The organism is Knoellia sp. 3-2P3, assembly GCF_029223115.1.
Classification (GTDB): Bacteria; Actinomycetota; Actinomycetes; order Actinomycetales; family Dermatophilaceae; genus Pedococcus_A.
Window position 1 is genome coordinate 111548 of the sequence record NZ_JARGZE010000003.1, and the last position, 56064, is coordinate 167611.

The 56064-nt window shown below is 72.3% G+C and carries 55 protein-coding genes (2 of these 55 only partly in view); 25 read left to right on the top strand and 30 right to left on the bottom strand.

The genetic code is table 11. The features are described from left to right. The 4 genes from P0Y31_RS10680 to P0Y31_RS10695 all read left to right on the top strand — a co-directional run. A protein-coding gene (locus P0Y31_RS10680; protein ID WP_275869194.1) for an aminotransferase class V-fold PLP-dependent enzyme crosses the window boundary here: on the top strand, window positions 1–964 show its 3' portion. 437 nt of this gene lie to the left of the window's left edge; the window shows 964 of its 1401 coding nt (coding positions 438–1401); its start codon lies off the left edge, out of view; it ends in the stop codon at window positions 962–964. Window positions 965–1349: 385 nt separating this feature from the next. Beyond that, the gene (locus P0Y31_RS10685) at window positions 1350–2306 is read left to right on the top strand and encodes a helix-turn-helix domain-containing protein (RefSeq protein ID WP_275869196.1); all 957 of its coding nucleotides are present in this window, start codon (window positions 1350–1352) and stop codon (window positions 2304–2306) included. Window positions 2307–2382: 76 nt separating this feature from the next. Next, window positions 2383–3006 carry a hypothetical protein gene (locus tag P0Y31_RS10690; RefSeq protein ID WP_275869198.1) on the top strand — a complete coding sequence of 208 codons (624 nt, stop codon included), beginning with the start codon at window positions 2383–2385 and terminating at the stop codon, window positions 3004–3006. Beyond that, entirely contained in the window at window positions 3003–3395 is a 393-nt protein-coding gene (locus P0Y31_RS10695; RefSeq protein ID WP_275808901.1) for a hypothetical protein, read from the top strand. Before P0Y31_RS10690 ends, P0Y31_RS10695 begins: the two co-directional genes overlap by 4 nt. A gap of 33 nt (window positions 3396–3428) precedes the next feature. Here the strand turns inward: P0Y31_RS10695 and P0Y31_RS10700 are convergent, their stop codons facing one another. Both P0Y31_RS10700 and dapA read right to left on the bottom strand, forming a co-directional pair. Next, the gene (locus P0Y31_RS10700; protein ID WP_275869200.1) at window positions 3429–5114 is read right to left on the bottom strand and encodes a ribonuclease J; all 1686 of its coding nucleotides are present in this window, start codon (window positions 5112–5114) and stop codon (window positions 3429–3431) included. Beyond that, the gene (gene dapA / locus P0Y31_RS10705; RefSeq protein ID WP_275869202.1) at window positions 5111–6001 is read right to left on the bottom strand and encodes a 4-hydroxy-tetrahydrodipicolinate synthase; all 891 of its coding nucleotides are present in this window, start codon (window positions 5999–6001) and stop codon (window positions 5111–5113) included. Before dapA ends, P0Y31_RS10700 begins: the two co-directional genes overlap by 4 nt. A gap of 117 nt (window positions 6002–6118) precedes the next feature. Here dapA and P0Y31_RS10710 point away from each other — a divergent pair, with 117 nt between their 5' ends. Together P0Y31_RS10710 and P0Y31_RS10715 are read left to right on the top strand one after the other, a co-directional pair. Further along, window positions 6119–6928, top strand: coding sequence for a thymidylate synthase (locus P0Y31_RS10710; protein WP_275808910.1), 810 nt, complete (start codon window positions 6119–6121; stop codon window positions 6926–6928). A gap of 41 nt (window positions 6929–6969) precedes the next feature. Then, entirely contained in the window at window positions 6970–7437 is a 468-nt protein-coding gene (locus P0Y31_RS10715) for a dihydrofolate reductase (protein ID WP_275869204.1), read from the top strand. A 7-nt stretch (window positions 7438–7444) separates the two neighbouring features. Here P0Y31_RS10715 and paaE read toward each other — a convergent pair whose 3' ends face one another. The 5 genes from paaE to paaA are packed head-to-tail and all read right to left on the bottom strand — an operon-like array spanning window position 7445 to window position 11201. Continuing rightward, window positions 7445–8560: a 1,2-phenylacetyl-CoA epoxidase subunit PaaE gene (gene paaE, locus P0Y31_RS10720; RefSeq protein ID WP_275869206.1), complete on the bottom strand. Its 1116-nt coding sequence runs from the start codon at window positions 8558–8560 to the stop codon at window positions 7445–7447. A gap of 16 nt (window positions 8561–8576) precedes the next feature. Continuing rightward, window positions 8577–9092, bottom strand: coding sequence for a 1,2-phenylacetyl-CoA epoxidase subunit PaaD (gene paaD, locus P0Y31_RS10725; protein ID WP_275869208.1), 516 nt, complete (start codon window positions 9090–9092; stop codon window positions 8577–8579). A gap of 5 nt (window positions 9093–9097) precedes the next feature. Continuing rightward, window positions 9098–9874, bottom strand: a complete 777-nt coding sequence (gene paaC / locus P0Y31_RS10730; RefSeq protein WP_275869211.1) for a 1,2-phenylacetyl-CoA epoxidase subunit PaaC — start codon at window positions 9872–9874, stop codon at window positions 9098–9100. Next, a complete protein-coding gene (gene paaB, locus P0Y31_RS10735; protein WP_275869212.1) occupies window positions 9874–10182 on the bottom strand; it encodes a 1,2-phenylacetyl-CoA epoxidase subunit PaaB in 309 nt (102 codons plus the stop codon). The genes paaC and paaB overlap by 1 nt, the downstream gene beginning before the upstream one ends. Beyond that, window positions 10179–11201, bottom strand: coding sequence for a 1,2-phenylacetyl-CoA epoxidase subunit PaaA (paaA, locus tag P0Y31_RS10740; protein ID WP_275808925.1), 1023 nt, complete (start codon window positions 11199–11201; stop codon window positions 10179–10181). The genes paaB and paaA overlap by 4 nt, the downstream gene beginning before the upstream one ends. An 84-nt stretch (window positions 11202–11285) precedes the next feature. On the opposite strand from paaA, the gene P0Y31_RS10745 reads away from it, so the two are divergent. The 4 genes from P0Y31_RS10745 to P0Y31_RS10760 are packed head-to-tail and all read left to right on the top strand — an operon-like array spanning window position 11286 to window position 14260. Continuing rightward, window positions 11286–11897, top strand: a complete 612-nt coding sequence (locus P0Y31_RS10745; protein WP_275869214.1) for a GNAT family N-acetyltransferase — start codon at window positions 11286–11288, stop codon at window positions 11895–11897. Then, entirely contained in the window at window positions 11894–12697 is an 804-nt protein-coding gene (locus P0Y31_RS10750) for an AzlC family ABC transporter permease (protein WP_275869215.1), read from the top strand. The genes P0Y31_RS10745 and P0Y31_RS10750 overlap by 4 nt, the downstream gene beginning before the upstream one ends. Then, window positions 12694–13008 (top strand): AzlD domain-containing protein, encoded by a 315-nt coding sequence (locus P0Y31_RS10755; RefSeq protein ID WP_275869217.1) that lies wholly within the window; start codon window positions 12694–12696, stop codon window positions 13006–13008. Before P0Y31_RS10750 ends, P0Y31_RS10755 begins: the two co-directional genes overlap by 4 nt. Before the next feature lie 4 nt (window positions 13009–13012). Beyond that, window positions 13013–14260: a heparan-alpha-glucosaminide N-acetyltransferase domain-containing protein gene (locus P0Y31_RS10760; protein WP_275869219.1), complete on the top strand. Its 1248-nt coding sequence runs from the start codon at window positions 13013–13015 to the stop codon at window positions 14258–14260. A gap of 38 nt (window positions 14261–14298) precedes the next feature. Here the strand turns inward: P0Y31_RS10760 and P0Y31_RS10765 are convergent, their stop codons facing one another. From P0Y31_RS10765 to dapB, 3 genes are all read right to left on the bottom strand, one after another. Beyond that, window positions 14299–15315 (bottom strand): hypothetical protein, encoded by a 1017-nt coding sequence (locus P0Y31_RS10765; RefSeq protein WP_275869220.1) that lies wholly within the window; start codon window positions 15313–15315, stop codon window positions 14299–14301. A 130-nt stretch (window positions 15316–15445) separates the two neighbouring features. Beyond that, on the bottom strand, window positions 15446–15811 hold the full coding sequence (locus P0Y31_RS10770) for a hypothetical protein (protein ID WP_275869222.1): 366 nt from the start codon (window positions 15809–15811) through the stop codon (window positions 15446–15448). Next, window positions 15811–16602 carry a 4-hydroxy-tetrahydrodipicolinate reductase gene (dapB, locus tag P0Y31_RS10775; RefSeq protein WP_275869223.1) on the bottom strand — a complete coding sequence of 264 codons (792 nt, stop codon included), beginning with the start codon at window positions 16600–16602 and terminating at the stop codon, window positions 15811–15813. The genes P0Y31_RS10770 and dapB overlap by 1 nt, the downstream gene beginning before the upstream one ends. Between dapB and P0Y31_RS10780 the strand changes: the two genes are divergently transcribed. Further along, the gene (locus P0Y31_RS10780) at window positions 16601–17062 is read left to right on the top strand and encodes an isoprenylcysteine carboxylmethyltransferase family protein (protein ID WP_275869225.1); all 462 of its coding nucleotides are present in this window, start codon (window positions 16601–16603) and stop codon (window positions 17060–17062) included. The genes dapB and P0Y31_RS10780 overlap by 2 nt on opposite strands. Window positions 17063–17138: 76 nt before the next feature. Here P0Y31_RS10780 and P0Y31_RS10785 read toward each other — a convergent pair whose 3' ends face one another. From P0Y31_RS10785 to rpsO, 4 genes are all read right to left on the bottom strand, one after another. After that, entirely contained in the window at window positions 17139–19670 is a 2532-nt protein-coding gene (locus P0Y31_RS10785) for an ExeM/NucH family extracellular endonuclease (protein ID WP_275869227.1), read from the bottom strand. Between the two features lie 162 nt (window positions 19671–19832). After that, on the bottom strand, window positions 19833–21056 hold the full coding sequence (locus P0Y31_RS10790) for an FAD-dependent oxidoreductase (RefSeq protein ID WP_275869228.1): 1224 nt from the start codon (window positions 21054–21056) through the stop codon (window positions 19833–19835). A gap of 107 nt (window positions 21057–21163) precedes the next feature. Continuing rightward, a complete protein-coding gene (locus tag P0Y31_RS10795; protein WP_275869230.1) occupies window positions 21164–23590 on the bottom strand; it encodes a polyribonucleotide nucleotidyltransferase in 2427 nt (808 codons plus the stop codon). A gap of 196 nt (window positions 23591–23786) precedes the next feature. After that, on the bottom strand, window positions 23787–24056 hold the full coding sequence (gene rpsO, locus P0Y31_RS10800) for a 30S ribosomal protein S15 (RefSeq protein WP_275808962.1): 270 nt from the start codon (window positions 24054–24056) through the stop codon (window positions 23787–23789). A 206-nt stretch (window positions 24057–24262) separates the two neighbouring features. Here rpsO and P0Y31_RS10805 point away from each other — a divergent pair, with 206 nt between their 5' ends. Then, window positions 24263–25723 (top strand): hypothetical protein, encoded by a 1461-nt coding sequence (locus tag P0Y31_RS10805; protein WP_275869232.1) that lies wholly within the window; start codon window positions 24263–24265, stop codon window positions 25721–25723. Window positions 25724–25759: 36 nt separating this feature from the next. Here P0Y31_RS10805 and P0Y31_RS10810 read toward each other — a convergent pair whose 3' ends face one another. The 7 genes from P0Y31_RS10810 to P0Y31_RS10840 all read right to left on the bottom strand — a co-directional run bounded on the left by P0Y31_RS10810 (window position 25760) and on the right by P0Y31_RS10840 (window position 32897). After that, window positions 25760–26317 (bottom strand): helix-turn-helix transcriptional regulator, encoded by a 558-nt coding sequence (locus P0Y31_RS10810; protein WP_275869234.1) that lies wholly within the window; start codon window positions 26315–26317, stop codon window positions 25760–25762. Window positions 26318–26496: 179 nt separating this feature from the next. After that, window positions 26497–27093, bottom strand: a complete 597-nt coding sequence (locus P0Y31_RS10815; protein WP_275869236.1) for a GNAT family protein — start codon at window positions 27091–27093, stop codon at window positions 26497–26499. A 17-nt stretch (window positions 27094–27110) separates the two neighbouring features. Further along, the gene (gene lpdA / locus P0Y31_RS10820; protein WP_275869238.1) at window positions 27111–28508 is read right to left on the bottom strand and encodes a dihydrolipoyl dehydrogenase; all 1398 of its coding nucleotides are present in this window, start codon (window positions 28506–28508) and stop codon (window positions 27111–27113) included. A gap of 43 nt (window positions 28509–28551) precedes the next feature. Further along, a complete protein-coding gene (gene mrdA, locus P0Y31_RS10825) occupies window positions 28552–30546 on the bottom strand; it encodes a penicillin-binding protein 2 (RefSeq protein ID WP_275869240.1) in 1995 nt (664 codons plus the stop codon). Further along, window positions 30543–31040 carry a rod shape-determining protein MreD gene (locus P0Y31_RS10830; RefSeq protein WP_275869242.1) on the bottom strand — a complete coding sequence of 166 codons (498 nt, stop codon included), beginning with the start codon at window positions 31038–31040 and terminating at the stop codon, window positions 30543–30545. Before P0Y31_RS10830 ends, mrdA begins: the two co-directional genes overlap by 4 nt. Further along, window positions 31037–31879, bottom strand: a complete 843-nt coding sequence (mreC, locus tag P0Y31_RS10835) for a rod shape-determining protein MreC (RefSeq protein WP_275869244.1) — start codon at window positions 31877–31879, stop codon at window positions 31037–31039. Before mreC ends, P0Y31_RS10830 begins: the two co-directional genes overlap by 4 nt. A 4-nt stretch (window positions 31880–31883) precedes the next feature. Beyond that, window positions 31884–32897, bottom strand: a complete 1014-nt coding sequence (locus P0Y31_RS10840) for a rod shape-determining protein (protein WP_275869824.1) — start codon at window positions 32895–32897, stop codon at window positions 31884–31886. A gap of 329 nt (window positions 32898–33226) precedes the next feature. Between P0Y31_RS10840 and P0Y31_RS10845 the strand changes: the two genes are divergently transcribed. Beyond that, window positions 33227–33988: an SDR family oxidoreductase gene (locus P0Y31_RS10845; RefSeq protein WP_275869246.1), complete on the top strand. Its 762-nt coding sequence runs from the start codon at window positions 33227–33229 to the stop codon at window positions 33986–33988. A 45-nt stretch (window positions 33989–34033) separates the two neighbouring features. On the opposite strand, the gene P0Y31_RS10850 is transcribed toward P0Y31_RS10845, so the two are convergent. Next, window positions 34034–35299, bottom strand: coding sequence for an MFS transporter (locus P0Y31_RS10850; protein ID WP_275869248.1), 1266 nt, complete (start codon window positions 35297–35299; stop codon window positions 34034–34036). Window positions 35300–35385: 86 nt separating this feature from the next. Between P0Y31_RS10850 and P0Y31_RS10855 the strand changes: the two genes are divergently transcribed. Then, window positions 35386–35907, top strand: coding sequence for a MarR family transcriptional regulator (locus P0Y31_RS10855; protein WP_275869250.1), 522 nt, complete (start codon window positions 35386–35388; stop codon window positions 35905–35907). 97 nt (window positions 35908–36004) lie between these two features. Here the strand turns inward: P0Y31_RS10855 and ndk are convergent, their stop codons facing one another. The 3 genes from ndk to P0Y31_RS10870 are packed head-to-tail and all read right to left on the bottom strand — an operon-like array spanning window position 36005 to window position 37124. Further along, a complete protein-coding gene (ndk, locus tag P0Y31_RS10860; protein ID WP_275869251.1) occupies window positions 36005–36433 on the bottom strand; it encodes a nucleoside-diphosphate kinase in 429 nt (142 codons plus the stop codon). 5 nt (window positions 36434–36438) lie between these two features. Continuing rightward, entirely contained in the window at window positions 36439–36855 is a 417-nt protein-coding gene (locus P0Y31_RS10865; RefSeq protein ID WP_275869253.1) for a DUF4233 domain-containing protein, read from the bottom strand. Next, a complete protein-coding gene (locus P0Y31_RS10870; RefSeq protein WP_275869255.1) occupies window positions 36852–37124 on the bottom strand; it encodes a hypothetical protein in 273 nt (90 codons plus the stop codon). The genes P0Y31_RS10865 and P0Y31_RS10870 overlap by 4 nt, the downstream gene beginning before the upstream one ends. 70 nt (window positions 37125–37194) lie before the next feature. Here P0Y31_RS10870 and P0Y31_RS10875 point away from each other — a divergent pair, with 70 nt between their 5' ends. From P0Y31_RS10875 to P0Y31_RS10890, 4 genes are all read left to right on the top strand, one after another. Then, window positions 37195–37818 (top strand): cation transporter, encoded by a 624-nt coding sequence (locus P0Y31_RS10875; protein WP_275869257.1) that lies wholly within the window; start codon window positions 37195–37197, stop codon window positions 37816–37818. Then, the gene (locus P0Y31_RS10880) at window positions 37815–38858 is read left to right on the top strand and encodes a zinc-dependent alcohol dehydrogenase family protein (RefSeq protein ID WP_275869259.1); all 1044 of its coding nucleotides are present in this window, start codon (window positions 37815–37817) and stop codon (window positions 38856–38858) included. Before P0Y31_RS10875 ends, P0Y31_RS10880 begins: the two co-directional genes overlap by 4 nt. A gap of 111 nt (window positions 38859–38969) precedes the next feature. After that, entirely contained in the window at window positions 38970–39107 is a 138-nt protein-coding gene (locus P0Y31_RS10885) for a hypothetical protein (RefSeq protein ID WP_275869261.1), read from the top strand. Window positions 39108–39165: 58 nt separating this feature from the next. Then, window positions 39166–39306 carry a hypothetical protein gene (locus tag P0Y31_RS10890; protein ID WP_275869263.1) on the top strand — a complete coding sequence of 47 codons (141 nt, stop codon included), beginning with the start codon at window positions 39166–39168 and terminating at the stop codon, window positions 39304–39306. A gap of 39 nt (window positions 39307–39345) precedes the next feature. Here P0Y31_RS10890 and P0Y31_RS10895 read toward each other — a convergent pair whose 3' ends face one another. Next, entirely contained in the window at window positions 39346–40749 is a 1404-nt protein-coding gene (locus P0Y31_RS10895) for a folylpolyglutamate synthase/dihydrofolate synthase family protein (protein WP_275869265.1), read from the bottom strand. Beyond that, a complete protein-coding gene (ileS, locus tag P0Y31_RS10900; protein WP_275869267.1) occupies window positions 40749–44024 on the bottom strand; it encodes an isoleucine--tRNA ligase in 3276 nt (1091 codons plus the stop codon). Before ileS ends, P0Y31_RS10895 begins: the two co-directional genes overlap by 1 nt. Window positions 44025–44304: 280 nt before the next feature. Here ileS and P0Y31_RS10905 point away from each other — a divergent pair, with 280 nt between their 5' ends. Next, on the top strand, window positions 44305–45663 hold the full coding sequence (locus P0Y31_RS10905) for an FAD-linked oxidase C-terminal domain-containing protein (RefSeq protein WP_275869269.1): 1359 nt from the start codon (window positions 44305–44307) through the stop codon (window positions 45661–45663). Here the strand turns inward: P0Y31_RS10905 and P0Y31_RS10910 are convergent. After that, entirely contained in the window at window positions 45651–48230 is a 2580-nt protein-coding gene (locus P0Y31_RS10910) for a cation-transporting P-type ATPase (RefSeq protein ID WP_275869271.1), read from the bottom strand. The genes P0Y31_RS10905 and P0Y31_RS10910 overlap by 13 nt on opposite strands. A 101-nt stretch (window positions 48231–48331) precedes the next feature. Between P0Y31_RS10910 and P0Y31_RS10915 the strand changes: the two genes are divergently transcribed. Beyond that, complete coding sequence (locus P0Y31_RS10915; protein ID WP_275869273.1) at window positions 48332–48871, top strand: NUDIX hydrolase family protein; 540 nt, start codon at window positions 48332–48334, stop codon at window positions 48869–48871. Window positions 48872–48896: 25 nt separating this feature from the next. On the opposite strand, the gene P0Y31_RS10920 is transcribed toward P0Y31_RS10915, so the two are convergent. Beyond that, entirely contained in the window at window positions 48897–49652 is a 756-nt protein-coding gene (locus tag P0Y31_RS10920; RefSeq protein ID WP_275869275.1) for a lysophospholipid acyltransferase family protein, read from the bottom strand. Window positions 49653–49716: 64 nt separating this feature from the next. Here P0Y31_RS10920 and valS point away from each other — a divergent pair, with 64 nt between their 5' ends. Beyond that, window positions 49717–52344 carry a valine--tRNA ligase gene (gene valS, locus P0Y31_RS10925; protein ID WP_275869276.1) on the top strand — a complete coding sequence of 876 codons (2628 nt, stop codon included), beginning with the start codon at window positions 49717–49719 and terminating at the stop codon, window positions 52342–52344. On the opposite strand, the gene P0Y31_RS10930 is transcribed toward valS, so the two are convergent. Next, window positions 52275–52982: a hypothetical protein gene (locus P0Y31_RS10930; protein WP_275869277.1), complete on the bottom strand. Its 708-nt coding sequence runs from the start codon at window positions 52980–52982 to the stop codon at window positions 52275–52277. The genes valS and P0Y31_RS10930 overlap by 70 nt on opposite strands. A 136-nt stretch (window positions 52983–53118) precedes the next feature. On the opposite strand from P0Y31_RS10930, the gene P0Y31_RS10935 reads away from it, so the two are divergent. The 4 genes in view from P0Y31_RS10935 to P0Y31_RS10950 are tightly spaced (each overlapping or abutting the next) and all read left to right on the top strand, a layout consistent with a single transcriptional unit that may run on beyond the window. Further along, window positions 53119–53817 (top strand): DUF4129 domain-containing protein, encoded by a 699-nt coding sequence (locus P0Y31_RS10935; protein ID WP_275869278.1) that lies wholly within the window; start codon window positions 53119–53121, stop codon window positions 53815–53817. Then, window positions 53814–54320, top strand: a complete 507-nt coding sequence (locus P0Y31_RS10940) for a hypothetical protein (protein ID WP_275869279.1) — start codon at window positions 53814–53816, stop codon at window positions 54318–54320. The genes P0Y31_RS10935 and P0Y31_RS10940 overlap by 4 nt, the downstream gene beginning before the upstream one ends. Next, window positions 54317–55345 (top strand): MoxR family ATPase, encoded by a 1029-nt coding sequence (locus P0Y31_RS10945; protein WP_275869280.1) that lies wholly within the window; start codon window positions 54317–54319, stop codon window positions 55343–55345. Before P0Y31_RS10940 ends, P0Y31_RS10945 begins: the two co-directional genes overlap by 4 nt. Next, window positions 55342–56064 carry the 5' portion of a DUF58 domain-containing protein gene (locus P0Y31_RS10950; protein WP_275869282.1) on the top strand. It continues 666 nt past the right edge of the window, so 723 of the gene's 1389 nt are visible here — the first part of the coding sequence; its start codon is at window positions 55342–55344; the stop codon falls past the right edge of the window. The genes P0Y31_RS10945 and P0Y31_RS10950 overlap by 4 nt, the downstream gene beginning before the upstream one ends.

Below are 56064 nucleotides of genomic sequence, written 5' to 3' on the forward strand. Positions count from 1 at the left end.
CTTCGAGGCCGAGCACCACGCCACGCTCCTGCCGTGGGCGGGCCGCACCACCCGCCTGCCGGTCCCCGGCAGCCTCGACGATGCGCGCGTGCTCCTGTCGAGCGCGCTCGAGCGCTCCACCGCCCGCCACCGCCTGGTGGTGCTGTGCGGGGCCTCCAACGTCACCGGCGAGGTCTGGCCCGTGCGCGAGCTCGCCGACGTCGCCCACCAGCACTTCGCCCGGGTGGCCCTCGACGCCGCGCAGCTCGCCCCGCACCGCCCCATCGACCTCGAGGCGCTCGGGGTGGACTACGTCGCCTTCTCCGGGCACAAGCTCTACGCGCCGTTCGGCGCCGGCGTGCTCGCGGGGCCGGGCGACTGGCTCGACCAGGCCGCTCCGTACCTCGCCGGCGGCGGCGCGACCGCCTCGGTCACCGAGCGGGGCACGACGTGGCACCGGGGGGCGGCACGCCACGAGGCCGGCTCCCCCAACGTGATCGGCGCGGTTGCGCTGGCCGCGGCGTGCTCGACGCTGGCCGAGCACCGCGAGGCCGTCGAGGCGCACGAGAGCGCCCTGGGCCGGTGGCTGGCCGACGGCCTGGCCGCCATCGACGGCGTGCAGACCTACTCGATCTTCGGCCCCGACCACGCGCGGGTGCCCGTGGTGGCGTTCACGGTCGACGGCCTGGACTCCTCGCTCGTGTCGGCAGCCCTCTCCGCCGAGCACGGGATCGGCGTGCGGGACGGCAAGTTCTGCGCCCACCTCCTGGTGGACGCCCTGCTCGACGACCCGTATGCCGCCGGCCCGGCGAGCGCGGTCCGCGCCAGCGTCGGGCTGGCCAACACCGCCGAGCACGTGGACCGGCTGCTGTCGGCCGTGGCGTCGCTGGCAGCCCGGGGACCCGCCTTCGAGTACGAGCGCGGCCCTGAGGGCTGGACGCCGGTGTCCGACCCCCGCGACCTCAGCCTCCCCCGCCCCTGGTGAGGCGGGAGCAGGTCGAGGGGTGAGCCCGGGTCAGGACCAGCGCGGATGCTGGTCGTGGACGAGCCGGGCGGCGCCTCACCGTGGTGCGAGATCCCACCCCTCGCGCAAAGACAGCACTCTTCACGCGAGAGCTGGGATCTCACGGCACGTGGGGGCTCGTGGCGGGCCGGGGGCGGAAGAGGTCAGGACCAGCGCGGGTACTGGTCGCGGTCGAACCTGGTGTCGACCCCGTAGATCGGGGCGAGGATCGCGATGGTGACGAGAATGGCGAGAACGATGAAGAAGCCCATGGCAGAAATCGTGCGCCCAACCTGATTGCCGCCACGAGTGGCAGAAATGCCATCTCCCGTAGATTTTCCGCCATCTGCTGTGTCACGCTGTCGGCATGCTGCACAACGTGGCCGTACCCCTGGTCAACACGGTCTCCCCGTTCGAGTTCTCCGTCGCCTGCGAGGTCTTCGGCCTCGACCGCACCGACCAGGGCGTGCCGCCCTTCGACTTCGCGGTCTGCAGCGAGCAGCCGGGACAGCCGGTCCCGACCGAGATGGGCTTCACCCTCACGGCCCAGCACGGCTTCGACAGGCTGGCCGAGGCCGACCTCATCGTCGTGCCGGCGTCGCGGCCGCGACAGGCCCCCGTCCCCGAGCCCCTCGTCGAGCAGCTGCGGGCAGCCGACAAGCGGGGCGCCTGGGTCATGTCGCTGTGCAGCGGCGCCTTCACCCTGGCCAAGGCCGGGCTGCTCGACGGCAGGCGTGCCACGACGCACTGGATGAACACCAACGAGCTGGCCGAGGAGTTCCCCGCCGTGGACGTGGTGCTGGACGTGCTCTTCGTCGAGGACGGCAACATCATCACCTCGGCCGGCACCGCCGCGGGCATCGACGCGACCCTCCACCTCGTGCGCAGGGAGCTGGGCGCGACCGTGGCCTCCGCGATCGCGCGCCGCATGGTCGTTCCTCCCCAGCGCGACGGCGGTCAGCGCCAGTACGTCGAGGCCCCACTTCCCGCGATCGAGGCCGACTCCCTCCAGCCGGTGCTCGAGTGGGCCACCGAGAACCTCGCCGAGGACCTCTCGGTCGAGACGCTGGCGCGGCGGGCCATGATGTCGGAGCGGACCTTCGCGCGCCGGTTCCGGGCCGAGACGGGCGCGACACCGCACGCCTGGGTGACCGCCCAGCGGGTGCTGCTCGCCCGGCGCCTCCTCGAGGACACCGACGCCTCCGTGGAGCAGGTCGCCGGCCGCACCGGACTGGGCACGGCCGCCATCCTGCGCCACCACTTCACCCGTCAGGTCGGCACCACGCCCCAGGCCTACCGCCGCACGTTCCGTTGCACGGGCTGACAGGCGCGGCTGCTGAATCCACGCCAATGAAGTCATCAGCCTTCATTTGTCGCTATTAATGCCCTAGGCTTCATGCATGTTCGTCCTGACCGCTGACCAGAAGCGCAGCACCCGGCACGGCGACCGGGTGCCCCAGGCACTGGCGACCCTCGAGGCCGCCCTGGGCCCGGGCCCTGGCTCCGGCGTGGCGCTCCCCTTCGAGCGGACGGTGGGCGACGAGATCCAGGGCGCGCTCTCCTCCCCAGGTGCCGCGGTCCGGGCGGTCACCGAGCTCGTGCGGCTCGGCGACTGGCGGGTCGGGCTGGGGGTCGGCGCGGTCGACACGCCGCTGCCCGACTCCACCCGGGCCGCCTCGGGCCCCGCCTTCCTCGCTGCCCGGGAGGCCGTCGACAGGGCAGCCTCCTCCCCCACCGACCTCCGGGTCGTCCACGCTGACGGCGCCGGCCACTACGGTGGGGCCGACCGGGCGCGACACGCAGAGTCCGCCCTGTGGCTGCTCACGGTGCTGCTGCGACGCCGCACCCCCGAGGGATGGGAGATCGTCGACATGGCCGACACGGGCCTGACCGGCCGGGACATCGCCGACCGGCTCGACATCTCCCCCTCGGCGGTCAGCCAGCGCCTGGCGCGGGCCGCCCTCCACGAGGGGCGCCGGGGTGCCGAGCTCGCGGAGGCCCTGCTCGCCGAGGCGGACGCGTGAACAGCACGCTCGCCACCGTGCTGGTCATCGGTGTCCTGGGCGTGGTCGCCCTCGCCGGCGGTGGCCTGCTGACCACCCTCGTCTTCCGGCAGGTCGACCGCGGTGACCACGTCGCCCCCACCGACGAGGCCGACTCCGTGGAAGCCGCTCAGGAGATCCTGCGCGGCGGCGCCTGGATCGGCGTGCTCGAGCGGACCGCGATCTACGCCTCCATCGTGGCCGGCTGGCCCGAGGGCATCGCGGTCGTGCTGGCCGTGAAGAGTCTCGCGCGCTACCCCGAGCTGCAGGCGGGCAAGAAGTCCGCCGCCGCCGAGCGGTTCATCATCGGCACCTTCGTCAGCACCCTGTTCGCCTGCGCGTGCGCGGGCGTCGCCATGTCGCTGCTCTGATCGTCGCTGCTCTGACCGCCACCTGACGCGGGGTCAGGCCTCGATGACCACCGGGATGATCATCGGGCGCCGGCGGATCTTGCCGCCGACCCAGCCACCGACGGCGCGTCGCACGACCTTCTCGAGCTGCTGCGTGTCGGTCACGCCCTTGCCGGTGGCCTCGGCGAGGGCCTGCTCGATCTTGGGACGCACCTGCTTGAAGATCTCGTCGTCCTCGGCGAAACCACGCGCGTGGATCTCCGGGCCGGCGGCGATCTTCCCGGTGGCCGCGTCCATGACGACGATGACCGAGATGAAGCCCTCGTCGCGCAGGATGCGGCGGTCCTTCAGCAGCGCCTCGTCGAACTCGCCCACCGACGAGCCGTCGACGTAGGTGTAGCCGCACGGCACGGCCCCGACGATGCGCGCCTGACCGTCGACGAGGTCGACCACGACGCCGTCCTCGGCGAGTACGACGTTGTCGCGGTCGACGCCGGTCTGCACCGCCAGTTCGGCGTTGGCCACGAGGTGGCGCCACTCGCCGTGCACCGGCATGACGTTGCGGGGCTTGACGATGTTGTAGCAGTAGAGCAGCTCACCGGCGCTGGCGTGGCCGGAGACGTGCACCCGGGCGTTGCCCTTGTGCACCACGTCGGCGCCCAGCCGCATGAGGCCGTTGATGACCCGGTAGACGGCGTTCTCGTTGCCGGGGATGAGCGAGGAGGCCATGAGCACCGTGTCGCCCTCGCCGACGTCGATGCGGTGGTCGCGGTTGGCCATCCGCGACAGGGCCGCCATGGGCTCGCCCTGCGACCCGGTGCAGATGAGCACGACCTGGTTGTCGGGGAAGTCGTCGAGCCGCTTGACGTCGACCAGCACGCCGTCCGGCACGTGGAGGTAGCCCAGGTCGGCGGCGATGGTCATGTTGCGCACCATCGAGCGGCCGACCATGGCGACCTTGCGCCCGGCCTTCTCGGCGGCGTCGAGCACCTGTTGCACGCGGTGGATGTGGGAGGAGAAGCAGGCGACGATGATGCGGCGGCGGGCGTGCCGGAACACCTTGTCGATGGCCGGGGCGATGTCCTTCTCCGGCGTGGTGAAGCCGGGCACCTCGGCGTTGGTGGAGTCGGTCATGAAGAGGTCGACGCCCTCCTCGCCGAGGCGCGCGAAGGCCCGCAGGTCGGTGAGCCGTCCGTCGAGCGGCAGCTGGTCCATCTTGAAGTCGCCCGTGTGGAGGATGGTGCCGCCGGGGGTGCGGACGAAGACGGCCAGCGCGTCGGGGATGGAGTGGTTGACCGCCACGAACTCGCAGTCGAAGACGCCGAGCTGCTCGCGCATGCCCTCCTTCACCCCGAGGGTGTAGGGGGTGATCTTGTGCTCGCGCAGCTTCGCCTCGACCAGGGCGAGGGTGAGCATCGAGCCGACCAGGGGGATGTCGGGCTTCAGCTTGAGCAGGTACGGCACCGCGCCGATGTGGTCCTCGTGCCCGTGGGTGAGCACGATCGCCTGGACGTCGTCGAGGCGGTCCTCGATGTACTCGAAGTCCGGGAGGATCAGGTCGACGCCCGGGTGGTGGTCCTCGGGGAAGAGGACGCCGCAGTCGATGACGAGCAGCTGCCCGTCGTGCTCGATGACGGCCATGTTGCGGCCGACCTCACCCAGGCCGCCGAGGGCGACGATGCGGACGCCGCCGTCGGGCAGCGCGGGGGGTGCGGGAAGCTCTGGGTGGGGATGGCTCACATGAGTCCTGACGTTCTGAGGCCGTCACGCAGTGCGGCGGCCTGCTCGGAGGTGGCTTCGACCAGGGGAAGGCGCACGGCGGCGGAGTCGATGACCCCGAGCTCCTTGAGCGCAGCCTTGGCCATGATGGCTCCCTGGGTGATGTTCATGATGGCGTCGACCACCGGGATGAGCTGGTGGTGCAGCTCGCGCGCCCGCGCGAGGTCTCCCTTGTCCACGGCGGCGACCATCTCGGCATACACGTCACCGGCCACGTGCCCCACCACGCTGACCACACCGGTGGCGCCCTGCGCCAGGTGGGCCAGCGAGAGCACGTCGTCGCCGGAGAACCACAGCAGGTCGGTCTCGGCCATGACCCTGGTGGCGCCCCACAGGTCACCCTTGGCGTCCTTGACGGCCTGGATGCGGGGGTGGCGGGCCAGCTCGAGCAGGGTCTCGGTGGTGAACGGTATGCCGGAGCGCCCGGGGATGTCGTAGAGCATCACCGGCAGCTCGGTCACGTCCGCGACGGCCGTGCAGTGGGCGCGCAGGCCCTCCTGCGGGGGCTTGTTGTAGTAGGGCGCCACCACCAGGAGCGCGTGGGCTCCGGCCGCCTCCGCGGCCCGCGCGAGCTCGAGGGAGTGCGCGGTGTCGTTGGTGCCCGCGCCCGCCGTGACCCGGGCCCGGTCGCCCACCGCCTCGACGACAGCCCGCACGAGGTCGCTCTTCTCCGCGTCCGTCGTGGTGGGCGACTCGCCCGTGGTGCCGTTGACGACGATGCCGTCGTGGCCGTGGTCGACCAGGTGCTGCGCCACCAGCTGTGCGGCGTCGAGGTCCAGGCCGCCGTCGGGCCGCATCGGGCTCACCATGGCCGTCACGACGCGGCCGAAAGGAGACGCAGAAGTCATGGTGGTCAGGCTATCGCGCGTCGAGGCAACCCCCGGTATGCCGTTCCCACCGTGGTCGTGCCCGGCTCGCCGCGGACGATCCGCCTGACGCGCTTGGTGCCCGCGTAGTCTGGCCGCGTGCGGCAATACCTCGACCTCCTCGACCACGTCATGACCCACGGGGTCGACAAGTCGGACCGGACGGGCACCGGCACCCGCAGCGTGTTCGGCTACCAGATGCGCTTCGACCTCTCCGAGGGCTTCCCGGTGCTGACCACCAAGAAGCTGCACCTGAAGTCGATCATCGGCGAGCTGCTCTGGTTCCTGCGCGGCGACACCAACGTGAAGTGGCTCCGGGACCGCGGCATCACCATCTGGGACGAGTGGGCCGACGAGAACGGCGACCTCGGGCCGGTCTACGGCTACCAGTGGCGCTCGTGGCCCACCCCCGACGGTGGGCACGTCGACCAGATCGCGAAGGTCATCGAGTCGATCAGGACCAACCCGGACTCCCGCCGGCACATCGTCAGCGCCTGGAACGTCGCCGACGTCGACTCGATGGCGCTGCCGCCGTGCCACACGATGTTCCAGTTCTACGTGGCCCCGGCCCGCGACGGAGGACGCGCGAAGCTGTCGTGCCAGCTCTACCAGCGCTCCGCCGACATCTTCCTCGGTGTGCCGTTCAACATCGCCTCCTACGCGCTGCTGACGATGATGGTGGCCCAGGTCTGCGACCTCGAGCCCGGTGAGTTCATCCACACGCTCGGCGACGCCCACCTCTACTCCAACCACGTCGAGCAGGCGCGTGAGCAGCTGACCCGCGAGCCCTTCCCCCTGCCGCAGATGAGGATCGCGCCCGGGAAGCAGATCGACGAGTTCGACCTCGAGGACTTCGAGCTGGTCGGCTACCGGGCGCACCCCTCCATCAAGGCGCCCATCGCGGTCTGAGCGCAGGCGGCGCACGGCCGGCACGCGGCATACTGCGTGGCATGACCCGCGTCACGCTCATCGCAGCCCTCGGCCGCAACCGCGTCATCGGCCGCGACGGCGAGATGCCCTGGCACCTGCCGGAGGACCTGAAGCACTTCAAGCACACGACCATGGGCCATCCGATGGTCATGGGGCGCAAGACGTTCGAGTCGATCGGGCGCGTGCTGCCCGGGCGCCGGACCATCGTCATCACGCGGCAGCCGGGCTGGAGCCACGCCGACGTCGAGGCCGCGCACTCGTTGCCGGAGGCCCTGTCGCTGGCCGGCCCGGCCAACGAGGTCTACGTCGTCGGGGGTGGCGAGGTCTACGCCGAGGCGCTGCCGTTCGCCCAGCGGCTGGTGCTGACCGAGGTCCACGACTCCCCCGACGGCGACACGTGGTTCCCCGAGTGGTCGCCCGAGAAGTGGCGCGAGACCTCACGCGAGACCCACGAGGGCTTCGACATCGTCACCTACGAGCGCGCCTGAGGCTCCGTCAGGCGTCGTAGTCGAGCGAGACCTCGTCGGTGACGGGGTGGCTCTGGCAGGCGAGCACGACGCCCGCGGCCACCTCGTCGGGCTCGAGCGCGTAGTTCCGGTCCATCCGCACCTCGCCCGACACGAGCCGCGCGCGGCAGGTGCCGCACACGCCGCCCGTGCAGGAGTACGGCGCATCGGGACGGGAGCGCAGCGTGGCGTCGAGGATGGTCTCCTCCCGGCTGGGCATCTCGATGCGGGTGGTGCGCCCGTCGAGGTTGACCGTGACGACGGCCTCCGGTGGGGCGCCCGCCTCGACGACGACCTCACGGCGCGGCGACTCCTGCTCCGCGACGTGGAAGACCTCGTGGTGCACGTGGTGGCTGTCGACGCCGGCCGCCGCCAGCAGCTCCTGGGCGCCGGTGACCATGCCGTAGGGACCGCAGAGGTACCACTCGTCGACCGTCTCGACGGGAGCGAGCGCCGCAAGGATGCGGCTGACGCGGTCGGGGTCGAGCCTGCCGGAGAACAGCTCGACGTCCTGCGGCTCGCGCGAGAGCACGTGCACGAGCTGGAGCCGCTCCGGGTAGCGGTTCTTCAGGTCGGCGAGCTCCTCGAGGAACATGACCGAGGAGGTGCGCCGGTTGCCGTAGAGGAGCGTCACCCGCGAACCCGGCTCCTCCTCCAGGACCGCGGTGATGATCGACAGCACCGGCGTGATCCCGCTGCCCGCGGCGACGGCGACGTGGTGTCGTCTCGCGTCCGGCTGCGTCGGGCAGGTGAACGAGCCCAGAGGCGTCATCACGTCGACGACGTCACCGGGACGCACGACGTCGTTGAGCCAGTTGGACATCCGGCCGCCAGCCACGCGGGCCGAGGCGACCCGCAGGGTGCCGGTGGCCCTGGCGGCGGACGGTGCGACGCAGATCGAGTAGGACTGCCGCACGTCCTCGCCGTTGATGCTGGCGCGCAGGGTCAGGTGCTGGCCCGGTGCGTAGGCGTAGTCGTCGTGCAGCTCCTCCGGGACGGCGAAGGTCACGGCCACCGCGTCGTCGGTGAGCCGCTCGACGCCGGTCACGGTGAGTGCGTGGAACTGGGCCCGCCGCCGCGTGGGTCGGGTCACGAGAGCAGCCATCAGATCGCCTTGGCCATCAGATTTCCTTGAACTGGTCGAAGGGCTCGCGGCACGCCAGGCACCGCCGGAGGGCCTTGCAGGCGGTGGAGCCGAAGCGGGCCAGCTCCTCGGTGTCGGTGCTGCCGCACTGCGGGCACACGACCTGCCGGACCTGCAGCGAGACGGCCACGGGGCCGCTGTCCCGCGCGCCGACGCCCGGCTCCGGCGGAGCGATCCCGAACTCACGCAGCCGGGTGCGGCCGCGCTCGGACATCCAGTCCGTGGTCCACGCGGGACTCAGCCGGGTCTCCACGGAGCAGGCGTAGCCGTGCCGCTGCGCCTCGTGCACGATGCGGTGCACGATCGCCTCCATGGCCGGGCAACCCGAGTAGGTCGGCGTGATGGTCACCGAAACCCGGTGGGCCGCCTCGTCGACCTCCAGGTGGCGCAGGATCCCGAGGTCCTCGATCGTGACGACGGGCACCTCGGGGTCAGGGATGTCCGAGATCGCTTGGGCGACAGCGGATCTCAGCAGCGGATCAGCCTCGGTCATGACGGTCACCAGCTGGCCCCGGGGTGCGACCGGGCGATGTGCTGCATCTCCGCCAGCAGGTAGCCCATGGGGCGCGAGTGGATGCCGTCGCGGCCTCCGCGGCTGCGCCACCTCGGCGTCTCGGGCAGCTCCAGCGTCGCCTGCGCCACCACAGCGGCGATCCGGGCGGTGCATGCCTCGTGGAGGGTCGACGGCAGCACCCCGACGCCGGTGTCGGCAGCAGCCCGCGCGGTCTCGTCGTCGTCGAACAGCTCGGCGACGTACGGCGCCACGGACTCCAGGCCCGCCTGCATCCGCTGGTGCGACTCGTCAGTGCCGTCGCCGAGCCGGAGCACCCACTGCGTGGCGTGGTCGCGGTGGTAGGTGACCTCCTTGAGCGCCTTCTCGGCGACGCCGGCCAGCACCGGGTCGCTCGAGCGGCGCAGGGCGGCGTACAGCTCGCACTGCCAGGTCGAGAACGTGAGCAGCCGCGCCATCTCGAAGCCGAACCCGTCGCGCTCCTGCTCGACGAGGTGGACGTTGCGGAACTCCCGCTCGTCGCGGAAGTAGGCCAGGTCGTCCTCGGACCGGCCGGTGCCGTCGAGCTCACCCACGCGGGTCAGCAGGGCACGGGCCTGCCCGAGCAGGTCGAGTCCGACGTTGGCGAGCGCCATGTCCTCCTCGATCTGCGGGGCGCGCGAGATCCACTCGCCGAGCCGCTGCGCGTAGACGAGGGCGTCGTCGGCCAGACCCTGGATGTACTGCGCCGCAACAGGGTTCGCGGCCACCAGCGACTCACCCATCAGAGGTACTCCACGTCCTCGGGCACGTCGTAGAACGTGGGGTGGCGGTAGACCTTGTCGGCTGCCGGGTCGAAGAAGGAGTCGCGCTCGTCCGGGCTCGACGCGGTGATGTCGGCCGCCTTGACCACCCAGAGCGAGACACCCTCCTGGCGTCGGGTGTAGACGTCACGGCCGTTGCGCAGGGCCATCGTCGCGTCGGGCGCGTGCAGCGAGCCGACGTGCACGTGCGACAGGCCGCGCTTGCCCCGGACGAAGACCTCCCACAGCGGCCACGACTTCTCGTCGCCCACACCGTTCTCCGTGCTCACGCGGCACTCCCCTGACGCTCGCGCCCGGCCTGCTTGGCGGCATACGCGGTGGCAGCCTCGCGCACCCAGGCGCCGTCCTCGTGGGCGGCGCGGCGGTGGGCGATGCGCTCGGCGTTGCACGGCCCGTCGCCCTTGAGCACGCGCCAGAACTCGTCCCAGTCGATGGGGCCGAAGTCGTAGTGGCCGCGCTCCTCGTTCCACCGCAGGTCGGGGTCGGGCAGCACGATGCCGAGCTTCTCCGCCTGCGGCACCATCATGTCGACGAACTTCTGGCGCAGGTCGTCGTTGGCGAACCGCTTGATGCCCCAGGCCATCGACTGCTCGGTGTGCCCACCGGCCTTGGCCGCCTCACCGGTGTCGGGCGGCCCGAACATCATCAGGGCCGGCCACCACCAGCGGTTCGCCGCGTCCTGGGCCATCGCCTTCTGGGCGTCCGTGCCGCGCATGAGCGTCCAGAGGATCTCGAAGCCCTGGCGCTGGTGGAACGACTCCTCCTTGCAGACGCGGATCATCGCGCGGGCGTAGGGGCCGTAGGAACAGCGGCACAGCGGCACCTGGTTCATGATCGCTGCACCGTCGACGAGCCACCCGATCGCGCCGCAGTCGGCCCACGTGAGCGTCGGGTAGTTGAAGATCGAGGAGTACTTCTGCTTCCCCGAGTGCAGCCGGTCGAGCAGCTCCTGCCGGTCGACCCCGAGGGTCTCCGCGGCGCTGTAGAGGTACAGCCCGTGGCCCGCCTCGTCCTGCACCTTGGCCATGAGGATCGCCTTGCGACGCAGGCTGGGCGCACGGGTGATCCAGTTGCCCTCCGGCTGCATGCCGATGATCTCGGAGTGCGCGTGCTGGGCGATCTGGCGGATCAGCGTCTGGCGGTAGGCGTCGGGCATCTCGTCGCGCGGCTCGATGCGCTGGTCGGCCTCGATGAGGTCGTCGAACAGGCCCGACTCGGCGGCGTTGAGCGGCTCGTCGGGGTTCGGCAGGGCGTGGTCCGCCTCGGGGCCGAAGTCGTTGCCGTACATGCCTCCAGTATGGGGTGGTGTTACACCTCATTGCAATTGTGCCGCTTTGGTGTCACATCGCCCGCCGGGTGCGAGGATGGCCGGGTGGACGCCCACGAGCACGCGCACCCGCACCCCCACCACGAGCACGAGCACGAGGCCGCGACCGGCCCGGTGGCCGACGCCAGCGTGCGCCTCGCCCGGGAGAGCGACGCCCCCGCGGTCGGCCTGGTGCAGGCCACCGTGTGGAGGCAGGCGTATGCCGACGTGGTGCCGGCCGACGTCCTCGCCACCTTCGAGCCCGCCGCCTTCGCCAAGGCGTGGCGCACCTCGCTGGCGAACCCGCCGGAGGGCGTCCACCGGTTGCTGGCTGCCTGTGCGGGCGAGCAGGTGGTCGGGTTCGCGGCGATCGGCCCGAGCCAGGACCCCGACGCGTCGCCGCTCACCGGTGAGCTCACCGCCATCGGGGTCCACCCGCAGGCCCGCCGGGCCGGGCACGGGTCACGCCTGCTCAACGCCGCCGTCGACACGTTGCGCGGCGCCGGCGCCGAGTCGCTGCACACCTGGCTGCTCGCCACCGACGAGGACACCAGGGCCTTCTTCGCCCGGGCCGGACTGTCGCCGGACGGCGCCTTCCGCGACCGCGTGGTCTCCCCCGACGGCCGGACGGCCCGCGAGGTGAGGCTCGTGGCGGCCCTCGGCACAACGGGACCGTGACGGCCCTCGACCCTGCTCGGCGGCGCGCCGTGCAGCGCCAGGCGCTGTCGGTCGGAATCGCCACCGGCGCCTACGGCATCAGCTTCGGCGCCCTGTCGACCGCGGCCGGACTCGACATCCTGCAGACCCAGGCGCTGTCCCTCCTGCTGTTCTCCGGCGGCTCCCAGTTCGCCTTCGTCGGCCTGGTCGCCGGAGGGCTCGCCGGCGCACCCGCGGCGATCGCCACCTCGACCCTGCTCGGCGCCCGGAACGGCCTGTACGGGCTGCAGGTGGCCAGGATGCTCGACGTCCGCGGCCTGCGGCGCGCTGCTGCCGCGCACCTGACGATCGACGAGTCCACCGCGGTCGGGGTGGCCCAGCCCGAGGAGAGGGCGGCCCGGCTGGGCTTTTGGGCCACGGGCATCGCGGTCTTCGTCCTGTGGAACCTCATGACCCTGCTGGGCGCCCTCGTCGGCGACGCCATCGGCGACCCGAAGACCTACGGGCTCGACGCGGCGGCCGCGGCGGCCTTCTGCGGTCTGCTGTGGCCGCGGCTGAAGTCGAGGGACGCCTTCGCGATCGCGGCCCTGGCCGCCCTGGTGGCCGTGCTCCTCGCCCCGCACGCCCCCGCCGGCGTGCCCGTGCTGGTTGCTGCGCTCACGGCACTGGTCGGGGCCGTGTGGCCGACGGCGCACCGCGACCCCGCGCCGCCCCACCACTGGGCCGACGAGAGCGCGCCACCCTCCGCTGAGCACGTCCCCGGGTCCGGCCCCCCTCCCCCCTCGCCCGAGGGGTCGCGCGCGAGGAGGGAGCAGCCGTGACCATGTGGACGGCCGTCCTCACCGCGAGCGCCCTGGCCTTCGCCCTGAAGTTCCTCGGTTACGTGGTGCCGGCCGGGTGGCTCGAGGGACCGCGGACGAGCCGGGTCACCTCGGCGCTGCCGATCGCGCTGCTGTCGGCCCTGGTGGCGGTGCAGACCCTCACCGGCGAGGGAGGCGCCCTCGTGGTCGACGCCCGTCTCGCCGCCGTCCTCGTGGCGATGACGGCGCTGGCCCTGCGGGCCCCCTTCCTGCTCGTCGTGACCCTCGCCGCGGTGACGGCAGCCCTGCTGCGCGCGGCCGGCTGGGGCTGACCCGGTGTCGACCGCCCGGTTGGAGCAGGGACGCAGTGGACCGGGCCGCCGGGACGCCCGTCTCGCCTCGCGCCTGGTCGGCATCGACGTGGCCCGGTGCGTGGCCCTGCTCGGCATGATGGCCACCCACATCCTCAACCCGGTCGACGCCTCTGGCCGCCTCGCGTGGCCCCAGGCCGTGGCCGGGGGCCGGTCCTCGGCGCTGTTCGCCGTCCTGGCCGGGGTGTCCCTGTCCCTGATGACCGGGCGGCAGCGCCCTCACACGGGGACCCGACGGCTCGGCGATGCTGCGGGGCTGGCGGCCCGGGCCCTGGTCATCGCCCTGGTGGGGCTGTGGCTCGGCCAGCTCGACACCCGGGTCGCCGTCATCCTCGTCTACTACGCCGCCCTCTTCCTCCTCGGCCTGCCGTTCCTGGGGCAGTCGGCGGGCACCCTGCTGGCCCTGGCCGGCTGGTGGTGCGTGGCGGCCCCGGTCGCCTCGCACGTGGTCCGCCAGGCGTGGGGGCCACAGCCGGCCACGGTGCCGACCACGGCCAGCGTGGACGCGCTCGGCGCGACGCTCGTCGACCTCCTGCTCACCGGCTACTACCCGGCCATCCCGTGGTTGACCTACCTGCTGGCGGGAATGGCGATCGGCCGTCTCGACCTGCGCAGCAGCGCCGTGGCGACCCGCATCCTCGCGGTCGGCTGCGCCACGGCCCTGGCCGCCTGGGGGCTGTCCTGGGCCCTGACCTCGCTGTCAGCAGCGCAGCAGGCCATGGTCACGAGCTCCCCCGGTGCAGCCTCCTGGGACGAGGTGGCCCCCCGCATCGCTCTCGGCATGGGCGGCACGACCCCCACCGACACGTGGTGGTGGCTGGCAGTGGCGGCGCCGCACTCGGCCACCCCGCTCGACCTGGCCCACACGACCGGTACCGCAGCCGCGGTGATCGGTGCCGCCCTGCTGCTCTCCCGGGCGGCGCAGGCCACCCGGTGGACGGGCGCCGCCTGGGCCACCCTGTTCGGCGCCGGCGCGATGACCCTGACGCTGTACAGCCTGCACGTCGTGCTGCTCACGCCGGGCCGCTGGCCCGAGCCGACCCTCGCCAACTACACCCGGCACGCCCTGCTGGCCCTGGCCGTCGGGGCCGCCTTCACCCTGGCCGGCCGGCGTGGCCCGCTCGAGGCGGTGGCGCGCTGGGCGGCCGCACAGGCTCGGCGCGCGGTCGTCCGCGGCCCGGCCGTGCCGACGGGGGACGGCCTGACCCGCTGAGGTCGGCCCGTCACCCCGCCGCGGTCACGGCCGCACCGTCAGGGGTAGTAGCCGGCTCCGCCGCCCCACAGGAAGGCGCTCCGCGCGGTGTTCCACCGTGTCGCGAGGTAGCTGCCGGTCCTGGGGCTGGTGTTGAAGAAGTCGTTCTTGTTGCAGTCCAGCCGCTCGTCGAGCAGCGTGGTGGAGCAGCTCGACCAGGTGGACACCCTCGACCCGCCCGCCCCGAAGTAGCACATGACGTCGCGCTCGTCGGTGCAGTGCAGGGAGGTGTTGCTGTGGGGGGCGCTCTTCTGCACCGCTCCGAGGGTGTGGAAGATCTCGTGCGCGACGGCGTTGCCCGACCAGCAGCCCAGGTCGACCCGGGCGAACTGCGGACCCCGGTTGTTGCGGTTCTTGCGCCCGGCCTGGTCGTCGTTGTAGGTCTGGCCCAGCCCACAGATGGCCCTGGCGTCGGCGAAGACGACGTACTTGCGCGCGGTGCTGGTGTAGCCCCTGGCGCTCAGGGCGGAGACGGTGCCCGAGAAGCTGGAGGCGGCCGACGCCGGGAGATTCACGACCGCCACGGACGGCTTGCAGTCGGACCCCGTGGCCAGCCGCAGCTGGCGGTAGCCGCCCGTCTGCTTGGCCGAGTAGTACACGATGTTGTTCGCGCGCAGCAGGGCGTCGACGATGTAGGGCCGCAGGGAGCCGATGCGGTTGGCCGAGGACCCGTAGTGGGCGTAGATGGCCTGCACGCGGTTGCCGCTCGTGCCGGGCGTCGTGCACGGGACGTTGCGCGGGCCGGTCACCGTCTTCGCGCCGATCGTCGCGGCCGCGGTCTCGGGCTTGAACGCGCCGTGCTCCTCCTCGACGGAGGCGACGGCGGGCGTGCCGGGGTCCGTCGCCGGAGTGGAGGCGGGGTCGATTACCGGATCGACGGCGGTGGCGGCGACGCCCGCAGGGGCGGCGCTCGCGGTGGCCACCACGGACGCGCCGGGCAGTCCGAGGGGGGCGGCGAGGGCGGCAGCGGCGAGGACGCCGAGCGCCAGCAGACGGGGGGAACGTAGCTGCGACACACCCGAAGCGTGAGGGACAAAGCATGACAGACCCGGATTTTTTACCGTCTCTATACGCTTTTGGGACGAGTTGCTGCCCTAGTCTTTACTCCGGCATTTGACGTAGTGTGCCACGCCTTCTGACGTAGGGCTAGGTCTCCTGACGCGCCCGCCGCCAGGCCCGGACCGCGGCCCGGTAGTGGCGCTGCTCCTCCTTGCGGTCGCGGCGCACCCGGCAGTCCTCCGCCTGCTCGAGCTCGCGGCGCCAGGCGGCGTCACGCGGCTCGGGCTCACGGCCGCTGTTGAGGTCGGCCATCATCCGCGAGCCGTCGCGCGCCAGCAGCAGCAGCGGGACCATCGCCGCCACGAGCACCACGGGCAGGAGCACCACGCCGATGCCCAGCAGCACGGCGGCTGGACGGCCGTCCTGCACCAGCGCGACACCGCGCCAACCGATGGTGCCGGCGTAGAAGCCGAGGACGAGCAGGAGGACGACCGCGGTGACGCGCTCGCGCACTAGTCGGCCAGCCCCAGGTAGTGCTCCAGCCCCACGGTCAGGCCGGGGTGGTCGGCGACCGCCCGCACCCCCGCCAGCACACCGGGCATGAACGAGACCCGGTCGAACGAGTCGTGGCGCAGGGTGAGCATCTCCCCCTCGCCACCGAAGAGCACCTCCTGGTGGGCGACCAGCCCGCGCAGCCGCACCGCGTGCACCGGTATGCCGTCGACGCGCGCCCCGCGCGCGCCGCCCGGGTCGTGCGCGGTGGCGTCGGGGACCTCGCCGAGCCCGGCCTCGTTGCGAGCGGCAGCGATGAGCCGCGCGGTGCGGGCCGCCGTTCCGGAGGGGGCGTCGAGCTTGTCGGGGTGGTGCAGCTCGATGACCTCCACCGACTCGTAGAACCGGGCGGCCTGCCGGGCGAACTGCATCATGAGGATCGCCCCGATCGCGAAGTTCGGGGCGATGAGCACACCGACCCCGGGCTTCTGGCCCAGCTGCTGCTCGAGGTCGGCGAGCCGCTCGTCGCCCCAGCCGGTCGTGCCGACCACCACGTGCACGCCACGCTCGACGCAGTGCCGGACGTGGCCGGGCGAGGCGTCGGGCACGGTCAGCTCCACGGCGACCTCGGCGCCACCGAGGTCCCCGAGGTCGTCCCCATGGCCGAGCCGCGCGACGAGCTGGAGGTCCTCCGCGGCCTCCACGGCCCGGCACGCCTCGCCCCCCATGCGTCCCCATGCTCCGATGACGGCCACCCTGATCCTGTCGCTCACGGACGTCAGGGTAGCCACCCGGCATACAGTGCCCGTCATGGACACCAGTGGTGCACGGGTGAAGGTGCTGCCTCCCCTGCTGTTCCTGGTCGTCCTCGCCGGCGCGCTGGTCGCCGACCGGCTGCTGCCCCTCCCCCTCCCCGGTGGCGGGGCACGGGTGCTGGCGGGAGCGGCGCTCGTCGTGGCGGGCCTGGCCGTGATGGCCTGGGCGGGGCGGGCCATGTGGGGCTCGCACACCACCGTGAGTCCGTGGGCCCGGGTGTCGGCCCTGGTGACCACGGGCCCGTTCCGGTTCACCCGCAACCCCATCTACCTCGGCGACCTGCTGGTCTACCTCGGCGCCGCCCTGTGGGTCGGCACCTGGTGGCCCGTGCTGTTCCTGCCAGTCCTCTTCCCTGCGGTGCAGTGGCTCGTCATCGGCCCGGAGGAGCGCTACCTCACCGCACGGTTCGGCGACGACTACACGGCATACCGCCAGCGCGTGCGGCGCTGGATCTGACCTCCGGCTCTGCCGCTGCGGACAGCACGAGGCGGGCCCAGCCGAACGGCTGGACCCGCCTCCCCTGCAGGACCGGCTACTTCGCTGCGTAGGCCCTGAGCCCCAGGACCACGGGGTCGTGGTCGGAGGAGCGGTACGGGTCGGGACGGTGGAAGTTCGTCCCGTGGTAGTTGAAGCGGCTGTACTCCAGGGCCACCGACTCGCCGGAGTTGATGTTCCAGTGGTCGGCGCCGGTGACGAGCTCGAGCGCCGCGTCGTTGACGAGCACGTGGTCGAGCGAGCCGGACAGGCCCGAGAACGAGTAGGAGTACGAGCCCTCGTCGAACTGCACACCGGCATTGGTGTAGCCGGCGTCGTAGAGGACGTCCATCGGGTCCTCCATGGCGTACGAGTTGTAGTCGCCCACCATGACGACCGCCTCGGTGCTCGTCTCGTCGAGGACCGTGGGCACCCAGTCACGCAGCGCCTGTGCCTGCAGGATGCGCGAGGTCACCGACGAGCCCTGCCCGTCACCGGTGTCCTCGTCGCCGGGGTGCGGCCCGGGCGACCCCTTGGACTTGAAGTGGTTGACCACGACGAGGAACTTCTCGCCCTTGCCGTTCTTCTGCTTGAAGACCTGGGCGATCGGCTCGCGGGCGTTGCCGAAGGCCTGGCCCTCGGCGCTCTGGTCCCCGAGGGCCCGCGACCGGTCGACGCGCATGACGGACGCGGGCTTGTAGATCATCGCGTTCGTGATGACGTCCTGTTCCGAGGCCGGCGGCAGCTCGGCGGACGACGGCACGAAGGCCCAGGTGCCTGCGCCCGCCTCGGCATTGAGCGCCGTCACCAGTGAGGCGAGCGCCTCGTCGGTGGGCTCGCCGAGCGCGGCGGAGTTCTCGATCTCCATGAGGCCGACGACGTCGGCGCCCAGCGCGTTGATGGCCGAGACGATCTTCTCCTGCTGGCGCTGGAAGTCCTGCGCGTCCCAGGCGCCGCGCTGGTCGCAGCCGGTGCGGACGTTGGTGCCGTCGCCCGTGCGGTCGGTGTAGGGGTCACACGCGGCGTCCTCGGTGCCGACCGTCGTGAAGTAGTTGAGGACGTTGAACGAGGCGACCCTGATGTCGGCCGTGCCGTGCCGGTTGACGTCGGCGCTCTTCGGCGCCGCGGTGCGGGTGTTGGTGAACTCCACCGGCGAGGCCTCGTTGTCAGGGCCCACGACCTGCTCGCGCGGCTGCAGCTTCCACCCGAAGCGGTAGTCGACGACCACGGGGGCGGCGAAGGCCACCGGCGCACCGACGCGCACCGGCTCTTCCTGCGAGACGTAGGCCGGGGTGAGGTCGCCGTTGGTCAGGCACGGGACCGGGCGCGGGTCGCAGAAGCCGGCCGAGAAGCTGGTGGCGAGGAAGTTGGTCGACGCGCCGTCGTCGAGGGTCACCGCGCGGGCGGTGTTGTCGGCCGCGACGGCCGTCGCCTCGGGCGACCCCGGTGCGGCCACCTCGGTGGGCTGGAGGAGCGGCTTGTCACCGGCAGCGAGACCGACCTCGCCGTACTGGTTGGTGCTGTAGGTGTTGGTCACCGTGAAGTCCCCGGACGGGTGGTAGAGCATGCCCTCGAGAGACTCGCGCTCGGCGCTGCTGCCCGGCCACGGGTTCGAGACCGGCACCACGTCGTCGAACGACTCGTCGGCGTCGACGATGTCGGCAGGCGCGGCCGTGATCTCCGTCAGGCCGTTGTACTCGCTGACCTTGCCGGTGACCTCGACGAAGTTGCCGATGACCGCGTCGGAGTCGAGCGAGCCGCTCGGCTGGAAGACGAAGATGCCGTCGGAGGCTGCGGACAGGTCGCGCTCGCCTCCGGTGCCCTCGGTCTGGAGGAAGAAGCCGCGGAAGCCGCCGGTCGGGTAGGCCGCGGTGACGACGCCCTGGGTCGTCACCTCCTGGCCGGCCAGCGGTGAGGACGCGCCGGTGCCCTGGATCTCGGCGATGGTCTTCTCGGCCGGTCCGGGCGGCGGAGGCGGCGGTGACACGCACGCGGTCCCGCACGCCTCGGGTGTCGGGGCGCCGGCGGCGAAGTCGAGCGCGTTGTCGGGCGTGTTCTGGGTGCCCTTGCGCGCCACGGAGGTCGTGTTCGTCGTTGCGGGGGCGGCCGCGTTCCCGGCGAAGTCGTTGGCCGAGCCCCAGCCGACGAAGTCCAGTACCTGGGGCAGGTCGGAGCAGGCATCCGAGCAGCCGGTCAGGGCTGCCGTCGTGGTGACCAGCGCCACCTTGCCGCCTGCGCCGCCCATGGCGATGGTGCCCTGGAGGTCCGAGGGCACGTCCTGGGCACCGGTGTTGGCGCCGGAGGCCTGGCGGACCACCAGGGTCTCGCCGGCCGGCAGCACACCCGTCAGGGCGGTGACCTGGAAGGCGCCGGTCCCGGTGGTGGAGTTGTACTGCACCGACCAGCCCTCGAGGCTGCGCGGCTCGTCGCCCACGTTGACGAGCTCGATGAAGTCGTAGCGGTAGGTCGCGCCGCTGTTGCCGCCCCCGCCGTAGACCTCGTTGATGACCACGTCGGCGCCGGCGGACGGCGCCGCCCCGGCGGGGGCGGCCGCCACCATGCCAGCGGCCAGCGCTCCTGCGCCGGCCACTGCTGCGATCTGCCTGCGATGTACGCGCACAGCAAGTCCTCCACACACTGAAGATCCCCAGTAGAAGCGCTGCCGGCCGCGGATGGGGGCCTGGCGCGCCCGTGCAGTAGACCACGCACACCTCGGCGCGTGAACCGTTCCCGGGAACCCGGAAGGTAAAACTCAGGCAAAGTCTCGCAGCGGCACCGCAGGGTCGGCGAGACGATCCCGATCGACCTCTCGGCGCGCGCGGATGACGGCCTTGACGTCGTCGATGACGTCCCAGGTGTTCACCGCCATCCCCGCCACCACGCGGTCGTCACGCACCCAGAAGGCGAGGAACTCGCGCGTCGCGAGGTCCCCGCGCACCACGACCTCGTCCTCGGGTCGCCCGAGCCCGATGTACTCCATCCCGAGGTCGTACTGGTCGGTGTAGAAGTACGGCAGCTCGTCGTAGACCCCCTCCTGGTCGAGCATGGCGGCGGCGACCGCGGCGGGCTGGTTGAGCGCCGTGGCCCAGTGCTCGACCCGCACGTGCTCGTCGAGGAAGGGCAGGAAGTGGTTGGCGACGTCGCCGACCGCGAAGACGTCGGCGTCGCTGGTGCGCCCCTGCGCGTCGACCACGATGCCGTTGTCGAGGCGCAGGCCCGCGAACTCCGCGAGCTCGATGTTGGGCAGCGCACCGATGCCGACGACGACTGCGTCGGCCGGCACGGCGGTCCCGTCGGCGAGCCGCACGCCGCGCACCTGGCCGAGCTCACCCTCGATGGCGGCCACCTCGACGGAGGTGCGCAGGTCGACGCCCTTCTCACGGTGCAGGTCGGCGAAGACCGCGGCGAGTGTCGGCCCGAGCACCCGCACCAGGGGGATGTCGAGCGCCTCCAGCACCGTGACGGAGGAGCCGGCCTCGACCGCCGCCGAGGCCGCTTCGAGCCCGATCCAGCCGCCGCCGATGCTCACCACCCGCGCGCCGGGCCGGAAGGCGGCGCGCAGCCTTTCGCTGTCCTCGATCGTGCGCAGGTAGAGCACGCCGTCGAGCTCGGCCCCCGGCAGGTGCAGCTGGCGGGGACTGCTGCCGGTGGCGATGAGGAGCCTGTCGTAGCGCACCCGCTCGCCCGCGTCGGTGCCGACCTCGTGGTCGAGCAGCGCGAGCTCGGTGACCCGCGTCCCGAGGTGCAGGCCGACCCGGTGCTCGCGGTACCACTCCCGCGTGTGCACGAAGGCGTCGGCCAGGCCCTCACCGGTCTTGAGGTAGCCCTTGGACAGCGGCGGCCGCTCGTACGGCAGGTGCGGCTCTGCTCCGTAGAGCTCCACCGCGCCCTCGAAGCCCTTCTCGCGCAGCGCCTCCACCGCCTTGGCACCCGCGAGACCACCGCCCACGACGACGAACGTGCTGCTGTCGGCCATGCTCCAGCATCGGGCCAGCTGCCCCGGCTAGGCAACGCCTCGCCGCAAAGGCGACGGGCCGGCATACCGCAGTGGTATGCCGGCCCGTCGCCGTTTCGTGCGTGGCGTCAGTTCGCCGCGTCCTCCGAGGAGGCGGGGGCGCCGCCCTCGTGGGCCTCGACCAGCTGGTCGGCCTCGGGGGTGTCGGTGCCCTGCTCGGCGCGGTCGCCACGGTCGCCGCGGCGGCGACGGTTGCGGCTGCGGCCGCCCTCGCGACGCTCGCCGCGCTCCTCGCGGTCACCACGGTCGGCCTGCTCACCGGCGTCGGCCGAGCCGTCCTCCTCGGACGTGGCGGCAGCCTCGCCGCCCTCGCCCTCGGCCAGGACCGCGGCGAGCGAGAGCTTGCCGCGCGGGTCGATCTCCTTGAGCTCGACCTGGACCTTCTGGCCGATGGAGAGGACGTCCTCGACCGCGTCGATCCGCTTGCCGCCGACGAGCTTGCGCACCTCGGAGATGTGCAGCAGGCCGTCCTTGCCGGGCAGCAGCGAGATGAACGCACCGAAGGTCGTCGTCTTCACGACGGTGCCGAGGAAGCGCTCGCCGACCTCGGGCATCTGCGGGTTGGCGATCGCGTTGATCGCCGCGCGCGCAGCCTCGGCGGAGGGGCCGTCGGTGGCGCCGATGTAGACGGTGCCGTCGTCCTCGATGGAGATGTCGGCGCCGGTGTCCTCCTGGATCTGGTTGATCATCTTGCCCTTCGGGCCGATGACCTCGCCGATCTTGTCGACCGGGACCTTCACCGAGATGACGCGGGGTGCGAACGGCGACATCTCGTCCGGGGCCTCGATGGCCTCGTTCATGACGTCGAGGATGTGCAGGCGGGCGTCACGGGCCTGGGTCAGCGCGCCGGCCAGCACCGAGGCGGGGATGCCGTCGAGCTTGGTGTCGAGCTGGATGGCCGTGACGAACTCGCGGGTGCCGGCGACCTTGAAGTCCATGTCGCCGAACGCGTCCTCGGCGCCGAGGATGTCGGTCAGCGCGGCGTACTGCGTCTCACCGTCGACCTCGTCGGAGACCAGGCCCATCGCGATGCCGGCGACCGGGGCGCGCAGCGGCACACCGGCGTTGAGCAGCGAGAGGGTGGAGGCGCAGACCGAGCCCATCGAGGTTGAGCCGTTGGAGCCCAGCGCCTCGGAGACCTGGCGGATCGCGTAGGGGAACTCCTCGCGCGTCGGCAGCACCGGCATGAGCGCGCGCTCGGCCAGGGCGCCGTGGCCGATCTCGCGGCGCTTCGGCGAGCCCACGCGACCGGTCTCACCGGTGGAGAACGGCGGGAAGTTGTAGTTGTGCATGTAGCGCTTGCGCGTCACCGGGGAGAGGGTGTCGAGCTGCTGCTCCATGCGCAGCATGTTCAGCGTCGTGACACCCATGATCTGGGTCTCGCCGCGCTCGAAGATCGCCGAGCCGTGCACGCGCGGCAGGACCTCGACCTCGGCGCTCAGCGCGCGGATGTCGGCGAGGCCACGGCCGTCGATGCGGACCTTGTCGCGCAGGATGCGCTGGCGGATGAGCTTCTTCTGCACGGAGCGGTAGGCAGCGGAGATCTCCTTCTCGCGGCCCTCGAACTGCTCGGCGAGGGAGGCCTTGACGGCGTCCTTGATCTCGTCGATGCGGTCCTCGCGCTCCTGCTTGCCCGCGATGGTGAGCGCCTGCGTGAGGTCACCGGACACGGCGGCCTCGACCGCGGCATACACGTCGTCCTCGTAGTCGAGGAAGATCGGGAACTCCTGGACCGGCTTGGCCGACTTGCTGGCCAGCTCGGCCTGGGCGTCGCAGAGCGCCTTGATGAACTTCTTGGAAGCCTCGAGGCCCTCGGCCACGACCTCCTCGGTCGGCGCCTGCTTGCCCTCGTTCTTCACGAGGTTCCAGGTGGCGTCGGTGGACTCGGCCTCGACCATCATGATCGCGACGTCGTCACCGACGACGCGGCCGGCGACGACCATGTCGAAGGTCGAGCGCTCGGCGTCGGAGAAGTTCGGGAACCCGACCCACTGGCCGTCGATCAGCGCGACGCGGACGCCGCCGATCGGGCCGGAGAACGGCAGACCCGAGATCTGCGTCGAGGCGCTCGCGGCGTTGATGGCGAGCACGTCGTACTGGTGGTCGGGGTTGAGCGCGAGCACCGTGATGACGACCTGGACCTCGTTGCGCAGGCCCTTGGTGAAGGTCGGACGCAGCGGGCGGTCGATGAGGCGGCAGGTGAGGATCGCGTCCGTGGACGGGCGGCCCTCGCGACGGAAGAACGAGCCGGGGATCTTGCCCGCGGCGTACATGCGCTCCTCGACGTCGACCGTCAGGGGGAAGAAGTCGAAACCCTCGCGCGGGCTCTTGCCGGCGGTGGTGGTGGAGAGGAGCATCGTGTCCTCGTCCAGGTAGGCGCTGACTGCGCCACCGGCCTGCTTGGCCAGGCGCCCGGTCTCGAACCGGACGGTGCGGGTGCCGAAGGAGCCGTTGTCGATCGTGGCTTCGGCGAACTGGATGTCTGGACCCTCCATTGGGCCCTCCTCTGTGTCTCTCAAAGACGTGTTGTCTCTCAACGAACCTCGTGCATCGTCGTTGTGCACGGGTTTTCTTCTCTGGTCATTCCTGTATGAAGTTGTCGCGGGCGGGGCCCGCCGGACCTGTGGTCCTGGTCCTCATACGAGAAGGAGCGGCCCGCGCGTGGTGCGGGACCGCTCCTCATCGGATGTCTTAGCGACGCAGACCGAGGCGCTTGATCAGCGAGCGGTAGCGCTCGATGTCGACGCTCTCGAGGTAGCGCAGCAGGCGACGACGCTGGCCGACGAGCAGCAGGAGGCCGCGGCGGCTGTGGTGGTCGTGCTTGTGCTCACGGGAGTGCTCGGTGAGGTCCTTGATCCGCTGGGTGAGCAGCGCGATCTGCACCTCGGGAGAGCCAGTGTCGCCCTCGGCGGTGGCGTACTCGGCCATGATCTTCTTCTTGACGTCAGCGCTCAGCGGCATGGGACGGCACTTCTCCTTCTGGTGATCGTTGCGCGGTGCGCCAGGGCTGGTTCACCTGGGCTCTCTGAATCCGCGGCCGGCCTACGGCAGGGATCAGGCTATCAGCGGCGGCCGGGCGGCCCTAATCGCGCGGCCGCCGGCCACATCGCGCAGACACGGGCAGGGTCCCCCGTTCGGGTGACCAGCGTGCCCTACTGTTCCGCCTCGTGCAGCAAACAGAGATCGACGGCGTCCCCACCTTCTGGGAGCAGGGCCCGGAGCCCTTCACCGGATCGCTCGTCTTCGGGGTGGGCGCCCGGCACGAGACCTTCCGCACCGCACAGGTCGCGCACCTGGTCGAGCACCTGGTCATGTCGACGATGCCCAAGTCCCACCTCGACCACAACGCGCGGGTCGAGATCGACACGACGACGTTCCACGCCACCGGCCCATGCGAGGCCGTGGTCGACTTCCTGGAGCGGGTGTGCCGTGCGCTCGCCGACCTGCCCCTGCACCACCTGGAGCGGGAGGCCGGCGTCCTCGAGGCCGAGGAGGGCTCGTCCGAGCACCCCGCCCTGTGCTGGGCGCTGGACCGCCGCTTCGGGCGGTCGGGTCCGGGACTGCTCAGCTGCACGGGGCCGGGGCCGAAGCGCATCACGCACGAGCAGGTCAGCGACTTCGTGGCCCGCCACTTCGTCCGCGCCAACGCGGTGCTGGTGCTGACCGGGCCGCCGCCGGAGGGCCTGCGCCTGCCGCTGCCCGCCGGGCCGCGCCCGCTGGAGGCCGCGGGTAAGGCCTCCGCCCTGCCCCTTCCGGGGTTCGTGCGTGACGAGATCCCGCACCCCACCCTGTCGTTCACCCTCCCGCGCGAGGAGTGGACCGGGTCGCTCGTCCGCATCCTCGCCGAGCGGGTGCTCGACGAGATCCGCCACCAGCGCGGCATCGCCTATGACGTCGACCTCGCCACGGCCCGGCTCGATCCCGACCGGACGATCCACGCCCTCTTCACGGACGGCCACGAGGACCAGGCGGCCACCATCGCGACCACCATCTGGTCATCCCTCAGGGACCTCGCCGAGCACGGCCCCTCGCAGGAGGAGCTCGACCACGACCGCGCCGGCTACGCGGCCTACATCGACGACCCCAGGGCCGGGGTGGACTGGCTCGAGGGCCTGGCGTACCGGCACCTGCACGGGGAACCGCTGTGGCTGCGGGAGGAGTCCCGCGAGCGCTTCGCCGCGGTCACCGTGGCGGACGTGCAGCGCTGGGCGCGCATGGCGCTCGACACCGCGCTCCTCGGTGTGCCGGCGGGCGTGCCGGACGACCTTGCGGACCAGCTCCCCGGACTGCCGGACCTCACGGAGTGGGAGCGCCCCTCGGATCCCCCCGTGGAGGGCGTTCGCTTCGGGCGCAAGCTGATGACCCTGTGCCCACGCGACCTGTCGGTCACCGTGGGTAAGAGCGGCATCTCCCAGACGGCGCTCGGGCTCACGGTGTCGGCGCCGTGGGACGAGGTCGTGGGCGTGGCGGCCGCGCCAGGTCTGCGTCTGGTGCTCCTCGAGGGCGGTGAGCAGTTCCTGCTGTGGCAGCGACACCTCAAGGACGCCGACCGGCTCTTCGCCCTGGTGGACGGGCGCACCCGCGACGTCTGGTTCGAGGCCAGCGAGAAGGAGATCCTCCACGACTGACGCCCGGGTGCACGGCATCCGCCTGTGCCTGATCACCTAGCCGTTTGGTGGGTCGGGCGGCTCGTCGGCGGGCTCGAGTCCCAGCCGTTCGCGGATCTCCGCCTCCCGATGGGACCACCACGGCGCCCGGCCGTAGCGGCGGTGGAGCCGACGGTACTCGAGCTCTCGAATGGCCGGATGACCGTCCTGCGCCTCACCGGCTCCCCTGGCGAGGTCTCTGCGCTCCCGCAGGTGGTACCAGCCCTTGGCCTCGGGGCGGTCGTAGCGGGGCGAGGTGATGCGCTCGGCCGGGACGGCGTCCGGGGGAAGGACGTCGAGGTGGGCGGGGAACCGCCGACCCGCGTTGTCGCGCACGCTGTCCTCCGCAAACCCGTGCAGCTCCTCGCCCCCGGGTGCGAGCACTGCGAGCCTCAGGCCCGCGGCAGCCAGGAGGCTGCCGAACACCGCCACCCGCACATCCCGATCCCCCGACTCGATGGCCGCGATGGTCGACTGCGCGACCCCGGACAACCGCGCCAGGTCGCGCTGGCTCAGGTCGGCAACCCTGCGGGCACGGACCAGCAGCGGTCCCGCCTCGAACGTCGGCTCCCCCATCTCCACCTCCCGTTGTGTTCGACCCACCGTGACACCGGGCGCTGACAGCAAGGGCTGGGCCGGCCGCTCGTGCCGTCACCGAAGGGCGGCGCGCCCGTGCCTACGACACTGATCCGGATATGCGATCAGTGTCGTAGGCAGCCGAACACCTCTTGACGGCCGGCACTGCCGCCACGCGATCAGGAAACCGAGGAGGTGGCCGAGGAGGTGGCCGAGGAGGCTGCCCGCCACTGGTCGGCGCGGATGGCGTAGAACGCGAGGTCGGTCCACTCCCCCTTGAACCACGACGCCTGCTCGAAGAGGCCCTCGCGCCGCATGCCGAGCCGCTCGCACAGGCGCACTGACGCCTCGTTGCGAGGCTCCACCTTGGCCCAGACGCGGTGGACGCCGAGGTCCTCGAACGCAGCGCGCATGAGGGCGCGGGCAGCCTCCGTGGCGTAGCCGTTGCCGGCGACGTCGGGGGCGAACACCCAGCCGAGCTCGACCTGGCGGCCGTCGGCCCCGCCGAGAGCGGCGAGGTGGATGAGCACGTCGCCGACCACCCGCCCGTCGAGCTCCACCGCCAGGGTCAGAGCGGGCCGGTCGGCGTCGATGCGCCCGGCACTGGCCCGCTCGGCGACGAGGTCGGCGACCTCCTCCCGGGTCCGCGGCTCGCCCGGGATGAAGCGCACCACCTCGGGCACCGAGCGGTAGGCGAACACGTCCGCCTCGTCCCCCGGGCGGAAGCTCCGGAGGACGAGGCGGTCGGTCGTGATCGGAAGCCGCACGCGCGGCATACCGGCGCCTCCTGGGGCTAGAGGTTGATCATGTGGCCGGCGATGCCCTCGACGGCCTCCTTCATGGCCTCCGAGAGCGTCGGGTGGGCGAAGATGTTGCGCGCCACCTCGTCGGCGGTGAGGTCCCACATCTGCGCCAGCGTCAGCGCCGGCAGCAGCTCGGTGACCTCGGGGCCGATCAGGTGGGCGCCGATGATCTCGTTGTGCTCGGCATCGGCCACGATCTTGACGAAGCCCACGCCCTCGGCCATGCCGCGAGCCTTGCCGTTGGCGGAGAACGGGAACGACGACGTCTTGACGTCGTAGCCCTTCTCCTTCGCCTGCTCCTCGGAGTAGCCGAACGACGCGATCTGCGGCTGGCAGAAGGTCGCCCGCGGGATCATGTCGAAGTTGATCTCCTGCGTCTCCGCGCCGGCGATGGTCTCGGCCGCGACGACACCCATGGCCTCGGCGGTGTGCGCGAGCATGAGCTTGCCGGTGACGTCGCCGATCGCGTAGACGCCGTCGACGTTGGTGCGACCGCGCGCGTCGATGGCGATGGCCCCGCGGTCGGTGGTCTCGACGCCGGTGTTCTCGAGGCCGTAGCCCTCGAGGCGCGGGGCGAACCCGATGGCCTGGAGCACCTTGTCGGCCTCGAGCACCTGCTGCTCGCCGCCCTGTGCCGGGGAGACGGTGACGCGCACGCTCGAGCCGGTGTCCTCGATGGCCTCGACCTTGGTCGACAGCATCACCTTGACGCCAAGCTTCTTGTACTGCTTCAGCAGCTCCTTGGAGACGTCGGCGTCCTCGGTCGGCACCATCCGGTCGAGGAACTCGACGATGGTCACGTCGACGCCGAAGTTCTTCATGACGTAGGCGAACTCGACGCCGATCGCGCCCGAGCCGGCGATGATGATCGAGCCCGGCAGCTGGTCGGTGAGGATCTGCTCCTCGTAGGTGACGACGCGCTCGGAGAGCGACGTGCCCGGGATGAGCCGGGTCGTGGCGCCGGTGGCGATGATGAGGTTGTCGCAGGTGACCGTCTGGGTCTGGCCGTCGGCGCCCTTCACCTCGACGGTCCTGGGGTCCTTGATGGTGCCCCAGCCGTCGAGCTCGGTGATCTTGTTCTTCTTCATCAGGTAGTGCACGCCCTTGGCGCTGGCCTCGGCGACCTTGCGGCTGCGGGCATGGGTGGCACCGAAGTCCATGGTGGCGTCACCGGAGATGCCGAAGGTGGCCTTCTCGTGCGTGATGATGTGCGCGATCTCGGCGTTGCGCAGGAGCGCCTTCGAGGGGATGCACCCCACGTTGAGGCAGACACCTCCCCAGTACTTCTCCTCGATGACCGCGGCCTTCAGCCCCAGCTGCGAGGCGCGGATCGCCGCGACGTAACCACCCGGACCAGCACCCAGCACCACAACGTCGAAGTCAGCCATGGGGGGCAGCCTACTGACTGCTCCCAACCCTGCCCGCGGGACCTCACGGAAGCGTCCGGAGCACCTCGTGGATCGCCCTCGCGGCCGGCGCGGCCGTCTCACCTCCGGTGCCTCCCTGCGACACGACCACGGCCACGGCATACCTCGGTTTGTCGGCGGGGGCGTAGGAGACGAACCACGAGGTGTCCTGTGACCCGTAGACCTCCGCCGTGCCGGTCTTCCCGGCCACCGGCCAGGCCCGGAGCGGGAAGCCGGCGAAGGCTCCCTTGGCGGTGCCCTCGGTGACGACCCCTTCGAGGGAGTCCTGCAGGAAGGACACCATCGCTGGGCTCAGCCCCACCGACCCGTCCCGGTGGGGCCCGATCCGCTCCTCCGCTCCCCCACCGGGTGCGACGAACGCCTGCGCCACCTGCGGCCTCCACAGCGTCCCGCCGTTGGCGATGGCGGCGTAGGCCCGCGCCATCTGCAGCGGTGTGACGGCGATGTCGCCCTGGCCGATCGAGAAGTTGGCGGCGTCGCCGGCCCGGAACTGGAACCCGCTCTGGCAGTTCTCCTTCGCCAGCGAGGTCAGGTAGGCCGCCCGCGCACCATCCGTGGCGGCGACCTCCGGGTAGCCGGTGCGGGCCCGCCTGCAGGTGTCGACGCGGGTGTCCTCCCACGTCCGCCGCTTCCACTCCCGACTCGGGATGCGCCCCGACTGCTCCCCCGGCAGGTCGACCCCGGTGGGCGCGCCGAGACCGAACTGTCGAGCGGTGCGCACGAACGGGTCTCGTGCGTCACTGCTCGCCTGGAGACCACCCTGGGCCTGCCACGAGCGGTAGGCGAAGTCGTAGAAGACGGTGTCGCACGAGACGACCATCGCCTTCCGCAGCGAGATCGGCCCGTAGCCCCGCGACTCGAAGTTGCGGAACGCCCGGTTGCCGATCCGGTAGCTCGACGCGCAGTCGTAGGTGCCGCCGAGCGGGTTGCCCGCCGCGACTGCCGCCGGCAGCGAGATCGCCTTGAACGTCGAGGCCGGCGCGAAGCCCGCCGCCGTCACCCGCGAGACCAGTGGCGTCCCGGCGTCGGTTCCGGTGAGCGCTGCGAGCTCGCGCTCGGTGATGCCCCCCGTCCAGACGGTGGGGTCGTATGCCGGGTGGCTGGCTGCCGCGACCACGCCGCCATTGGTCACGTCGAGGACGACCGCCGCTCCGGCGTCGGCCTTCCAGCCGCGAGCGCGGGCTCTCGTCACTGCGTCCGCGAGAGCGCGCTCCGCGGCGCCCTGCACGCGCAGGTCGAGGTGAGTCAGCACGTCGCGGCCCGGCACGGCGGGCTCGGCGGACAGGGTGCTCGTCACCACCCCGCGCGGGTCGATGGCGACGGTGGTGCGTGCGGGCGTGCCGCGCAGCACGCCGTCGTACTGCTGCTCCAGCCCCGACCGGCCGACCATGTCGGTGTCACCGACCCGGCCTCGTCCCGCCTTGACGTCGTCGGCGCTCGCGCGGGCGAGGTAGCCCAGCACGTGCGCGGCCTCGGCGCGGCCGCGGGCCGGGTAGTCGCGCACCGGCCGGGCCTGGACGGCGACGCCCGGGAACTCGCCCTTCCGCTCGAGCAGGCTCAGGGCGCGGACCGGGTCGACGCCGGCGGCGAGGGCAACGGGCTGGAAGGGCGACCCGCCCCAGCACACCGGCGGAGGCGGGGCACCCCGGGTGCCGCAGTCGCGCGTCCGCCCCCACAGCTGGTCGAACGGCCGCCCGATGGCCTCAGCGACCTTGCGCAGCAACGCTTCTCCGCCGTCATCAGCCTCGAGCAGCGCCTTGCGTTCGACCGTCACGACAGCCTCGGAGGTGTTGTCGACCAGCGGTGTGCCGTTGCGGTCGAGGATGCGTCCGCGCACTGCGGGCTCGGTGACGACCCGGGTGTTCACGGTCGCGGCCGCGACCGTGTAGTGCTCGTGCTCGGCCAGCTGCACCTGGCCGAGCCGGCCGACCAGGGTGCCCATCAGCGAGAGCACCACCAGGCCGAACACCCAGGTGCGCTGCGTGACGTCGCGCCTCACGCCAGGTGCCGCCGCACGAGGGCGCGCTCCGCGTGCACCAGGAGCGGGACCGCGGCGAGGGCCACGGCCAGGGTGAGGGCCAGGCGCAGCGCGAGCTCGCCCAGCGACACCGGCGCCGAGGACAGCACCGCCAGCACGGCCCGACCCAGGGCGACCGCGCCCGCCGCGGCGAGGACCACGACGGCGACCCAGGCCATCGGCGTCTCCCCCTCGCGACGGCCGGCGCCGGCGACGAGCCCGCCGACGGCATACAGGAGGGCGGCCGAGCCGAGCACCGGCGAGCCCGGGGGCATCAGGTCGACCACCCAGCCGGCCCCGAGCCCCAGCAGGGCGCCGCGCGACGGTCCGGCGAGCAGCGCGCCGGCCACCACGACCGGCAGCACCAGGTCGGGCGCCGTGGTGACGCCGCGCGCCCCCAGGGTGACCATGACGAGGGCGGCCAGCACCAGGGCCACGCCTCGGAGCAGGCCCAGCGCCGACAGCCCGCGGATCACCCCGAGCCCCCCTGCACCGGGGCCCGCGGGCTCGTGCGGGGCGCGGACAGCAGCACGCCCACGATGTCGAGGGAGGTGACGTCGACCGACGGCGTCACCGCGCCGGTGGCGGCGAACCTGCCCCCGGCGGTGTCGACCTCGGTGACCCGTCCCACCGGGATGCCGGCCACGAACGGGCGCCCTCCCACGCTGCCCATCGTCCTCACCGCGTCGCCGACCTGCAGGGTGCCGCGCTCGACGAGCTCGAGGCCGAGCCGACCCGCCGGGCGGGGCTGGGCGCCGGCCGGCCCGGTGGCACCGGTCAGTGAGCCCAAGGTGCCTGCGCTCCCCACGCGCACCCCCACGGCGAGGTCGGCGCTGCCCACGAGGAGCACGTCCGCGGTCCACGGGCCGGCGGAGACCACCCGGCCGACGAGTCCCTGGGCGTTGACGACGGTGAGGTCGGGGCTGATGCCGTCACGCGACCCGATGTCGATGGTGACCTGCTCCGGGCCGGAGGCACCCTGGGCGCCCACCGCCACCACCCGCGCAGGCACGAACCGCGCTCCACTCGCACCCGGCGCGTCGAGCAGCTCGCGAAGCTGGCGCGCCTCCTCGAGCCCGCGCCCCAGCTCGGCGGCCTCGAACCCCATCCGCTCCCGGCCGGCAGCCGCGTCGTCGACGCCGAGCGCCCCGGACCCCCCACGGCCCGCCAGCCGCTCGAGCGGGCCGAGCACCGCGGCCCCGGCCCCGCGCACGTGGGTGGCAGCCGGCCACTCGCCCACGTCGGCGACGACGACCGCAAGGGTCGCGGCAACGAGGACCAGCAGGAGCCGGCGGCGGGAGGGGCGTCGGCGCATCGTCTCAGTAGCGTCGGCTGTCGATGAGCACGCGCTCCAGCGTGGCGAACTCCTCGACGCAGCGACCCGAGCCGAGCACCACCGAGCGCAGCGGGTCGTCGGCCACCCTCACCGGCACTCCGAGCTCGTGGCGCAGCCGCTCGTCGAGACCGCGCAGCAGGGCACCCCCGCCGGTGAGCGTGATCCCGCCCACGAGGACGTCGCCCGCAAGCTCCGGCGGGCACACGTCGAGCGTGGCACGCACCAGCTCGACGATCTGCAGCACAGGGCCCTCGATGGCGCGGCGCACCTCCTGGCTCGAGACCGTCACGGTCTTGGGCAGGCCGGTCACCAGGTCGCGGCCGCGGACCCGGGTGCTGGTCTCCTGGCGCAGCGGGAACGCCGAGCCGGCCTGCACCTTGATGTCCTCGGCGCTGCGCTCGCCGAGCAGCAGCGAGTACTCGCCCTTGACGTGCGCGATGACCGCCTCGTCGATCTCGTCGCCGCCCACCCGCAGCGAGCGCGAGGTGACGATGCCGCCGAGGCTGATGACGGCCACGTCGGTCGTGCCGCCGCCGATGTCGACCACCATGGACGCCGCCGTCTCGTTGACGGGCAGGCCGGCACCGATGGCGGCGGCCATGGGCTCCTCGATGACGTAGACCCGTCGCGCACCGGAGCGGACCGCCGCGTCCTCCAGCGCCCGACGCTCGACCCCTGTCACCTCGCTGGGCACGCACACGACCATGCGTGGTCGCACGAGGCGGGACGGGCGCACCTGGTCGACGAAGTAGCGCAGCATGCGCTCGGTGATGTCGGCGTCAGAGATCACCCCGTCGCTCAGCGGCCGCACGGCCCGGACGTGCCCCGGGGTGCGCCCGATCATCTCCTTGGCGCGCGTGCCGGCGGCCAGCAGCCGCGACGTGCCGGCCTCCACGGCGACCACCGACGGCTCGTCCAGGACGACGCCCCGGCCCCTCTCGTAGACGAGGGTGTTGGCGGTGCCGAGGTCGATCGCGAGGTCCCTGCCCAGCGTCATCCACCCCCGCACCCCACTCACGGGGGCGATGCTACGGGTGCCCCGCACGACCAGACGGGAGCCGCGACGTCGTGTCGCGGCTCCCGTCCTCGAGCGTCGTGACCGGAGCCGTGTCGGCACCGGTCGCGGGACGAGGTCAACCCTCGCGCGGCACCTCGCCCCGCCAGGCGCCCGTGGGTTGCGGCCAGCGCTACTGCGGGCCATGCACGCGGCGAGCGCGACGCCGGGGCACCCAGGGGTGGGCCGTTGGCCTCTGGGAACCCGGGTCCCGGCGCTGCGACGGTGCTGGTGGGACCACCGCGGGGGTGGCCGCCACCGAAGGAGGGACAGTGAGCGAGAGACTCGACGGACGCGTCGCCATCGTCACCGGCGCGGCGTCCGGCATCGGCAGGGCGATCGCCCTGCGCATGGCGGCCGAGGGCGCGGTCGTCATCGCCGCGGACCGCAATGCCGAGCGGCTCGATGAGCTCAAGGGTGAGGACACCATGCCCGGCCAGGTGGTCCGGGTGACCTGCGACCTGGCGACCCCGGAAGGGGTCGAGGCCGTGGTCACAGCCGCCGGGGCCCACGGTGGTGCGGACGTCCTCGTCAACAACGCGGGGATCATGGACTGGTTCCTGCCCGCCGCCGACCTCGACGACGAGACCTGGGAGCGGGTGCTCTCGGTCAACGTCACGGCCCCCATGCGGCTCATGCGCGCGGTGCTCCCCGGGATGCTCGAGCAGGGCCGGGGCTCGATCGTCAACATCGCCTCGATCGCCGCGATCACCGGTGGGGCGGCCGGCCTGGCCTACACCGCCTCCAAGCACGCGCTGGTCGGCATGACCCGCAACACGGCCTTCTTCTACGGCCCGCAGGGTGTGCGCACCAACGCCATCTGCCCGGGCGGGGTCGAGACCCACATCGCCGAGGGTGGCGCCGTGCCGCGCGTCCCGTGGTCGTTCGAACGCCTGCAGGTCGGCTTCGGTCGAGCCCAACGGCAGGCCCAGCCCGACGAGATCGCCTCGCTGGTCCTCTGGCTGGCCAGCGACGAGGCGGTCAACGTCAACGGAGCCATCATCCCGAGCGACGGGGGCTGGACCGCGGCCTAGCCTCGAAGGGCTGGGCCGCGGCCCAGGCCCCGCCGGGTGGGACGGTCAGGCCGCGAGCGCGGCATCCACGGTCGTGTTCGCGGTCGCCCGCTCGGGCATCGCCCGGAGGCTGCGCCGCAGCCGCCAGGCGGCGAAGACGGCCAGCGCGCTGATCGCCACGTGCAGGCCGATGAACAGCGACCCCAGCCCGGCTCCGAGCACGACCCCGGCCACCAGCGGCCCGACCGCGGACACGCCGGTCTGCAGCGCGGTGAAGATGCCGAGGGTCGTGCCGACCATGCCCTGCGGCGCGAGGCTGGCCGTGAGCGGGTTGAGCACGGGCGCGTACATCGTCTCGCCGACCGCGAACACGCCGAACGTCGTGACGAACAGCGCGGCAGCCAGGGCCGGAGCCTGCGAGGCGGCCGCGAGCAGCAGCCACGACAGCGTCCAGATCGCGGCCACGCCCATGAGCAGGCTGGCGGCGCTGCGCTGGGCCGTCAGGCGGACGACGACCATCTGCAGCGCGATGATGACGACGCAGTTGACCGCGGCGGCGATCCCGATGACCGTCTCCTCGACGTGGAGCACGGTGAGGGCGTAGGCCGGCAGCCCGCTCTCGAACTGGGCGTAGAAGCCGAGTGCGAGCGTGACGGTGACCAGCGCGGTCCACCGCAGCGCAGGGTTCGCCCAGATCAGGCGCAGCGCGGTGCGGGCAGCGACCCGCCCAGAGGCCTCTGCCGCAGCCTCGACCCCCAGCTGCTCATCGGTCACCGCAGGGGCGCCGCGACCGGCGAGCAGGATCAGGAGCGCGGAGACCACGAACCCGGCCGCCGCAGTGGTGAACGCCGGCCACATGCCGTCCGTGCGGTCGAGGTCGACCATGTAGCCGGCGGCGAATGCGCCGACCGCCATGCCCAGGGCCTGGCCGGTGAACTGCCAGGCGAAGACGCGGCGGCGGTCGGCTCCCCCGCCGACCCAGCGCAGGACCAGCACGGTCTGTGCCGGAGCCGCTGCCGTGATGCCCACGCCGAAGACGAACATGCCGAGCAGGAAGGTGGCCGGCGAACCGGCGACCACCAGGCCGAGGGCACCCAGGGCGGCCACCCCCTTGGCACCCACGGCGACGGCGACCGGGTTGACCCGGTCGGCCAGCCGGCCACCTACGGGTGCCGACAGCAGTGCGCCGATGGAGAACAGGCTGGATGCGGCAGCAGCCGCAAGGCTCCCCCAGCCACGGGTGTTCGCGGCGTAGGCGTACTGGTAGGGAAGGACGGTGCCCCAGCCGAGCATGGCGACGGCGGAGGCGAGGATGAGCAGACGGGCGCGCACGGGTATCGGTCGTTTCAGAGTTCGAAGTGGAATAATTCGAGATGCAAGATTTCGATTTCGAAATACTAGCATGACAGGATGGGCGCATGCCTGCCAAGAAGACCGCGTCGCAGTCGGCCCAGCGGCAGTACCAGGCGGCCGTGCGCGCCTACGTGGCCGCCGGTGGTGACGAGTCGGTGCAGCGGGTCATCACGGCCGTCTACGGCCTGACCCGCAAGCTCGACAAGTGGTACGGCCGCCAGCTGGCCGACCTCGGCCTGAGCCACGGCGAGTGGGCCGTCCTCGCCCACCTCGCCAAGGCCGGCGACTCCCCGGTGACCCCCAGCCAGCTCGCCGACGTCACCAGCTGCGCGGCATCGTCGATGACCCACCGGCTCGACCGGATGGCCGAGCGGGGCTGGGTGCGGCGTGAGCCCGACCCGGCGAACCGCACCCGGGTGCTCGTCACCCTCGACACCGGGGGGTGGGAGCTGTTCACCGCCGCCGTCCGTGAGGCGAACGTCGTCGAGTCCGACACCCTGGCCGGACTCACCAAGGCCCAGCGCGAGACGCTCGCCTCCCTGCTCGAGGTGGTCATCGGCGGCCTCGACGACCTCGAGACCGCCTGACCGGCCTCAGCAGGAACGGGCAGGGCCGGCCCGCTCAGGGCCGCAACGCGAAGGCCCCGACCACCACGTGGTCGGGGCCTTCGCGGCATACGGTCGGTCAGAGCTTGGGGAACCAGATCGCGATCTCGCGAGCCGCGGACTCCGGCGAGTCCGAGCCGTGGACGATGTTCTCCTGGACCTTCCTGCCCCAGTCGCGGCCGAGGTCGCCCCGGATCGTGCCGGGCAGCGCCACGGTCGGGTCGGTGGCCCCGGCGAGCGCGCGGAAGCCCTCGATGCAGCGGTTGCCCTCGATGACGACGGCGGCGACGTTGCCGCTCGACATGAACTCGACCAGCGGCTCGTAGAACGGCTTGCCCTCGTGCTCGGCGTAGTGGGCGGCCAGCATCTCGCGCGTCGGCGTCAGCACGTCGAGGGCGACCAGGGCGTAGCCCTTGGCCTCGATGCGGCGGAGCACCTCGCCGGTGAGGCCGCGGGAGAAACCGTCGGGCTTGACCAGGACAAGGGAGCGTTCAGTCTGAGCAGTCACGGCGGTCAGCCTACCGACGGCGGTCGCGCGGACCCGCCGTGGGCCTGTGCCCTCCGCTGGGCCTGCAGCGCGTCGATCTTGCTGCCCTGCACCATGCACAGCACCCACAGGGCCAGGAAGATCAGCCCCACGATGAGCATGGCCGGCACGACGAGCGCGCTGAGCAGCGTGAGGGCCTGCACGACCCACCCCAGCGTCACCCCCCAGGGCCGTCGCACCAGGCCGGCGGCCACGAGGCACAGCACCGCCAGTGCCGAACCCGTCGCCAGCCAGGCACCGCCACTGTCGTCCCCACCGGCTGACGACATGGCCCGGGCCACGAGGGCGCCGAAGAACACGATGATCGACTCGCCGGCGAGCACCGTGGCGAGCATCCGCCAGCTGAACGTGCCGAGCGTGCCGTAGAAGGTCAGGTGTCTCACGGCTTGCGCTGCCAGCTGCGGACGTCGATCGCCTGCTTCGCCTGCGCGAGCGAGGCGTTGGTGGCGTCGCGGTAGATCTTGATGGCGTTGATGGTCTTGCCCTCACTGAGCGCGTGGTCGATCGACTCCTGCACCCGTGGCGGCAGGTCGCTGACCGGCACGGGCGGCATCGGGTCCTCGGGCACCTGTCGGTCACGGAACTTGGTGACCAGCCAGAAAACCAGCACGACCAGCGCCAGGATCAGCAGCAGCTTGGTGAACGGGTGCATGCCCCAACCGTATGCCGTGCGCGCGGGCCGCGCGCACCTCGCCCGGGCAGGTGCCTGATTGGATGAGGTCGTGGACGGACCCGTCATCACCACCCGCCAGCTGCGCCGCACCGTGCTGCTGGTGGCTGCCCTCAACCTCGCCTACTTCTTCGTCGAGGTCGGCGTGGCGCTGGCGATCGGCTCGGTCTCACTCTTCGCCGACAGCGTCGACTTCCTCGAGGACACCGCGGTCAACCTGCTCATCGCGCTGGCCCTCGGGCTGAGCGCGCACCGCCGGGCTCTGATGGGCAAGGCGATGGCGCTCATCATCCTGGTCCCGGCGCTGGCGGCGCTGTGGCAGGCGGTGGCGAAGTTCTCCGACCCCAGCCCCCCGGACCCGCTCTCCCTCGCGGTCACGGCAGGCGGCGCGATCATGGTCAACACCGTCTGCGCACTGCTCCTGGCCCGGATGCGCGCGCACGGCAGCAGCATGTCCCACGCGGCCTACCTCGCGGCCCGCAACGACGTCATCGCGAACGCCCTGATCATCGTGGTCGCCGGCCTCACGGTGTGGACGCTCTCGGGCTGGCCCGACATCGTCCTGGGCCTCGTGATCGTGGCGCTCAACGGCACCGCGGCCAAGGAGGTCTGGGAGCTCGCCGAGGAGGAGCGGCTGGCGGCCAAGGCCCTGGCCGGAGAGGAGCTCGACCCGTGAGGGCCCTCGTCTACACCGACCACGGCTCCCCGCCGAGGGTCGTCGAGGCGTCCGAGCCGGCATGCCCCGAGGACGGCGTCGTCATCGCGGTGCGCGCCACCGGGGTGTGCCGCTCGGACTGGCACGCGTGGAAGGGCCACGACCCGGTCGCCCTCCCCCACACGCCCGGCCACGAGTTCGCCGGGGTCGTCGGCGAGGTGGGCTCACGGGTCAGCCGGTGGGGCGTCGGCGACCGGGTCACCGTCCCGTTCGTCTGCGGCTGCGGCACCTGCGACTGGTGCGCCGCCGGTGAGGCGCAGGTCTGCCCGAACCAGACCCAGCCCGGCTTCACCGGTCCCGGGTCCTTCGCCGAGCGGGTCGCGGTGCACGCTGCCGACCTCAACCTCGTGCTGCTGCCGGACTCCGTCGACTTCGTCACGGCAGCCTCCCTCGGCTGCCGGTTCGCCACGGCCTTCCGCGCGCTCACCGTCCACGGGCGAGTGGGCCACGGGGACTGGCTGGCGGTGCACGGCTGCGGTGGCGTCGGCCTCTCGGCGGTGATGATCGGTGCCGCTCTCGGTGCCCGGGTCATCGCCGTCGACGTCTCCCCCGCCGCCCTCGAGCGCGCCCGGGCCGTCGGCGCCGAGCTGGTGGTCGACGCCCGTGAGCGCGCCGACGTGGCGGAGCGGGTGCGGGAGGCCACCCGCGGCGGAGCGCACGTCTCGCTCGACGCCCTCGGCGCCCCGGAGACCGCCGTGGCCTCGGTGCTCAGCCTCCGGCGGCGGGGACGCCACGTGCAGGTCGGCCTTCTGCTGGGCGACGCGGCGACGCCGCCGCTGCCGATGGACCGGGTGGTCGCGCACGAGCTGGAGGTCTACGGCTCCCACGGCATGGCGGCGCACGAGTACCCCGCCATGCTGGCGATGGTCGAGGACGGCCGGCTCCAGCCCCACCTGCTCGTCGGAGACGTCATCGACCTCGACCAGGCCGGCGAGGCACTGGCAGCGATGGACCGACCGCGCGCCGGGGCCGGCATGACGGTCGTCAGTCTTCCTGCATGATCGCCTTCTCACGCCCGGGCCCTTCGGACCATGTCCGGCCGCGGCCGCCGGGCGTACGGTCGACCTGAGGAGCCCCCGCTCGAAAGGGCCCCACACGGGAAGGCAGGAGTCATGGGCCAGAGGTCCAAGCCCACGCACGCGGCCAAGAAGCCGGGCAAGTCGATCAAGGAGCGACGGGCGGAGAAGCGGGCCAAGGCCGACTTCACGTCCACCCACCTCGACATCCACGAGCTCGCGAAGCACCGCTGACCGCGGGGGCGTACCGTCAGGGGGTGAGGCCACCCAGGCCTCCAGCCAGGGAGCAGCCATGAGTGACAAGTCGCCCCGTTCGCACATGTCCAAGAAGGCAGGCAAGTCCATCAAGGAGAAACGCGCCGAGAAGCACGCCAAGGCCGACGCCAAGGCGCCGCACCACCTCGACATCCACGACCTGGGCAAGAAGCGGTGACATCAGGGCGGCCACGACCGGTGGCCGCCCTGACCCGACTCACACCTCGGTGGTGCCCAGCAGCATGCGGACCTCTGCGGCGGTGGTCACCGAGCCGGTGGCCACCACTCCCCCGCCGACTCCGCCCTCGTCGGCGAGGCCTGCGGCGGTGTCGAGCGCGTCCGGGAGCTGATGGACCACGGTCACGCGGTCCTCGCCGAAGATGTCCGCGGCGAGCTCGCCGAGGTCCTCGGGCCGCATGGCCCGCGGCGACGTCGTCGAGGTGATGACGACGTGGTCGAACACGGGCTCGAGCACTTCGAGCATCTCGGTGGCCGGCTTGTCCTTGAGGATCGCGACGACCCCGACGAGACGGGCGAAGTTGAACGAGTCCTCGAGCGCGGTGCGCAGGGCCAGCGCACCCGCCGTGTTGTGGGCGGCGTCCACGATGACCGTGGGCGACCGCCGCACGATCTCGAGGCGCCCCGGCGAGGCGACCGCGGCCAGGCCGGCACGCACGACCTCCGGGTCGAGGCGCTGCTCCCCGCCGCCGAGGAAGGCCTCGACCGCGGCCAGCGCCAGCACCGCGTTGTGGGCCTGGTGCGCGCCGTGCAGCGGCAGGAACAGGTCGGTGTAGTCGCCGGCCATGCCGCGCACGGAGATCTGCTGCCCGCCCACCCCGACCTCGCGGGTGAGGAGACCGAAGTCGTTGCCCTCGAACGCGATCCGCGCGCCCACCTCCGTGGCGCGGTCGAGCAGCACCTGCGCGACCTCGGGCTCCTGCACGGCGACGACGGCCACCGCGTCGGACTTGATGATCCCGGACTTCTCCGCCGCGATCTCCTCGAGCGTGGTGCCCAGGAAGTGCTGGTGGTCGAGTGCCACCGGGGTCACCACGGCGACCGAGCCGTCGGCGACGTTGGTGGCGTCCCAGCCGCCGCCCATGCCCACCTCCACGATGGCGACGTCGACAGGGGCGTCGGCGAACGCGGCATACGCGACCGCCACGAGCACCTCGAAGAAGGTCATGAGGGGGCCGCCCTCGGAGGCCGACCGGGCGTCGACCATCTCGATGAACGGCAGCACGTCGTCGTAGGCCGCGAGGAACTTCTCCTCGGCGATCGGCTCACCCGACAGCGCGATCCGCTCCCGCACGGTGTGCAGGTGCGGCGAGGTGAACCGGCCCGTGCGCAGGCCCAGCTCGCGCAGCAGCGACTCGATGATGCGCGTCGTCGACGTCTTGCCGTTGGTGCCGGTCAGGTGGATGACCGGGTAGCTGCGCTGGGGGTCGCCGAGCAGCTCCATCACCGCGGCGATGCGGTCGAGGCTGGGCTCGAGGTCGTGCTCCGGCGCGCGGGCGAGGATCGCCTCCTCGGCCAGGCGCATCCGCCTCCGGACCTCGAGGTTGTGCGCGGCGGCCTGCTGGGCGGCGTCGGGGCGACCCGAGCGGTTCGTGCCCGCCATCAGAGCTTCATCACCTTGATGCGCACGGCCTGGCCGTCACCGACCGTGGCCTCGACCACGTCGGCCCGCTGCGGCAGGGCCTCGAGCTGCGGGGCGGACCCGAACTGCGAGGCGAGCGTCTCCTCGACGATGAGCGACTGGTGGGCCACCGTCGCCTCCCACACGTCCTGGTCACCCGTGACGGTGAGGCTGATCCGGTCGCTGACCTCGAGGCCGGCGTCGCGGCGGGCCTGCTGCACGGCACGGACGATGTCGCGGGCCAGGCCCTCCTGGGCCAGCTCCGGCGTCACCTCGGTGTCGAGGACGACGAAGCCGCCGCCGGGCAGCATCGCCGTGGCGCGCGAGCCTCCGGCCGCGGACTGGTCGACGACCGTCTCGATGGCGTACTCGCCCTCCTGCAGCGCCAGGCCACCGGCCACCACGGTGCCGTCCTCGGCCACCGACCAGTCACCGCTCTTGCTGCCCTTGATGGCCTGCTGCACGTCGCGGCCCAAGCGCGGCCCGGCGGCGCGGGCGTTGACGGTCAGCCTCTGCGAGACGCCGAAGTCGGCCTGGCTGGCCTCCGTCACGTCGCGCAGGGTGACGGTGCGGACGTTGACCTCGTCGGCGACGATCGCGCCGAAGTCCTTCAACGACGCGGCGTCCTGTACCACGACGGTGAGGTCGCGCAGCGGCAGGCGCACGCGCAGGCTGTTGGCCTTGCGCAGCGACGACGCCGTCGAGCAGACCTCGCGCGCGGTGTCCATGGCCGCCACCAGGGCGTGGTCGCTCGGCAGGTCCGAGGCGTCGGGCCAGTCGGTGAGGTGCACCGACCGGCCGCCCGTCAGGCCGCGCCAGATCTCCTCGGTGGTCAGCGGCAGCAGCGGGGCCGCCACCCGGCAGACGACCTCGAGGGCCGTGTAGAGGGTGTCGAACGCCGCCCCCGAGACCGACGAGTCGGCGCCGGCGGTGTCCCAGAACCGGTCCCGGCTGCGCCGGATGTACCAGTTGGTGAGGACGTCGAGGAAGGTGCGGGTCGAGTCGCAGGCACCGGCGATGTCGTAGGCCTCGAGCTGGGTCTGCGCCTGCTCGACGAACTCGCGCAGCTTGGCCAGCAGGTAGCGGTCGAGCACGTCGGTCGACCCGGTGGACCACTTCGCCTCGTAGCCCTTCCCGCCGTTCGCGGCGTTGGCGTAGAGGCTGAAGAAGTACCAGGAGTTCCACAGCGGGATCAGCACCTGGCGCACGCCGTCGCGGATGCCCTGCTCGGTGACGACGAGGTTGCCGCCGCGCAGGATCGGCGAGCTCATGAGGAACCAGCGCATCGCGTCGGCGCCGTCACGGTCGAACACCTCGCGCACGTCGGGGTAGTTCTTCAGCGACTTCGACATCTTCTGCCCGTCGGAGCCCAGCACGATGCCGTGGCTGACGCAGGAGGAGAAGGCGGGCCGGTCGAACAGCGCCGTGGCCAGGATGTGCAGCGTGTAGAACCAGCCGCGGGTCTGGCCGATGTACTCGACGATGAAGTCGCCCGGGAAGTGGTGCTCGAACCACTCGGCGTTCTCGAACGGGTAGTGCACCTGGGCGAACGACATCGACCCCGAGTCGAACCACACGTCGAGCACGTCCTCGACCCGGCGCATGGTGGAGTTGCCGGTCGGGTCGTCCGGGTTGGGGCGGGTGAGCCGGTCGATGAACGGCCGGTGCAGGTCCTCGACCTCGACGCCGAAGTCGCGCTCGAGCTCCTCGAAGCTCCCGTAGACGTCGATGCGCGGGTACTCCGGGTTGTCCGACTTCCACACGGGAATCGGGCTGCCCCAGAAGCGGTTTCGCGAGATCGACCAGTCGCGGGCGTTCTCGAGCCACTTGCCGAACTGGCCGTGCTTGACGTGCTCGGGCACCCACGTGATCTGGTCGTTGAGCTCGAGCATGCGGTCCTTGAACTTCGTCACCTCGACGAACCAGGACGAGACCGCCATGTAGATCAGCGGCTGCCGGCAGCGCCAGCAGTGCGGGTAGGAGTGCGCGTAGGACTCGCGGCGCAGCAGCACCGTGCCCGGGGTCACCGCGCCGTGGTCGCCCGTGCCACGGGTGGCCGCCTTGAGGTCGTCGATGATGAGCGCGTTGGCGTCGAAGACCTGCACGCCCTCGTAGTCGATGACCGGGTAGGCGAACTTGCCGTCGGCGCCGACGGGCACGACGGGCTTGATGCCCTCGCGGTCGGTCGTGACCTTGTCCTCCTCGCCGAAGGCGCCGGCGTTGTGGACCAGGCCGGTGCCGTCGGTGGTGGTCACGTAGTCGTCGGCCACGATGCGGTGGGCGCCCCGGTGCCCCTTGAAGTAGGAGAACGGCGGCGTGTAGGACCGGCCCACGAGGTCGGATCCCTTGAGCCGCTCGACGATGCGCGACTCCAGCGCCTCCGGGCTGTCGCCGCCGAGCTCGCGGGCGTAGGCCGGGAGCCGGGCCTCCGCGAGGACGTAGCGCTCCGTCGTGCCGGTGAAGTCCGACTCCACGACGACGTAGTCGATGTCCGGGCCGACCACCACGAGCAGGTTGGACGGCAGGGTCCAGGGCGTGGTCGTCCAGATGAGGGCCAGTTCGCCGGTCTCGAGGCGCAGGCCGACCGTGACCGAGGGGTCCTGGCGCACCTGGTAGACCTCGTCGTCCATGCGCAGCTCGTGGTTGCTCAGCGGCGTCTGGTCGTTCCAGCAGTAGGGCAGCACCCGGAAGCCCTCGTAGACCAGGCCCTTGTCGTAGAGCTGCTTGAACGCCCAGATGACGCTCTCCATGTACTGCGGGTTCAGCGTCTTGTAGTCGTTGTCGAAGTCGACCCAGCGCGCCTGCCGGGTGACGTACTCGCGCCACTCGTCGGTGTACTTCAGCACCGAGCTGCGGCACTTGGCGTTGAAGTCCTCGATGCCGAGCTCGAGGATCTCGTCCTTGGTCTTGATGCCGAGCTGGCTCATCGCCTCGAGCTCGGCGGGCAGGCCGTGGGTGTCCCAGCCGAAACGCCGCTCGACGCGCCTGCCCCGCATGGTCTGGTAGCGCGGGACGACGTCCTTGACGTAGCCGGTCAGCAGGTGGCCGTAGTGCGGCAGGCCGTTGGCGAAGGGCGGGCCGTCGTAGAAGACGAACTCGTTGGCGCCGTTCTCGCCCATCTCGCGGTTCGCCACGGACGCCTGGAAGGTGCCGTCCTCGTCCCAGTACTTGAGGATGCGCTCCTCGATCTCCGGGAACCTCGGGCTCGCGGGGACGCTGGTGCTGGTCGGGTCGCTGGAGACCTTCGGGTAGGTCATTCGGCAGGTCCTTCGTCGCTCGTGTCGCTTCGACTTCCCACGAGGACGACGTCGCCGGGTCCTTCCCCGGCGGCACCGCGGTACCACCTCGCTTGCCGTACGCGCCGGAGGTGCCCCGACGGCATACGACCGCTCTGGTCCAGGCTGTGACGGGCCCTCCCGTCCGGTTCTACTGAGCACCCGCCCACCGGGCAGGTGGGTGCCGTTCTTCCGGAGGCTCGCCGGTGATGGCCGGGTCGACGCCGTTGGGACGCATTCTAGCGGCGCCTAGGGTGGGACCGTGACCACGATTCCCGCCGCCATCGCCGCCCGTGTCGTGACCGATCCCGACGTCAAGGCCACGTATGCCGTGGACGAGTCTGTGGGCGCGGTGCCGCCGGGCGACTTCGAGGTGGTGCGGGCCCGCGACCTCGCCGACGTGGTCGAGGTGATGCGGCACGCGCACGAGACGCGGACGCCGGTGGTGCCGCAGGGTGCCCGCAGCTCGCTCACCGGTGGTTCGGTGGCCATCGAGGGCGGCATCGTGCTCAACGTCGAGGCGCTCGACACGGTCAGCGAGGTCGACCCGCTCGAGGGGCTGGCCGTGGCCGGGCCCGGCGTCGTCAACGCCGACCTGAAGGCCGCCGTCGCCGAGCAGGGCCTGTTCTACCCGCCGGACCCGGCGTCGTCTGCCTTCTGCACGATCGGCGGCAACGTCGCCACCAACGCCGGCGGGCTGTGCTGCGTGAAGTACGGCGTGACGGCCGACTACGTCCGCGGGCTGCAGGTGGTGCTGCCCGGCGGCGAGGTCATCCGCACCGGGCACCGCACCGCCAAGGGCGTGGCCGGCCTGAACCTCACCGGGCTCTTCGTCGGCTCCGAGGGCACCCTGGGCGTCGTGACCGAGGTGGTGGCCAGGGTCGTGCCGGCCCCCGACCCGGCGCTGACCGTGCTGGGCACGTTCGACTCCCTGGAGGACGCGAGCACCGCGATCGCCGCCCTGCGCCGCGAGCGCCACGTGCCGAGCCTCGTCGAGCTCATGGACCGCGCCTCGATCACCGCCGTCCAGGCCCTCGCCGACTACGGCTACCCGGGCGACTGCGAGGCGGCGCTCATCGTGCAGTCCGACCGGCCCGGCCACACCGCCGAGGACGTCGCGCTCTACGCCGAGATCCTCGAGAAGGCCGGGGCCACCGAGGTGGCCGTCGCCGACGACGTGCAGGAGGCCGACCTGCTGCTCGCGGGTCGCCGTGCGCTCAGCCCGGCGCTGGAGGCCAAGGGCCCCCGCTTTCTCGAGGACGTCTGCGTGCCCGTGGGCCGGCTCACCGACCTCATCCGGGCCGGCCAGCGGATCGCCGCCCGCCGGGGGCTCGAGATCACCATGTCGGGGCACGCCGGCGACGGCAACCTGCACCCCAGCATCTTCTTCGACGACAAGGACGAGGCCAGCCGCGAGAACGCCGAGGGCGCCTTCGGCGAGCTGGTCGCGACGGCGCTGGAGTTCGGCGGCACCATCACCGGCGAGCACGGCGTCGGGTCGCTCAAGGCCAAGTGGCTCGCCCAGGAGCTCGGCGAGCGCGAGCTCGAGCGCCAGCGCGCGGTCAAGGCGCTGTTCGACCCCCGCGGGATCATGAACCCCGGCCGCGTCTACTGGTCCTGACCACGACGAGCGCGCGCGCGGCGGGCCTTGTCGGCAGCGTCGACAGCCAGCACGAGCGGGGGCGCGGCCAAGGCCACCGCCCAACCGGCGGCAGGCGGGGCCGCCTGACCCAGCACCCCGGCGACGGCAGGAACCAGGAGCACGGCGAAGGAGAAGGCGAGCTCCGCGACCCCGGCCGGAAGCAGCAGGCGGTTGGTCGTCCAACCGAGCGCGCCCGGCCACCGGGTCGAGCTCCGGCAGGCGAACACGTTGGCCTTCTGGCCGAAGACGACGGTCATGAACGCCGCGCCCGAGGCCGCGAGCAACGCATCGCCGGTCGGGAACGTCTCTCCGGGACTCCACCCCGCGGCCGCCATCGACACCAGGAACGCGACCATCGACAGCGCCGCGATGAGTGGCCCCAGAAGGCCGAACGCCCGCCGCAGCACCGTCCCGTTCATGAGCCGTCCGGACACGGGCGGCCTGTCCAGCAGGTGACGAGCCGGCGGCTCGGCCCCCAGCGCGACTGCCGAGAGGGTGTCGGTCCCGATGTCGATCGCCAGGATCTGGAGGACGCCCAGTGCCAGCGGGAACGACCCCCCGGAGAGCGCCCACACCACGAACGGCGTCAGCTCGGCGACGTTGTCGGTCAGGTGGTAGGTGAGGAAGCGTCGGACGTTGACATAGGTCGCCCGGCCCTGCTCGATGCCCGCGACGATGCTCGAGAACGCGTCGTCGAGCAGCACGAGGTCGGCCGCCTCGCGGGCCACGTCGGTGCCGGAGCGGCCCATCGCCACACCGATGTCGGCCTCGTGCAGGGCGGGCGCGTCGTTCACGCCGTCTCCGGTCATCGCCACCACGTGGCCCCGGGAGCGCAGGGCCCGCGCGATGCGCAGCTTGTCCTCGGGCGAGACGCGGGCCACCACGATGCCGTCGTGGTCGAGCACCGCGGCCAGGACGCGGTCGTTCGCGGGCAGGTCGGCGCCGACGAGCACCGGGTCACCGGGGCGGCGCAGGCCCACCTGGTCGGCAATCGCGGCCGCGGTGGCCGGGTGGTCGCCCGTCACCATGGCCACGGCGACACCGGCGGTCCGGCAGGTCGCCAGCGCCTCGGGCACGTCGTCCCGGGGCGGGTCCTCCAGGGCCACGAGGCCCAGCAGGTGCAGCTGGCCCTCCACCTCGTCGGGTGTGCGGGCGACCTCGGCCGCGGCGGTCCCGGCGGCCAGCGCCAGCACCCGCAGACCGCGCGCCGTCATCGCCTCCACCTCCGCGCGCCCCACGTCGCCGTCGGCGCACAGCGGCAGGACGGTGTCGGGCGCCCCCTTGACGACCACGTCGCCGTCGAACACCACCGCCATGCGGCGCCGGCGCGGGTCGAAGGGGAAGCGCATCACCGAGTGGTGGCGGTGACGGTCGTCGTCGGTGTCGACGCCCACGCGCCGGGCGAAGACGTCGAGGGCCGCCTCCATGGGGTCCCCGTGGGCCTGCCAGCCCGCCGCCGTGTGGACGGCGTACCCGGTCGAGCACCGCATCCCGGCCAGGGCGAGGGCGAGGCAGGCGTCGTGCGCGGCCGGGGCAGACCACGCCAGCTCGGCGGCGGGCTCGTACCCGGCACCGTCCACGGCGACCCCACCCGACGGGGTCCAGGCCTCGACGACGGCCATCCGGTTCTGGGTCAGGGTGCCGGTCTTGTCGGTGCAGATGAAGTCGGTCGACCCGAGCGTCTCGACCGCGTCGAGGTTGCGCACGAGAATCTGGCGCCGCGCCATCTGCTCGGAGCCCCACGCCAGCGACAGGGTCACCGTCGGCAGCAGCGCCTCGGGCACCAGGGCGACGGTGACCCCGATGGCGAAGATGAAGCCGTCGCGCAGCGGGTTGCCGACCAGGAGCGAGACCGCGAAGAAGAGCCCGCCCACGCCGAGGGCGATGACGGCGATCAGCCGCACGACGGCCTGCAGCTCCCGGGTCAGCGGGGTGACGGGCTTCGGGGAGGCGGTCGTGAGCCGGGCGATCCGGGCCAGGCGGGTCTGCTCCCCGGTGGCCACCACGACGGCACGGGCCTCGCCCTCCACGGCGAACGTCCCGGCATACAGCGCCTCGTCCCTGCCCACCGAGGCCGCCTCGCTCTCGCCGGTGAGCATGGAGGTGTCGACGAGCAGGCGGTTGGCCATGGTGACGGTGGCGTCGGCCGGCACCCGGTCGCCGCTCTCGAGCAGCAGCAGGTCGCCCACGACGACGTCCTCGGCCTCGATGATCCGGCGCCGACCGTCGCGCCGGACGGTCACCCGGGTCGGCAGCATGGCTCGCAGCCGCTCGGCCGCCCGGTCCGCCCGGGCCCGCTGGGCGAAGGCGAAGAGGGCGTTCAGCACGATGACGGCGGCGATGGCCACCCCGAGCTCGGGCAGCCCGGCGAGCAGGGCGAGCCCGGCAGCCACCCACAGCATGAGCGCGAAGAAGTGGGTCAGCTCCTGGGCGAGACGCCGCGCGACCGACGGTCGCCGCGGCTGGGGTAGCAGGTTCGGGCCATGGGCGGCGCGCCGAGCAGCCGCCTCCGCCGAGCTGAGGCCGGTCGCGGTGGCTACGGCCATGGGCGCCCCTTCCGCTCTCGCGGCCAGCATGGGGCGGCGCGCGGCTCCCGGGGAGGGGCCTAGGTCCCGCGGGCCGGGCCCGTGGCTGGTAGAAACGCTGCATGAGCCCCCTGGAGCTGGAGCGCAACGAGTCGTGGCTGTCCCGTGAGGAGCTCGAGTCGGTGCGCGGCCGCATGCCGATCCTCTACGTCGACGCCGTGCCCGTGCGGGTCGACGCCACCGGCGCGGCGGTCCGCGTGGGGCTGCTGCTGCGGGCCTCGAGCGGGGGCAGCATCAACCGCGAGCTCGTCTCCGGGCGGGTGCTCTACCACGAGCGGGTGCGCGACGCCCTGACCAGGCACCTCGAGAAGGACCTCGGGCCGATGTGCCTGCCGCGCATCCCGACCAGCCCGCAGCCGTTCACGGTGGCGGAGTACTTCCCCACGCCGGGGGTGACGCCCTACCACGACCCGCGCCAGCACGCGGTGTCACTGGCCTTCGTCGTGCCGGTGGCCGGTGACTGCGAGCCGCAGCAGGACGCGCTCGACCTCGCCTGGCTGAGCCTCGACGAGGCGGCCGACCCGGGGCTGCTGCAGGAGATGGACGGCGGCCACGGGGTGCTGCTGCGCCAGGCCCTGGCCCATCTCGGACACCGCGTCTGACGCCAGCCCGGCCTGCCCCCGAACGTCAGGCGGGGGCGGCGCCCCGGCGCCGGCGCACCTCCTCCTCGTCCATCGCGTTGGCCTCCTCGAGGGTGGGGGCCGTGCCCCCGAGCCGCACCGGCAGGAGGTGCCGCTCGGTCGGCGGCAGCGGCGGGTAGGCGTCCTGGTCGGCGTGCAGCTGGGCGGTCATCCGCTCGCGCAGCAGGGTGTTGGCCTCCTCGGCAGCCGCGGCCCCCTTCCCGACGGTGATCGGCTCGCCGACGGTCATGAAGATCGGGGTGTTGGTGCGGCCCAGCCGCTTGGGGTGGCCCTTGGTCCACACCCGCTGGGAGCCCCAGATGGTGACGGGGAGGACGGGCACCCCGGCGGCCTGCGCCATGCGGATGGTGCCCGACTTGAAGTCCTTGAGCTCGAAGGAGCGCGAGATGGTCGCCTCCGGGAAGACGCCGACGATCTCGCCCGCCTTGAGGGCGTCGACCGCTGCCCGGAAGGAGGTCGCCCCGGCCTCACGGTCGACCGGGATGTGCTTCATACCGCGCATGAGGGGCCCGGCCACCTTGTTGCGCCAGATGGACTCCTTGGCCATGAATCGCACCAGGCGCCCGGAGGGGCGGGCGGCCAGCCCGGCATACGTGAAGTCCATGTAGCCGGTGTGGTTGATCGCGAAGACCGCACCCCCGGTGCGCGGCACGTTCTCGGCGCCCCGGATCCGGAACTTCAGGCCCTGCGCGGCGAAGACGAGGCGCGCGGCCCCGATGACGGTGGTGTAGACCGGCTCCATGGGCACACCCTAGAGGCCGGAACCGGTTGGTAGGGACGTGGCCGGTGATGGGAGGATTCCGCCCATGACCACCTCTGCTCAGACCACCCGCGCTGCCGCCATCCCGGAGAAGCCGTCGATCGACGGGCTCGAGGACAAGTGGGCGCCGGTATGGGAGGAGCAGGGCACCTACCGCTTCGACCGCGAGCGCGCCCTCGCCGCGCCCCGTGAGGCGGTCTACGCCATCGACACCCCGCCGCCCACCGCGTCGGGCTCGTTGCACGTCGGACACGTGTTCTCCTACACCCACACCGACTGCATCGCCCGCTACAAGCGCATGACCGGCCTCGAGGTCTTCTACCCGATGGGCTGGGACGACAACGGCCTGCCCACCGAGCGCCGCGTGCAGAACTACTACGGCGTCCGCGGCGACGCCACGCTCCCCTACGAGCCCGGCTTCGTGCCCCCGCAGGAGGGTGGCCAGGGCAAGAGCACCAAGGCGGCCGACCAGAAGCCGATCTCCCGGCAGAACTTCATCGAGCTGTGCGACATCCTCACCGTCAAGGACGAGGAGACCTTCGAGGCGCTGTGGCGCAGGCTCGGCCTGTCGGTCGACTGGAAGGTCAACTACCGCACCATCGACGCCAACTCCCGCGCCACCGCGCAGCAGGCGTTCCTGCGCAACCTCGCCCGTGGCGAGGCGTATGCCGCCGAGGCGCCCGGGCTGTGGGACGTCACCTTCCAGAGCGCCGTGGCCCAGGCCGAGCTCGAGGCGCGCGACTACCCGGGCCACTACCACCGGGTGGCCTTCCACCGCACCGACGGTTCCGGCCCGGTCTTCATCGAGACGACCCGTCCCGAGCTGATCCCCTCCTGCGTGGCGCTCATCGCCCACCCCGACGACGAGCGGTATGCCGCGCTCTTCGGCACCACGGTCACCTCACCGCTGTTCGGGGTCGAGGTGCCGGTGCTCGCCCACCCGCTCGCCGAGATGGAGAAGGGCGCGGGCATCGCGATGTGCTGCACCTTCGGCGACCTCACCGACGTGCAGTGGTGGCGCGAGCTCGACCTGCCGACCCGCTCGGTCATCACCCGCACCGGGCGCATCCAGGCCGAGACGCCCGAGTGGATCGAGTCCGGTGAGGGCAAGGAGCTCTTCAGCGAGATCGCCACCAAGACGACGCACACGGCGCGCACGCTCATCGTCGACGCCCTGCGCGAGTCCGGCGACCTCGACGGCGAGCCGAAGCCGACCCAGCGCAAGGCGAACTTCTACGAGAAGGGCGACAAGCCGCTCGAGATCGTGACCTCGCGCCAGTGGTACATCAGGAACGGCGGCCGCGACGCCGAGCTCAACGCCGCGCTGGTCGAGCGGGGCCGCGAGCTCGACTTCCACCCCTCGTTCATGCGCACCCGCTACGAGAACTGGGTCGGGGGCCTCAACGGCGACTGGCTCATCAGCCGCCAGCGCTTCTTCGGCGTCCCGATCCCGGTCTGGTACCCCCTGGACGAGCAGGGCGAGCCCGACTACGCCCACCCGATCGTCCCCGACGAGTCCGAGCTGCCGGTCGACCCGGTGGCGCAGGCACCCCGCGGCTACGAGGAGTCGCAGCGCGGCCAGGCCGGCGGCTTCGTCGGCGACCCCGACATCATGGACACCTGGGCGACCTCGTCACTCTCACCGCAGATCGCCCTCGGCTGGCGGGAGGACCCGGAGCTCTTCGAGACGCTCTTCCCCATGGACCTGCGCCCGCAGGGGCAGGACATCATCCGCACCTGGCTCTTCGCCACGGTCGTGCGCGCGCATCTCGAGCACGGCTCGCTGCCGTGGACCAACGCGGCCATCAGCGGCTGGATCCTCGACCCCGACCGCAAGAAGATGAGCAAGTCCAAGGGCAACGCCGAGACGCCGGAGGACGTCGTCCGCCAGCACGGGGCCGACGCGGTGCGCTACTGGGCGGCCTCGGCCAAGCTCGGCACCGACGCGGCCTACGACACGGGCCAGATGAAGGTCGGCCGCCGCCTGGCCATCAAGGTGCTCAACGCCACCAAGTTCGCGCTCTCCTTCGGGGAGGTGGAGGGCGACCTGCACGACGCCGTCACCCACCCGCTCGACCGGGCCATGCTCGCCGGGCTCTCCGACGTCGTGGCCAAGGCGACCGCCGGGTTCGAGGCCTACGACCACGCCCGGGCGCTGGAGGTCACCGAGAGCTTCTTCTGGACCTTCTGCGACGACTACCTCGAGCTGGTCAAGGACCGGGCCTACGGCGGTCAGGGTGAGGAGGCGGCGGCGTCCGCTCGGGCGGGTCTGCGCCTGGCGCTCGACGTGCTGCTGCGGCTGCTGGCGCCGTTCCTGCCCTACTCCACCGAGGAGGTGTGGTCGTGGTTCCACGAGGGGTCGGTGCACCGGGCCGCGTGGCCGACAGCGGCCGACCTCGGCGACCTCGGTGCCGCCGACGCGGCGCTGCTCGGTGCCGTCGGCGAGGCCCTGGCGGGCGTCCGCAAGGCCAAGTCGGAGGCCAAGGTCGGCATGCGCGCCGAGGTGTCGTCGATCGTGCTGGCCGGACCGCAGGACTGGTGCGACCGGGTGCGCACCGCCGAGGCGGACCTGCGCGCCGCCGGCCGGGTGACCGGAAGCCTCGACTACGCCGAGGCGGAGACCCCGGAGGTCCGTGACGCGGTGCTCATCCCGGTGGAGAAGCCGAAGGCCTGAACCCGGCGCGTGCCGTCGGGCTGGACGGCGAACCACGGGACGTCCCAGCCCGACAGCCGCAGCCGGCGCTCGGCGAAGCTGTCCGCGTCGAGCAGGCTGACCAAGCCGGTGGCCGGGTCGTAGACGTCGAGGACCTGGTCGCCGTCGCCGGGCAGCACGAGCACCACGTGCCGGGGCAGCACGGCGCTGCCGGCGTACAGCAGTGCCGGCTCGCCCTCGTCGACCACGTCCACCAGGCGGGCGTGGGCCGCGCGCAGCCGGCTCCTCAGGTCGCCGCGCAGCACCGCCACCGTGTAGCGGGTGCCGCGGCGGGAGGCGCCGAACTCGAGTTCCTTCCTCGCACCCCAGGGCGGGGTGCCCAGTGCCCTGGGCCAGGGCACGTTGAGGCGCCGGCCCCCGGCATACAGGCGGTTGGTGCGGTTCATGACCACCCGCTCGTAGGCCGCGAACCGCTCCGCCTCGGTGTCCCCCGGGGGCGCGTCGACGCGCGGGCCCTCGCCGGTGGTGATCCAGCGGGCGAACTGCGGGTTGACCAGCATGCGCGCCACGGTGAGGCAGGCGGCCCCACAGCTGACCGTGCTCTGCTGCACCGGGCCCTGGTCACCTGCGCGCAGGCGGTAGCCGTAGCCGGTGGTCATGGGCCCATCTTTGCCCGCCCGCCCACCGCCGTCCACCGTGCGGTGTGACAGACGGTGCGCCGAGCTGCGGCAAACAGGTAACAAACTCGTATCCGTGGGCCCGCGGCGTCCGCCTCGTCGCCTAAGGTCGGGCGTCGTGAGGCGGGGACGGTTGCTGATGTTGGTGGGGGCGGTCACCACGCTGTTCGTCGGCGCGTGGGTGGCCTCGGCCGGCCCGGTGGCCCTCTTCCGACGCCAGAACCTGAGCGGCTTCAGCGAGCGCAGCGCGCGCGGCTCGGACTTCGAGGAGTGGAGCAACGTGCCCCCACCGCCGAAGAAGATCTACAGCTCGGCCGACGCCAACGAGACCGTCGTCGCCGTCATCGTCTGGGGTCTGCGGCTCCTCATCGTCGCCATCGTGGTGACGGTGCTCTTCCTGGTGGTCCGCGAGCTCTGGCAGCGCCGGCCGGTGCCGGTCGAGGAGCCCGAGCCCGGTGCGGCGCTCGAGACCCTGCCCGAGGTGCTGCTCGAGGGCGCCGCGTCCCGCATGGAGCACCTCGAGACCGGCACCCCCACCGACGCGATCGTGGCGTGCTGGGTCCGGCTCGAGGAGGAGGTCGCCGCGGCGGGCCTGAAGGAGGACCGCTCACGCACCTCCTCGGAGGTGGTGGCCGAGGTGCTCGCCGAGCACGACGTCGACGCCGTGGCCCTCGCCGAGCTCGCGTCCCTCTACCGCGAGGCCCGGTTCTCCGAGCACGCGCTGACCGAGGCGCACCGAGCGCGGGCACGCGACGCGCTCACCACCGTGCACGTCGACCTGCGCCGGGCGGCGACCAAGGAGGCCCTGCGCGCATGAGCCCACGCTCCCGCAGCCGGGCGGACCTTCCGCCCGTCAACCCGCTGCTCATCGCGGCCGCCGGCGCGGTGGTGCTCGGCGTGGCCACCGTCGGCGTCTCCTGGCTGACCAGCCCCGGGCTGCTGCTCGCGACGCTCGCCGTCGTGGGCAGCGTCGCGGTGCTCACCCAGCGCCTCGCGCAGTCGCAGAAACCGCTGCACTGGCAGACCCAGCTGCTCGACTCCGACGCCGAGCGCGGAGCAGACGCCCGCGTCTCCGGCCTGCGCCAGCAGGTCGAGCTGGCCGCGAGGGGCAACGCCGAGAGCCACGAGCGCCTGCACGCCCTGCTCGCCGAACTGGCCGCCGAGCGCCTGCGTGACCACCGGGGCCTCGAGCCCTCCGACCCCGAGGCGACGGCCCTGCTCGGCCCCGACCTCACGGCATACCTCGCCGGGCGCCCCACGGGACGCCTGACCACCGACCAGCTGCACCGCCACGTCCAGAAACTCGAGGAGCTCTCGTGACCACCGTCTACTCCCTCCCCCAGGTCTGCGACCAGGCCCAGCGCATCCTCGCCGAGGTGGAGCGCGCCGTCGTCGGCAAGCGACGGGCCGCCGAGCTCGTGCTCTCGGGCATCCTGGCCGGCGGGCACGTGCTCATGGAGGACTTCCCCGGCCTCGGCAAGACGCTGGCGGCGCGCTCCTTCGCGCAGGCGCTCGGGCTCGGTTTCGCCCGTGCCCAGTTCACGCCCGACCTGCTGCCCTCCGACCTGACGGGCTCGTTCCTCTACGACCAGCGCAGCCACGAGTTCACCTTCCGCCAGGGGCCGCTGTTCACCGGCCTGCTGCTCGCCGACGAGATCAACCGCACGCCCCCCAAGACGCAGTCGGCCCTGCTCGAGGCGATGCAGGAGGGCCAGGTGACGGTCGAGGGCGAGACCTTCCCGCTGCCCCAGCCGTTCCACGTGCTCGCGACCGCCAACCCGGTGGAGTACGAGGGCACCTACCCGCTGCCCGAGGCCCAGCTCGACCGCTTCCTGCTGCGGGTCAACTTCGGCTACCCGACGCCGCAGGAGGAGTGGGAGGTGCTCCAGCGCCGCATGGCCCGCCGCCAGGAGGCCCAGACGGTCGGCCAGGTCACCGACGCCGAGGGGCTGCTCGCCATGCAGCAGGCCATCGAGGGCGTCACCGTCGACGAGACGGTGGGCCAGTACTGCGTCAGGCTCGTCGACGCCACCCGCCGTCACCAGCACCTGCTCATGGGCTCCTCGCCGCGTGGCTCGCTCGCCCTGCTCCTGACCGCCCGCGCGTATGCCGTCGTGCAGGGCCGCGACTACGTCACCCCCGAGGACGTCAAGGCCGTGGCGCACGCCGCCCTCGACCACCGCGTGACCGTGCGGCCGGAGCTGTGGATGAACGAGGTGACCTCGTCGAGCGTCGTCGAGTCGATCCTGTCGTCGACGCCCACCCCCGGCGCCACGACCGTCGCGGCCTCCGCGGCGAAGCCCTCGGCGTTCGAGCGGCCGGCCTCGGCGCCCACCCGCCGGTGACCGCTCCCGCCGAGCTCGCCGAGGAGCTCGCCCCGGTCCGGGCGACGTGGCGGCCCACCCCCGCCCTCACCAGGGCCACGGTGGTGGGGCTCGCCCTCGTCGTGTTCGGCGTGCTCGTGCGACGGCCCGAGCTGCTCGTCCTCGGCACCCCCCTGTTCCTCGTCTCGCTGTGGTCGTTCACCACCCGGCCCGAGCAGGCCCCCGTCGTCGCCGCCGGTCCGCGCCACCTCACCCTCCGCGAGGGACAGGCCACCCGGTGGGTCGCCGAGGTGCAGCCGGCCCCGGGCGTCGAGGACGTCGGGTTGGCGCTGATGGGCACGCCGCACACCGAGTTCGAGCCGGCGACCCGAGCCGTGGCGACGGCGAGCGACGGCCAGGGGCCGGTCACCGCGGCCGTCGCCTGCCGCACCACCCGGTGGGGCCGCCGTCAGCTCGGCCCGGCCGTGCTCAGCATCTCGAGCGCCTTCGGCTCCCACCGGTGGGCACCCGACGTCGTCGAGTCCCAGCCGGTGACCACGGTGCCGCTGCCCGACACCTTCGCCGCCCGGGTGCCGGTGCCTCGCCCCGACGGCCTCGTGGGGCAGAACCGCTCCCACCACCCCGGCGACGGCGGGGAGTTCGCCGACATCCGGCAGTTCCGCTTCGGCGACCGGCTGCGCCGGGTGCACTGGCCGGTGAGCATCCGCACCGGGCAGCTGCACGTGACGTCGACGTACGCC

What these genes read in the sequence shown, in the direction of transcription:
- P0Y31_RS10685 (WP_275869196.1), top strand. Translation starts at nt 1,350, where the DNA reads ATGCTGCACAACGTGGCCGTACCCCTGGTCAACACGGTCTCCCCGTTC.
- P0Y31_RS10690 (WP_275869198.1), top strand. Translation starts at nt 2,383, where the DNA reads ATGTTCGTCCTGACCGCTGACCAGAAGCGCAGCACCCGGCACGGCGAC.
- dapA (WP_275869202.1), bottom strand. Translation starts at nt 6,001, where the DNA reads ATGACTTCTGCGTCTCCTTTCGGCCGCGTCGTGACGGCCATGGTGAGC.
- P0Y31_RS10715 (WP_275869204.1), top strand. Translation starts at nt 6,970, where the DNA reads ATGACCCGCGTCACGCTCATCGCAGCCCTCGGCCGCAACCGCGTCATC.
- paaE (WP_275869206.1), bottom strand. Translation starts at nt 8,560, where the DNA reads ATGGCTGCTCTCGTGACCCGACCCACGCGGCGGCGGGCCCAGTTCCAC.
- paaD (WP_275869208.1), bottom strand. Translation starts at nt 9,092, where the DNA reads ATGACCGAGGCTGATCCGCTGCTGAGATCCGCTGTCGCCCAAGCGATC.
- paaC (WP_275869211.1), bottom strand. Translation starts at nt 9,874, where the DNA reads ATGGGTGAGTCGCTGGTGGCCGCGAACCCTGTTGCGGCGCAGTACATC.
- paaA (WP_275808925.1), bottom strand. Translation starts at nt 11,201, where the DNA reads ATGTACGGCAACGACTTCGGCCCCGAGGCGGACCACGCCCTGCCGAAC.
- P0Y31_RS10780 (WP_275869225.1), top strand. Translation starts at nt 16,601, where the DNA reads ATGGACACCAGTGGTGCACGGGTGAAGGTGCTGCCTCCCCTGCTGTTC.
- dapB (WP_275869223.1), bottom strand. Translation starts at nt 16,602, where the DNA reads ATGACGGGCACTGTATGCCGGGTGGCTACCCTGACGTCCGTGAGCGAC.
- P0Y31_RS10790 (WP_275869228.1), bottom strand. Translation starts at nt 21,056, where the DNA reads ATGGCCGACAGCAGCACGTTCGTCGTCGTGGGCGGTGGTCTCGCGGGT.
- P0Y31_RS10795 (WP_275869230.1), bottom strand. Translation starts at nt 23,590, where the DNA reads ATGGAGGGTCCAGACATCCAGTTCGCCGAAGCCACGATCGACAACGGC.
- rpsO (WP_275808962.1), bottom strand. Translation starts at nt 24,056, where the DNA reads ATGCCGCTGAGCGCTGACGTCAAGAAGAAGATCATGGCCGAGTACGCC.
- P0Y31_RS10810 (WP_275869234.1), bottom strand. Translation starts at nt 26,317, where the DNA reads ATGGGGGAGCCGACGTTCGAGGCGGGACCGCTGCTGGTCCGTGCCCGC.
- P0Y31_RS10815 (WP_275869236.1), bottom strand. Translation starts at nt 27,093, where the DNA reads ATGCCGCGCGTGCGGCTTCCGATCACGACCGACCGCCTCGTCCTCCGG.
- lpdA (WP_275869238.1), bottom strand. Translation starts at nt 28,508, where the DNA reads ATGGCTGACTTCGACGTTGTGGTGCTGGGTGCTGGTCCGGGTGGTTAC.
- mreC (WP_275869244.1), bottom strand. Translation starts at nt 31,879, where the DNA reads ATGCGCCGACGCCCCTCCCGCCGCCGGCTCCTGCTGGTCCTCGTTGCC.
- P0Y31_RS10840 (WP_275869824.1), bottom strand. Translation starts at nt 32,897, where the DNA reads ATGACGCTGGGCAGGGACCTCGCGATCGACCTCGGCACCGCCAACACC.
- P0Y31_RS10855 (WP_275869250.1), top strand. Translation starts at nt 35,386, where the DNA reads ATGCCTGCCAAGAAGACCGCGTCGCAGTCGGCCCAGCGGCAGTACCAG.
- P0Y31_RS10870 (WP_275869255.1), bottom strand. Translation starts at nt 37,124, where the DNA reads ATGCACCCGTTCACCAAGCTGCTGCTGATCCTGGCGCTGGTCGTGCTG.
- P0Y31_RS10885 (WP_275869261.1), top strand. Translation starts at nt 38,970, where the DNA reads ATGGGCCAGAGGTCCAAGCCCACGCACGCGGCCAAGAAGCCGGGCAAG.
- P0Y31_RS10890 (WP_275869263.1), top strand. Translation starts at nt 39,166, where the DNA reads ATGAGTGACAAGTCGCCCCGTTCGCACATGTCCAAGAAGGCAGGCAAG.
- P0Y31_RS10895 (WP_275869265.1), bottom strand. Translation starts at nt 40,749, where the DNA reads ATGGCGGGCACGAACCGCTCGGGTCGCCCCGACGCCGCCCAGCAGGCC.
- ileS (WP_275869267.1), bottom strand. Translation starts at nt 44,024, where the DNA reads ATGACCTACCCGAAGGTCTCCAGCGACCCGACCAGCACCAGCGTCCCC.
- P0Y31_RS10910 (WP_275869271.1), bottom strand. Translation starts at nt 48,230, where the DNA reads ATGGCCGTAGCCACCGCGACCGGCCTCAGCTCGGCGGAGGCGGCTGCT.
- P0Y31_RS10915 (WP_275869273.1), top strand. Translation starts at nt 48,332, where the DNA reads ATGAGCCCCCTGGAGCTGGAGCGCAACGAGTCGTGGCTGTCCCGTGAG.
- P0Y31_RS10920 (WP_275869275.1), bottom strand. Translation starts at nt 49,652, where the DNA reads ATGGAGCCGGTCTACACCACCGTCATCGGGGCCGCGCGCCTCGTCTTC.
- valS (WP_275869276.1), top strand. Translation starts at nt 49,717, where the DNA reads ATGACCACCTCTGCTCAGACCACCCGCGCTGCCGCCATCCCGGAGAAG.
- P0Y31_RS10930 (WP_275869277.1), bottom strand. Translation starts at nt 52,982, where the DNA reads ATGACCACCGGCTACGGCTACCGCCTGCGCGCAGGTGACCAGGGCCCG.
- P0Y31_RS10940 (WP_275869279.1), top strand. Translation starts at nt 53,814, where the DNA reads ATGAGCCCACGCTCCCGCAGCCGGGCGGACCTTCCGCCCGTCAACCCG.